The sequence below is a fragment of the Bradyrhizobium sp. HKCCYLRH3097 genome (assembly GCF_051167875.1).
Taxonomy (GTDB): domain Bacteria; phylum Pseudomonadota; class Alphaproteobacteria; order Rhizobiales; family Xanthobacteraceae; genus Bradyrhizobium.
The window spans coordinates 455,052-511,739 of the sequence record NZ_JBNPTX010000004.1; the positions used below are offsets into that span (position 1 = coordinate 455,052).

The window sequence follows — 56,688 nt, forward strand, 5'->3', positions numbered from 1 at the left end:
GGGTGATGTTGGCTTCGGGCGACAGCAAGAGCGGGCGCAGCGCTGCGCTCGACACCCGCCGCTATTTCCGTCGCCTGGTGGAGGAGAGCCTGCCGCCGGACCCACCACCTGCGCCGCCGATCGAGAACGACGCCGCGATCCGCTATCGGCTGATGAGCGAGATGCCGGAGAACTGGATCCCATTCATCCCGGTGCACATCGACAACGACAGCCGCGAGATCCAGCTGCGTCGCGCCGCAATGCTGCGGGTCATCGACCGTGACCCGGATCCGCCGGTGCGCGTCGAACCTCGCACCGATCTGCTGCGCCACGGTCTCGACCTCCCGCAGCAGCAGGGCTACAATCTCCATGAGGAGGAGGTGCCGCGCGCGGGCATTCGTGTCACCCAGAGCTTCCAGCGCACGCGCTGGTACAACGGCCGCACTTTCGTCTGGCTCGGCATCCGCAAGGAGACCGATCGCGGCGAGCGGTCGAGCAAGCTTGCTTTCGACGCGATCCTTCCGAAGCGGAAGGCATGAACGCATGAAACGTCACCGTCGATATGGCGTGGCGCGGCCGCCGGCGGTGGAGGGGTGAACGGGCGCGCGTCATTCCCAAGTCGGCAATTTCTCGCGCGACGGCAGACGCCCGGCACCCCAAGATTACGTAGCGGCCAGCAAGTGTGAATATCCGAAGACCCGTTCTCAACCTCAGCGCTTCCTTCATGACATAGGCGCAACGGAGAGCGAGCACGAGGAACGGCGTTCAAGATTGAGCGCGGAGAAGTTCGCCTTGATTGTGCCGAATCGAGGGTTACTGCGTTATTGTACGTTGCGGCTTCAGCAGCTTCGGCAGAAGCCCTTAGCCATAAGGGCAGAGATCACGCGGGATCGCTCATAGCATGGGCAACCGCAGGCTCTGCTCAAACCTGGTGATGGGTAGTCCCACCGCAGGCCGTCTCAGCCGGGCTCGTGAATTCTGTGCAGCCCAGTCACCAAGGCGGTAATCACGCTTATCACGGCGCTCGTACCATGGTCATTCAAGAACGAATCTCTGCGTCATGGTTGTCATGGCACCCCAGTCTGCCACGTGGAGCGCGACGATGGTGCTGGTTGGTGACACCGTCGCACTTAAGGGGAGAACGGTGATCGACACTCCGAAGTTTGGATCCCTTGAATCCGTCGAATCCGCTAAAGCTCGACAAAGATTCGCAGGCTTGCCTCGCATTCGTCAATTCAGCACGAGAATTCAGTGACCACTGCTCTTCGTACGCCCCGTGGCTCAACGCCGCGCAAGAACACATCAGCAAAGCGCTCCGCGTCACCAAAGGCCGCCCCGCGGAAGAAGACATCTGTTGCGGCAACAACGAAGGCTCCGATCCGGACTGGCATTTCCTCCTCGTCGCCACTGGGCATGTTGGCGCTGTATCTTACCGCGCGATGGCGCGCTTCGGGCCGGGGCGGACTTGTGTTTCTCGCCGAAAATGAGAGCCGAGCCGAGCTGTTGGGTTCGATCATCCCAGTTATCGAGCCGGCCTGTGATGTGCTCGTCTATCCCCGTTTGAACACGCTTCCGTTCGATCAGCTTGAGCCTTCACGTGATATCGCGGGCCGGCGGAGCTCCGTCTTGAGACGCCTTGCCAGGGCAAAGAAGCCGATCCTGCTGATCGCGACGGCGGAGGCCATAATGGAGCTCCTGCCGTTGCCTGCGAACTGGTCTCGTATCGGATTTCTCCTTCGGACCGGGGCCGTCTTTTCCGAGGAAGACCTCGAGGCCCGTCTGAAAGCTCTCGGGTACGACCTGGACGACAGTCCGGATTATCCCGGTGGAGTTTTGTTTCACGGCAACACCTTCGAGATCTTCCCGGCCGGCGCGTTCGGACCTTTTAGGATAGAGCATTCCGGAGGGAGAATCCGGCGTATTGCAGCGATCAATCCGATAGACCAGGAGGTGATTTCCGAAACGAAGGAACTCCTGATTGACCCGATGTCCGAGCGGCTGGCGTTCACGGGCCGGGCTCGAAGAAGGTCCAGCCTATTGGACTATTGTGCGCGCGCCAAATGGATCGCCGACAGCACCGTGCCCAGGCACGCCGACACCTGGTTGAGCACGATCGAGGATGCGGCCGCCCGCAGTGAGCGTGACCGTGCCTATCTCAGCCGACGCGAATGGGAGCTGGCGGCCAGGAAGATCACTGTGTTGCCGCCAACCACTCCGTATCGTGCGACGCCAGAGTTCTACAAGGCAGCCTCTCCGCGGAAGGCGCTCCGTGCATTTATCGAGGAAGCCCAGCGCGGAAGCGCACGTGTGCTTTTCGTCGCTGCGGTCGAAGCTGATTTGCGTGTGATGGCCCGGATGAGCGCTATCAAGGCCGAATGCGTGCCCGATTGGACGCACGCGACCGCAAGGGGCAGGCAGCAGGCCGCATTGTTGGCAGGCTTCGATGCGGGCTTTGTCGTTCCTGGAAAGAAGCCGCTCGTGGTCATCACTGCTGCCGACGTGCTCGGCAGCAGGGCACACCAACCGCAACCGATGAACTGGGCATGGACGCCCGGCTTCGATTCGGGAGATCTCCCCGAACTCGGATCCGTGGTCGTTCATCTGCAACGTGGACTCGCACGCCTTGGCGGCCTGAGATCCATGGGCACGGGAGATCTTTCGGCGCGCGAGATGGTCAGGTTGGTATTTGCCGGAAACGACGCCGTTCTCGTTCCTCTCGCAGAATTGGCGCTGATCTGGCCGTACGCCGCTGAGCTCGGAGACACCTCGCTGGACAAGGCCGACGGCAGCTCGTGGCGGCCGCGGCGAGCCGCTGCCGAGACGGAGATTCACGTGGTCGCAAAGGAGCTGGCCAAGCAGATGAGTCAGCGCCGGCGGCGCCCGGCTCCGAAGCTCGTGCCGCGCCCTGCTGTCTATGAGAAGTTCGTCGCGCGGTTTCCCTATTTCACCACCGCCGATCAGGCGAAGGCCATCCGCGACGTTCTGGATGATCTTGCATCGGGGCACCCGATGGACCGGATCGTCTGTGGAGACGTCGGCTTTGGCAAAACCGAGGTGGCGCTGCGCGCAGCGGCAGCCGCCGTGCTGGCCGGAAAGCAGGTCGCTATCGTCGTGCCGACGACAGTGCTGGCACGACAGCATGTCGAAACCTTCCGCAAGCGCTTTGCGCCTCTTGGCATCGATGTTGGAAACCTGTCGCGGGTTGCCTCGACCGCCGAAGCGCGGGAGGTAAGGGAGCGCCTCAAGAGCGGAGAACTCAGGGTCGTCGTCGGGACCCTCGCGCTCGCATCCAAGGAGGTGAGATTTGCCGAACTTGGCCTGATCATCATTGACGAGGAGCAGCATTTCGGCGCTGCCGAGAAAGCTATGCTGTCGGGCCTCAATAAGAACGGCCACCGGCTCTGGATGAGTGCGACACCGATCCCCCGCACACTTGCGGCCGGCTTGACGGGCTTGAGGGATCTCAGCGTGATCGCAACCCCGCCGGTCCATCGTGTTCCGGTTGCCACCAAGGTGGCACCGCTTTCGGACATAGCTATCGCCGCAGCGCTGGTTCGTGAGCACAGACGTAACGGTCAGAGTTTTGTCGTTTGTCCGCGGATCCAGGATCTCGATCCCATGCTCGCCAGGATCCATGCGCTGGCGCCGGAACTACGTATCATTGCTATTCACGGCAAGATGCCGACGGACGAGATTGACGAGAGATTGATGGGGTTCGTCGAAGGCCGTGCCGATGTACTACTTGCGACCAACATCGTGGAAAGTGGCCTCGATATCCCACGTGCGAACACCATCGTTGTGTGCTGGCCCGAAAAATTCGGCCTGGCACAATTGCATCAGCTGAGGGGGCGAGTAGGACGGGGCGGCATCCGGGCGTTTGCACATTTCCTGACGGAAGGCGGCTCCGAACGCTCGGAAAAGCGGCTTTCCGTTCTCGAGGAATTGAGCCGTCCGGGCGCTGGCTTCGCGATCAGCGCTCGCGACCTCGATCTTCGCGGCGGCGGCGACCTGCGCTCCGATCGACAATCCGGCCACATGCAGGTGTTCGGACCGACGCTCTATGGCCACCTTCTCACGCTTGCCCTGGAGGGAGACCGCGATGGAATGTCCGCGCTGTGGATCCCTGAGTTGAATCTTCCCATCCCTGAGCTGCTTCCCTCGAGCTATGTGCAATCGGAGGCGGTCAGGCTGGAGATCTACGCTCGAGCCGCCCGGTGCCGGAGTGATGACGAGCTGGAGGAGCTCGAGGATGAAACGCACCGCCGATTCGGCAAGCTGCCCTCCGAGGCCAGCAATTTCTTTGCTGTCGCCAAGCTCAGGATAAGTTGCAGGCAACGGGGGATCATGCGTCTCGATGTCGGCCCGGATGCGATTGCTGCAACCATGCTCGCAGGGAGGATCGGTAAATTACGCTCGCGGTCACTGCAGCGCGAGGGCGATCGCGTCGTCTATCCCGGGCGCAGCGATGAACCTGCTTTACGACGGGTCGAACAGTTCTTGGATCTGCTGGACGAATGACGAGGGATGCGCCACTCAACTTGAAGCGGTCTTGTGTGACCTCCTCGGGCCCCGAAATGAAAGCGATGGCGCTTGACCCTTGGCAAGGACGATTGAGAGAACCCGTGTTGCGCTGACGCAGAGACGATCGTTCGAGCTGTTCTGAAGCGGCTCGCCGGATGCCGTGGATCGATCGAATTCAAAGCTGCGCTGGCGGCCGACCCAGCCCGGACCCAACAAACGAATGCGTCAGTGATAGAACCAGCTTCACCTTCTGCGGCTTTGATGGTCACCAACTCATACTGTGCAAAACGAGGCTATTTCGGTTTTGATCCAATCAGCCCCATCTGAGCGGATGTCGCCGGCTCATCTGTTCGAGTCCCTGTTGCTGAACGGGTGCACGCGTCGACTCGCGCCTTAGCGCGTCCGCGGCGAAACCGGAGACGTGCGCCGGGCGGATAGGCTCGCGCCAACTGATTGTGCTCGATCCGGTGTTGCATCATGTCCCGTCGGGTCTGGCGCTCGTCGAGCATCAGGACCAGATCCGAGCAGGGCTTGGTCGAACACAGCAGCAGAAAGCCGGCTTCAGCGTCCTGAGGGTAGACCGTCAGCGCATCGGAGCGGTCCACGTTGCCCGATACCAAGCGCGCGGCGCATGCGAGGCACCAGCCCTGCTCGCAGATGTAGGGCGTCTCGATGCCGGCGTCGATCATGCTGTACAGCAGATATTCGTCGGATATGGCGTCGAATATGAACGTCCCCTCCGGACGTTCCAGCCGTATGCGAAACCGCCTGGTGCCGCCTTCATTGGTCATGGCCGAGAGCTCCCTCATCGCTCACCACCGGCTGTCGGGCAATGCGACGTCGCCGATGCGGCCGCTCGCGTAGCAGTGCGCGGCCGCGATGATCCGCGCCGCAACCGCCAGCTCGCTTTGATCGCGCGGCGCGTAGACCACGAGGCTCTGCGGCGGCACGGCGCCCGCCATGTAGCGTACGAACGGATGCACCGTGCCCCAGCCCTTGGCCGCCACCTTCTGCGCCCATTCCGGCCGCAAGGTCAGGTGCAGCGACCCGTCGGGGCGAACGATGAGCCACACCGGCGCGAACACGAAGGCCTCCGGCTGGCCCATGGCATGGATGTCATCGAGCGCGAAGGCGCGGCCTGCGGCGTTCATCGGCGCCGGTACCTCTTCGACGCCAGCCAGCGCGCAGGCGCAGGACACGAGCTGTGCGGCGTATCCGGCGGGCGAGGTGTCGCCGAGCTGGTGGCAGGGCCATGTTGGTGCGAGCCGCGGCGCGCTGCCGGGACGTGTGGCGAGACGGCGCAGTCCAGGCGCCATCGCCCAGATGGGTGCAGCACCGCGCACGCCTGCTCTAGCCGAAGCTGTCATAATGAACCTGCGTGATCGGAACATCGGCGGCGCGCAGCAGCGACCTGACCGCGTTCACCATGACCGGCGGGCCGGCGACGTAGAACTCGGCCGCCGCGGGATCCAGGACTGCGCCCTGGATGACATCGGTGACGAAGCCGGCCGCATGCGGCCAGCCGGACGGCGCGTGCTCGACCACGGGCAGGTAGCGCGCCCGGGGCGTTTGCGCGATCGCCGCCGCCAGCATGTCATCGGCGGCGAGATCCGCCGGTGTACGGGCGCCGTAGATGACGTCCGCGGGCGATCCGAAATCGAGGCGCGCAGCCGCGGCCTCGCGCAGCATCGCCAGGATCGGCGCGATGCCGGTGCCTCCCGCCACGAACACCTTGCGGCCCGGCTGTCGACGCAGCGTGCAGGCGCCGAACGGCGCCTCGATGGTGATCTGCGCGCCTGGGATCAACGCGGCGAGCGCGTTGCTGCCCGTGCCGCCATCGTAGCGCTTGGCAATGAACTGCAGGACGTTGCTGCCCGGCAGGTTGCACATCGAGTAGCAGCGCCGCAGCCCTTCGCCGAGATGCAGGATCGCATACTGACCCGGCCGGAAGTCGATCGGCTCGGCCGTCTCGAAGCTGAATTGGCGGATCTCCGGCGCGAGATCGTCGATTCCGCGTAGGATCGCCTGTTGCTCGACGCATCGCGGCGTCGGCGCGGACCAGTCGCCGGGACCGCGGGCGATCGTGACGTCCGAGATCGCGCGGGACTGACAGGCCAGGATGCGGTTGCGTCGTGCGTCGCGCGGATTGACCGCCGGCGCGCCGGGAAAGATCAGATCGACCTGCCCATCGATGAGCGTCACCTTGCAGGCGCCGCAACTGCCCCAGCCGCATTCGTAAGGCAGCGCGACGCCCCCGCGTCGCGCTGCCTGAAGGATGGTGTCATGGCCGGCCGCGTCGATCGCGACACCGTCGGGCTCGATGCGGAGTTGCCGGGTCATCCACGCCATCCTTTCGGCTTGGGCGGTCGGCGCAGCACGCCGACCGCGTCTGCCAGACTACAAGCCGCAATCCGCGATCAGCCTCGCCTGGGCCGTCATGGTCCGCTCCAGGATCGCCCGTGCATCGTCGGCGCCGGGCGCGGTCGAAAGTGCCTCGCTGAGGCCGCGCGCGGCGCGTTCGCCGAGCGGCATCCACTTCGCGACCCACTCCCGCAGCAGAACCGCGTGCTCCGGGACCTTGCCGGTGGCGTAGCGCACCAGGGTCTTGGTGGTCTCGACCGCATAGGCTTCGTCGTAGTTGCGGAAGTCGTCGTGCAGCAGCGCCAGCAGGTCGTCGTCGTTCGTGCGCGCCAGATCGGCGATCTCGCGATTGAAGACGTGATCGAAGATCGGCCGCAGCACCAGATTGCGGGACACGAACGCTTCGCCCCAATCGTAGGCGATCAGCTGCTTCTCGATCAGCTCGCGCAGACCCTGCCATTGCGGCGCCTGCGTCCAGACGGTACGCGCAATACCGCTGTCGGCGAGCTCCGGGCGTCCGGTGTCGAGCGCGAGCGCCTTGGCCAGATAGGCCTGGCGCTGCACCCGCCGCATCTCGTTGCCCATCTGGAAGTAGAAGGTGTTGGTCACGAACGCCGACGGCGCCATCTGCGCGACATAGGCCGCGCTCATCTGCATCGCGTGTCCCGGGAAACGCACCGGCAGATAGGCCTGGCCGAGGAAGTCGAGCCACGGCGCAGACAGCTTGCGATAGCTGTCCTGGCGCTCGAACTCGTCGATCAGGTTGTCGCAATAGACCTCGCGATCCTTCTGGTCAGTGACATAGCGGCGATAGGTGTAGGTGAGGGGATCGCGATAGCCCTCCCAATCGTCCAGCGTGAGCCTCGAGCCTTCGCGATTCCTGAGATAGAACTGGTTGATCGACCAGTTCTCGGACAGCTCGAACGGTGCCGGCGCGCGGCGGAAGTGGCTGTGGAACTTGTAGGTGACGGCCTCGTATTCCGACGGCAGCCGGCGCTCGGTCCACAGGCTCCAAGTCTTCTTCTGCTTGCGCGCAGCCGGCTTCGCGGTCATCGCGGTCATGACGTATCCTCTCGGAATTTGTTATGTGTGGATGGTCCAGACCCATTCGTCGTCCATCGACTCGAGCCGTCCGCCGAACGACACCAGGCTCGGCTCGATCTCGGCGAGCCGGAATGGCCGCCCCAGCGCCGCCTGCATGCTCTTCTGCGTCAGGCGGAAATTCCGGTCGGCCTGGACGCGGACATAGCCGCCGCGGTCCTCGATGACGATCTCGACGTCTGGATTGTCCTGCTCGCTCGCCGCGATCACGGCGTCGATGATGTCCTCGTCGACGCCCCTGATGACGGGGCCGACCAGTTTCGGTGCTGCTGTCGTGGTCATGGGCTTGTCCTATGCGTCCTGCTCGGTCTTGTGGCGGAGGCGGCGCAGCCGTCCGTCGTTGGGCACGCCGACCAGAATCGCTTCGCCGTCCTTCTTCACCGCGTAGCGGAAGAGGCGGCAGTCGCGAGGGTTGAGGCCGCGGCCGTCATCCATGCTGAACTCCCATTCATGGGCCGAGCAGGTGATGGTGCCGGCTTCGAAATCGACCTTGCCGTCCGCCAGCAGGATCTCCTGGTGCGGGCACATGCCCTGGAAGCAACGCAGCTCGCCGCCAGGAAGGTGCATCACGATCACTTCCTCGCCGTCGACCTCGACGCCGATGAAATCACCTTCCCAAAGGTCGTCCAAGGTCGCGACCTGCCTCCACGTCACGTCGGCGTCGTCAGACATAGGCCACCTCGATCCAATCCATCGGCTGGATTCCGGACTGCGCCACCGTCATCGCGGACGGCAGCTCGCGACCGTTGTGGTAGACGCATTTCGACGCGTTCTTCTCGGCGACGCGCAGTCCGACCGCGTGCTGGGCGACCTTGTCGGCCACGATGCTCATGCTATCGCCGTCGTCGACGGGGATCAGCAGGACGACGAAGTCGCCGCGGAAGTTGGCTTGGAGCGGGAACAGGGCCACGCTTACCTCCCAGATTTGTTGTTATATCTGTGGTCGTGTCGGGTGGGGGCGTCGCTCGTAAGCGGCGCCTGTCAATTCATGCTGGGCGGATCATTCGGCCGCGAGGCGAGACGCGCCATTCCAGGCGTAGCTCTGCGCGTCATTGCCGGCGACATCGGGCGTGATGCCCATATATTGCAGCGCGCCTTCCAGGGTCGGCGGCTGGATGTGTCCGGCCAGGAAACGGTCCACGATCGAGAGATGGGTGTCGTAGCGCTCGGGCTGGCTCTTCCACACCCATTCGCAGACTTCGCAGCAGAAGTTCAGCTTGCGACCGTTGTGCGTGGTGATCCGCGGCGCCTGGCCGATGCTCGGGCTGCAGATCGGAATGTGGCAGCAGTTGCAGACGACCGGCAGCGTCGCCGGATAGGTCTTTTCGATCTGGCCTGTGCGGACATTGTCGCCGATCACGTCCCACAGCTTGCCGAACCGGTCGTTCCAGCCGGGATATTTCTGCTCGAGCCAGTCGCGCTCGGCCGCGGACACGCCCGCATCGGGATTCCACCACACGGTCGGCCGCCAGAACCAGACGCCCATGTGATAGGCGTGATGGACCCAGTCGAGCTCGGGCAGGAAGTGCTTTTCCCAGTACCATGGCACGTTCATGCCGAGGTCCTTGAACTGGTCCATGAACTGCCGGCAGATCCAGTCCTGCATGAACTCCTTGAACGACATCGTCCGGCTTTCCAGCGGCGTGTAGTAGTCCATGGAGATGCCGGTCAGCAGCGCGAACAGCTTCCACGACCGCCAGAACATCTGGTCGACCATCTTCTGCGCCTCGGCCTTCTTGCCGTTGTTGATCATGATCTTCAAGGTCGGCTCGCCCTGCTGCGAATGCCGCGCCTCGTCGGTCTGGATCGAGGAAATCAGCGCACCGAACTCGATGTCGCCGACATGCAGCGCATCCGAGGCCATGCCGAGGAACTGCAGGTTGGTGAAGCCGGTCTCGAAGGTGAAGGTCAGCTGGATCGCCGTCGACACCGCATCATTGGCGGTGAACATGTCGTCGAACAGGCTGCGCGCCGCGATCACGCCCCACTCGTTGGTGTGCATCGCCTTGTGGGCCCAGTCGAATTGCGGGTCCTTTCCGAGCAGGCAATAGGGGAAGTAGATCTGCGCCTGGCCGTGGCGGCATTCGTCGAGGGTGCCGAAGGTGGCCATGTTGCGCCAGGCAGCAGCGCGGCCGAACCGGGCCATGCGCGCCTCGCCGATCGAGGCGAAATATTCCGGAACCGGAATGGCGCCGTAATGCGCCTTGATCGCCGACTTCCAGCCGGCATCGAGATTGTCATACAAATTGGAGCGCGCAATCGTCGAGCGGATCGAGTAGATGCCGTCGTCCTTGCCGGCCTGGTTATGGACGTACTCGCGATAGGTCAGCTTGTACGGCTCGTCCCAGCCCCACCACTGCTCGCCGTGGATGCCGAAGCTCTTGGACAGCTCCTCGGGAAAGACCTCCTCCTCGCTGACATAGGAGAAGGCCCAGTTCATGTCGCGGGCCGTGTCGTAATAGTCCCGCCGCTGCAGCTTCGGCATGCGTTGCTCCTCCCGAGCTCTGTGATCGCGTTCGTTGCTCTTCGTTGCGGTCCGCTGCCGCCCTTGAACGGGCGAACGTTGTGCGGCGCGTGGCGATGGCGTACGAGTCAGGCGGTTAGACCTGATAGATCGTCGCGCGATGTTGTAGGATCCAGTGTAGGCCGCATTCTTTGGTTTTTCTTTAGGCCGCGGGTGCGCATGAACATCGGGCGTATTCGGGCGCGATTGTGAGCGTAGTCGACCGCATTCCTGCTGCTGCGCAAGCGACGAGATGATGCGATGCGAAGGGAAAGCGGCGGCGAGGATCGGCGCGGCCGTATCGACCAAGCGGGTCGATCTGTTCAAGCGAGCAGCTCGATGCCCGTCATCGTCCCACCGCCGATGATGCGTGCGGCGTGATCAAAGACCGGTGCAACCCTCCGGCCGTTCAGCGGCTGAGGCCGACGACCTGCAGCACCAGACCGTCGAGCGCGTCGGTGATCGAGATCTGGCACGCGAGGCGGCTCTCCGGGCGCACGTCGGCGGCCTCGAATTCGAGCAGGTCGACCTCGATGTCGCCGGCGGGGCCGACGCGCTCCAGCCATGCCTTGTCGACGTGGCAATGGCACGTGGCGCAGATGCAGGACCCGCCGCATTCGCCGATGATGCCATCGACACCATTGCGCTTCGCCGCCTGCATGGCGCTCTCGCCGGGCTCGGCCTCGACAAGGCGCACGGTGCCGTCCGGCTCGATGAAGGTGATTCTGGGCATGGGTCGTTGCGTGTCCCTAGATGAACTGCCGGCCGCCGTCGATGATCAGGGTCTGACCGGTGATGAAGGCCGCGGCCGCCGACGCGAAGAACAGCGCGCCGCCGACCATGTCGTCGACGTCGGCCGCGCGCTTCAGGGCTCCGCGGGACACGCCATATTCGGCGGCGTTCTCCATCAGGCCGAGGCTGGCCTCGGTGAGCGTGAAGCCGGGCGCGATGACGTTGACCGTGATCTTGTCGTCGCCGAGCTCGCGCGCCAGCGCACGCGTCATCGCAATGACGGCGCCTTTCGACGAGACGTAGTGCAGCCACATCGGCGAGCCGCTCATGACGGTGGCCGACGAGACGTTGACGATCGCGCCACCGCCGGCGCGTCGCAGCAGTGGCGCGGCCGCCTTGCTCATCATCCACACGCCCTTGATGTTGACGCGCATCACCCGGTCCCACTCGGCCTCCGGGATTGCCTCGAAGCCGCGGCGTTCGAGCCCGGCATAGATCGCGGCATTGTTGACCAGCACGTCGAGGCCGCTCATGCGCGCCAGCGCGAATTGCGCCAGCGCCGCGGTGGACGTCTCGTTCGCGACGTCGACCTCCGCCGCGTGCGCCTTGCCGCCGCGGTCGCGGATCAGCCGCGCGGTGTCGTCGGCGCCGCCGAGACGGATGTCGGCGGCGACGACCTCGGCACCGGCCGCAGCAAAGGCGAGCGCGAATCCGCGGCCCAGCCCGCCGGCCGCGCCGGTGACGATGACGCGCTTGCCTTGCAGTTGGATCGGACTCATGTGGCAACCTCGATGTGCAGCAGATCCGCCATGAACGCAGACGCCGTGCCCTCGGCGATCAGCGCCCGGGCCATGGTGGTGCCGGCCTCGGTCAGCATCGACGGCAGCACGAAGCTTTCCAGCATCGCGAGCGTCTCCTTCGGCGGCGTATCGAACCAGCCGCCGATCGTCGCGACCCCATGGCCGGTGAAGCGCCATAGCTTGTCGGCGTCCTTCATCAGCGCATCCTCATGCGAGATCGCCGTCTTTCGGGTGTCGTGGCCGTCGATGATCGCCAGGATGGTCTCGACTCTTAGCCCGGGGATCGCCAGCCGTGCGAACGCCTCGGCTGCGATCTTCACGCCTTCGATCTCGTGGGCACGTTGCAGCTCGGGATATCTGGGATTGGGGCCGACGGCGGCGGCGAGCTGCTCGGGCGGGAATTTCTTCCAGCCGACGTCGTGCATGAGGATCGCCGGCAGCACCACGGCGGCGTCCGCTTCGGGATGGATCCGTAGCAGCGCCTGGCCGAGACGATAGGAGATCAGCGTATGCTCGTCGTTGGAGCGGACGTCCAGCCACGGCCGCGCCGCAAGCCAGATCGGCAGATCCTGTTCGCGCAGAAAATGCATCATCGCAGCTCCGTGTCGTAGCTGAGATAAATCGTCTTGTATTCGAGGTAGTCCTCGATGCCGTAGCGGCCCTTCTCGCGGCCGATTCCGCTCTGCTTCATGCCGCCGAACGGCGCGCGCTGGTTCGAGCGCTGGATGTCGTTGACCCACACGGAGCCGGCTTCGAGGCGCTCGGCCAGGGTCAGTCCTGTCGCCAGGTTGCGCGAGAACACGAAGGCGGCCAGTCCATAGACCGTCGCATTCGCGAGCCGCAGCGCCTCGGTGCGATCGTCGAACGGGGCGACACCAAGCACGGGGCCGAACGTTTCCTCGGTCATGACGAGCGCGGAGGGGGGCGCATCGGCGATCACGGTCGGCGGCAGGAACCAGCCTTTGTCGTAGAGTCCGCCCGTCAACCGGACGCCGCCGGTCAGCACGGTTGCGCCGTTGGCACGGGCATCGGCGATCTGCCGCTCGCTGTTGCGGTAGATCTTCTCGTTGACAACGGGTCCCAGCGCGCAATTCGAGGTCAGGCCGTTGCCGACGTCGAGCTGCGCGACCTTGTCGGCGAGCGCAGCGAGAAAGGCCGCGTAGATGGGGCGCTCGACATAGACGCGATTGACGCGGTAGCAGAACTGGCCGGAATTGGCGAAGGCGTGACGGGCGATCGCAGCAGCCGCTGCGCCGATATCGGCGTCGGCGCAGACGATGGCCGGGCACTGGCCGCCGAGCTCGAGGGTGACGCGCTTCATCGTTCCCGCGGCTGCGGCGGCAATCGCCTTTCCGGCCCGGGTGCCGCCGGTGAACGCAATCTTGCGCGGCGTCGGATGCGCGATCATCTGCATGCCGAGGTCAGGGCCGCGACCGGTCACGGCATTGAAGCAGCCGTCCGGAAACCCAGCGGCCCGAAAGAGTTCAGCGAGCCGCAAGGTCGACAGCGGCGTGTCCTCGGCGGGCTTGGCGACGACGGTGCAACCGGCCATCAGCGCGGCGCCGAGCTTGAAGCAGAGCAGCGTCACCGGATAGTTGAAGGGCGTGATCGCGACCACGACGCCGACCGGCTCGCGTGTGATGATGATCTTTTCGCCGGCCACACCCGTCAGCGGCATCTCGGCGTGCAGGCGCAGGCCTTCCTCGGCATAGACGTCGAGCAGTTCGGCCGAGCGCTGAATTTCGCTGACGGCTCCCGCCAGCGGACGGCCGAGCTCCCTGGTCAGCAGGCGACCGAGCTCACCGGCACTCTCGCGCATCAGCCGCGCCGCGTTCCTCTGCAGGCGGGCGCGCTCTGCCACGGGCGTTGTTTTCCACGATTGGAATGCGATGTCGGCCGCGTTGATGGCGGCATCGACATCCGCGCGCCCGGCCTCCGGAACGCTGTCGACCGTCTCACCCGTTGCCGGATCGACGACGTCGAAGGTCGCGCCGCTTTGGGCTGCAACCCAGCGGCCATCGATGAACATGTCCATGTCCGCGGCCTCTCGTTCAGATCAGGTCGAGCATCAGCGCGGCACGGGTCTCGCCCAACGCCTCCTCGGCCATCAGTCGTCCGGCTTCGGTCTCGAGCACCGCGAGTTGCGTCGTCAGGCGCGACGCATATTGGCGCGGCGTCATCTTGAACCAGTCGCAGGCCACCGCGACGCCCGTGGTGGTGTAGCGCCACAGCTTGTCGGCGTCGCGCACGATCCGGTCGTTCAGCGAGCGCGGGTAGGGGCGAGTGTCGTGGCCGTCGATGATCTCGCCGACCGCGACGATGATGTTCTCCGGCCAATCGGCCTGTTCGAGGACGTCGCGTGACATGCGGACGCCTTCGCTTTCGTGGAGAAAGCGCACATCGGACTGCATCATGTTGGGACCAAATCCCTTCTCGATGATGTCCTTCATGTCGATCGTGTACCAGCCGATGTCGTGCAGGATGATTGCGAGCGAAACGATGTCCTCGTCTGCGTCCGGATATTGAGCGAGCAGCTTGCGCGCATACGCATAGGACAGGGGAATGTGGACGTCGTTCTTGCGCGCGCGCATGTACGGCTCGCTGATGCGCCAGACTTCGTCATAGCGGTTGCCGACATCGGACCTATCGAGCATTGCAATGTTCCATATGCGGAGAGAGGCCGGCGCCGCCGGCCTCTCTCGATTGGGTCAGGACAGGATGGTCACTTCGCCGGTCGAGCCGTTGACGCGCAGCATCTGTCCGTTCTTGATCGAGGAGCTGGCGCGTCCCGTGCCGGTGACCGCGGGCAGACCGTATTCGCGGCACACGATCGCGGCGTGGGACATCATGCCGCCGATGTCGGTGACGATCGCGTTGATCTTGCCGAAGATCGGCGCCCAGCTCGGCGCGGTGACCGGCGCGACCAGGATTTCGCCCTGCTGGATCTGGCCGAGATCATCGGCGGAGCGCACCACGCGGGCGCGGCCCTCGACGATGCCGGGGGAAGCGGCCATGCCGGACAGCTTGGTGGTGTTGGCGGCGCCATCGAGCCAGCGGCCGATGCTCTCCGTGGTGATGCCCCACAGCATGATCGTGAACGGCTCGGTGATGACATCGGGCGGATTGTTGAGCGCGGGCTGCGGCGGCGTCGTCGCGAGCGCAGCCAGGATCTTTTTCCGCCGCTCGATCTCGGGCGGCCAATAGGTCGGACCGATCGCCGGTGCGCCAACGGCCCAGCCGTTGCCGTAGTCGAACAGCGCGTCGCGGACTTCCTGACGGTTCAGATAGAACAGGTCGTCGGCGTCCTTCCAGAAGCCGGCATCGCGGAAGATGGCGCCGAGCTCACGCATCTTGCGCCAGAATACGCTCATCGACCAATGCTCGATGTAGAAATTGTGGTTCTCGACATAGGGGAACACGGTCCGGGCGAGCCCGAGCTTGCCCTCGAAGGCTGCGCGGGCGTCGGTATCGAGCATCTCGGCATATTCGGACGTGATGCGGTCGCGCTCTTTGGCAATGGCCTCCGTCGGCCGGTCGATCTCCTCTCCCCGCTGCACGCGGACGACGTAGTCCCTGACATAGCCGAGCGGGATGTCGAGATGCTCGATCCAGTACTTGTCGGTCGAGTAGAAGCCGTTGCCGGAGGTGAAGTTGAACCAGGGATCCTGCGCCTCGTTCCAGGCCGTCAGCCATTCGGCGCCGTTCGGCGCACGGCCGACCGCGGCCAGCGCCTCGTCGACCGATCCGCTCTTCAGGGCATCGGCGACACCGAGCTTCACGGCGAGCTTGGCGAGCTTCTTCAACTCGTCGTCCGGACGGAACAGGTCGACTTCCACGCCCTGCACCATCTTGGCGATCGCCTGATCGGGAATGGTGGGGAATTGCCCCTTCATGAAGCTGAAGAAGTCGAGATAGGCCGCGTAGCCGAGATTCAGGAACTCGAAATGGTACTGCCAGGTCTTGTAGAGCAGCTGGATCGCCCGGTCGTAGGTCTCCATCAGCGCGTAGGTGTTGTCGAGGCCGACACCGGCCGTGATCCACTCCAGCGGCACGGCTTCGGGCAGCGGCTCGAAATTGAGCGCCTCGAGATCGGCGATGTTGGCGCGGACCTTCTTGTCCCAGTTCGCCAGCAGGCGGTCCCAGTTCTGGAAGTAGTAGCCGGCGCGCTCCATGAAATGCGGTACGCGACCAGCGATCAGCTCGGGCGCCACCGCCACCGGGCTCATGTAGCAATAGCCATTGTGGATGCGGTACTCGACGCCGTTCGCCGGCGGGATCAGATAGTGCCGCGTGTTGTACTGGCCGAGACACTTGACCGCGAACTCCACGGTGACGGCGTCGAACGGCTTGAACGGGCTCGGCCAGTGCTGCGAGTCGCAGAACCAGAACTTGCCGTCCTCCTTGTCGCGCAGGCTGTTCTGGAACTGGAGATAATAGGGATAGAGCTTCTCCCAGCCCTCGGCGCCGACCGGCGTCTTCAGGTCATAGGGACTTGGGAATTTCGCATGCGCCGTCATTGTCGTTTCCCCTCGGTTTCTCTGTTGCTTGTTGTCGTGATGCTCACCGCTTGGCCTGGACCGGGGCCAGCAGCGTTCCAAGTACACCCGCAATCCCGGTCTCGTAGATCGCGGTCGACTGCTTCTTCTTCTGGCTCCAGACGGTCTCCGGCCGGCTCTGCAGCGCCACGAGGTTCTCGTCTTCAGGGAGATCGGCGTCGATCGCCCATTCGACGTCCTGCGGACAGCCCATGCTGCGCTCGAGCGACTTGGCGAGCCTGGCGACGGCGAGCACCTGGGCATTGGTCAGGGAGGGCAGGGTGCGGCGCTCCGGCGCGATTACGCGCTCGACGGTCCGGCGCTCGGCGCGATCGGCGACGAGTTCGAAATCCTTCTCGGCGATGCGGTGCTTGATGACCTGCAGAAGCACCTTCTCGACGACGAAATTGTCGGGCGTGATTTCGCCGGAGACCACCGGCTCACCGAGCCCGAAGGCGGAATCGATCACGATCTTGGTGCGGTCGCCGTTGATCGGATCCAGCGTCATCGCCACGCCCGCGGCGGCGGCGTTGACCATCTTCTGGACGCCGACCGACATCAGCACGTCGATCTGGCCGAGCCCGTTCTCGGCACGGTAGGAGATCGCGCGCGCGTTGAAGAGGCTGGCCCAGCACGCCTTGACCTTCTCGACCACGGCGTCCTCGCCGACCACCCAGAGATAGGTATCCTGCTGGCCGGCGAAGCTGGCGTCGGGCAGATCCTCGGCGGTTGCCGACGAGCGCACCGCCACCGGCAACTGATCGTCGGGCGACATCCGGCGATACGCCTCGCGGATCGCCCGCTCGACCGCGCCCGGCATCGGCTGCGCCATGATTGCGTCGCGGATCTCGTGCGACAACTTCTCTTCGTCGTCGACATCGTCGAGCACGATCCGCGACAGGCGCTCGCTGATCGTCGCCTCGAGTCCGTTGCTTCGAAGATGAAGGGCGTAGGCGTCGGTCGCGACCGCAAATCCCGCAGGAACGCGCACGCCCTGTGCGATCATGCGCGCCAGGCTCGCGCATTTGCCGCCGATGCGCGGGAAGTCGTCCTCGCGTGCGGCTTCGAACGGCACGATGAAGGATGCGGCTGCGTTGGCGCCCATGCGTCTGTTCCCCATCTTATGGCCCGGATCGGCTCCGGACTTGTTGTTGCTTGTGAAACGCGGCCCAATGACGATCGTCGTGTCAGGCCACGTCCCATTCGATCCGAAGCGCCGTCGGCACGCGGAACGAGATGTTGTGAACGAAGTCGATGGTCTGGTCGGCAGCGAGCCGGAGGCCAGGAAGCCTGCGGGTCAGCTCGCCGAGCGCGATCGCGAACTCGATGCGGGCCAGCTGCTGGCCGACGCAGGTGTGAATGCCGTAGCCGAAGGCCAGATGGCTTCTCGCGTCGGTGCGCCGGACGTCGAAACGGGTCGGCGCGGAGAACACCGCCTCGTCGCGATTGGCGGAGCCGATGAGCAGCAGGATATTGGAATTCTTCGGCACCGGCACGCCGCCGATCTGGGTGTCCTTCAGGGCGCGCCGGCGCCAGGCCACGATCGACGGGCTGAAGCGCAAGCACTCCTCGACCGCATTCGGAATAAGCTGCGGCTCGGCGATGATGGCTTCCCAGTTGTCGCGCCGCTGCAGCAGCTCGCGCATGCCGTTGGCCATCAAGGTCGTCGTGGTCTCGTGGCCGGCGAACAGTGCGCTGTAGAGCACGCCGGCGATCTCCTCGTCGCTGATCTCGGCGCCGTCCTTCTGCAGTCGGACCAGATCGCCGGGCAGATCGTCGGTCGGATCATCGTGGCGCTGACGCACCAGCGCGCGGCAGTAGGTCCAGTATTCGACCATGTTGCGCGCATGCACGATCTGCTCTTCGTCGCTGAGGTCGCCCCAGGTCAGCAGCGCGCGGCTCACCGCCCAGGACTTCACGCGCGGCACGTCCATATTGGGAATGCCGACCAGCTTGAACAGCACCAGCGCCGGCACATCATAGGCAAACTCGCGGAAGAAGTCGGCATGTCCGCGATCGGCGAAGGCATCGATCGCCTGGTTGACGATCGCCTTGATCTCCGGCTCGATCGCCCTGAACCGACGCGGCCCGAAGCAGCCCTGTACCAGCTTGCGGATGCGGGTGTGATCGGGCGGTACCCGCGCCGACAGGCCGGAATAGGCGGTGAAGCCGCCCTCGCGCATGATGCGCTTGCCTTCCTCGCACATCGGGCGAAGCGGGGCCTGGGCGTTCTCCGAGGAGAATGTGCGCCAGTCGTCGAACACGGCCTTGATGTCGGCGTGGCGCGCGACGACGTAGTATTTCAGCTCGTCGGAGAAGAAGACCGGCGCCTCGGCGCGGGCCCATTCATAGAACGGGAACGGATCGCGCATCTCGAAGGGATCGAAGTCTTTGGCGGGGTCGCTATAGGGGCACCGCGCCAGCTGAGCTGCCGAACCTGGCATGTCGTCCTCCCATTCGCCGCCTTTGCCGGCGACGTTGTCATGGACTCACTCTAAGCGGCGGCCTTTGGGTTTTCTTTAGCCCCTAACTCTATGGCAAATTGAGATAAATCGTCAATTCTGCTGGCGGCGGCACCCCCCATGGCGCATGGCTTGGCCGGCAAAGGTCGTGTGACCGAGCCGGTCGCGAGCGAGCGGCCTCACGCCGTGAGCTTGCGGTGCAGCTCTTGAAGCGCGGCGCTCTTCGGCCGGTTGTCGAAATGCTTGAGCGAGTCGAGGTACAGCTTGAACTGGCGGTCGATCGCCTCGCGTCGGCCTTGCGCCTTGAACACCTGCATTGCCTCGGCATGCGCCATCTCGCACAAGGGGTCGATCGCCAGCGCCTTCTGGCAATGCGCGAGCGCGGCCGAGTGGTCGTTGCGTTCGAGATAGATCCGTGCCGCGTCGCGTTGCACCTTGAAGAACATGTCGCGCAGCCAATAGCGCTTGCTCCAGCACCAGTCGCGCTCGCCATCGTCGGCGTACTCGACCGGAATGTCCTCGAACAGGTCTCCGGTGTACAGACGGTCCGCCGCCTGCAGACAGATCAGCGCCTCGTCGCTGGCGCCGGCCTTGATGTGACCCTGGGACTGGCGGCAGAGCTGTTCGAAGGTTGAGATGTCGAGCCAGCTGCGCTCCGGGGGCACCAGCACGTAGCGCGATCCCTCGCGCCGGACATAGTTGCGCGTCTCGTCGCGTCCGTTGGGCTGGCCGAGCGCCAGCCGCAGATAGCGCACGGTGTGATAGAGGCGGTTGCGCGCAGCCTCAATGTCCTCGGCGTTGGGCCAGAGCAGATCCGCAAGCTCGTCGGTGGCTGCGCCATGGCCGCCCTTCTGCAGCAGATAGGCGAACAGGGTCTTAGTCTTGCGGGTCGCTCCGCCGGGCGGGTCCCAGTTCACCTGGCTGCCGTCGTTGCGATAGATCCGCAAGCGTCCGAAGCAGCGGATCTTCCAGCGGTCGCGGCTGTCGAGATGAACTGTACTGGGCTCTTCCGCCGATCGCCGCAACAGCCACATGGGGTCGGCGCCTTCGGCTGCGTGCAGCGCGGCCGCCGATGTCCCGATCCGCAACTCCGGCGCGATCGTGCCGAGCCAGAAATCGACCTGCTCGCGCAATGCGCCGCGCGTCTGCAGCCGCGACGGCAGCCAATGCGGATTGTCCACCAGTCCGGCGCTGGTGAGGATCTGCGGATGGCCGCGCAGTGCGACGAGCAACTGCTCGTCGATCAGCACCCGGCGGTTATAGAGAGAGGCGATCGAGACCTCGGACTGCTGGGTGAGCGTTTCCGCAAGTGCGGGCCAACCCTCGAAATTGGCCGTCGCCGAGTTGGTCTCGAGGCCCCAGCTCATGTCGACGACGAGCAGGGCAGGCCCTTGTTTGCGGGTTGGTGCCACCCACCTCTCGATTCGGCCTGCGACATCTCGAAACGAGATCGGCACCCGCAGCAGCGCCATCTCGACAAAGCTCTTGCCCTCGACGAATCCGGTCTTGTTGATGCGCTTTGCGAGCTTCTCGACCCGCGCGACCGCGTTGACGTCCGCCGCGATCACGAAGATCCGGCAGGGCTGTGCGACAGTCTGGTAAAGCTTGAAGAAGTCCGCAAAAAGAAGCTTTTGCTGCGTCGCGAATAGCGCGAGGTTGACACAACTATTCTTGGTCATGGGTACTCACCCGCGGCAACCCCATTGCAGTCAGCCAGACTGGAGGTAGTCTAAGAGCGGCCGCCGGAAGGTTTCAAGGCCCTGTTTCGCGAGCATTCCTGCAAGCTGGCGAGAGCCAAAAGCCGTGAAATGCGGCAGCGAAATGAATCGCTTTCAGCGACGATGCATGTTCGGGTTTGCGGGAACGGGACGCGGATTGAGCACGCCAGCGGAGCTGATTGCCTCAACGCGAGGCTCCTCTAGACCGTCAGGCGCTCGTGGATTGCCGCTCCCTGACCTCTCGGATGAAGTGTGACGCCGCTAGAACTGTCGGGCTGGCAACGAGTTGATGATTGATGTTCGATGCAGGCCAGCCGCGGGGTAGGCTTTATCCCTCAGCTTGTCGTATGAGAAGTCCGGCTCCGTTGTCTGCAGCTTGCGAACCATCTCGAAAGAAAGCTCCCGGTGCCCATTATGGGCATAGAGAGCGGACAAATATCGCAAGGGTGGAGCAAAGGTCGGAGCAAGAGCATGGCTGGCTTCTGCAAGATGGACGGCCTTGTCGAGTTCTCCCGCCATGGTCCCCGCAATGCAGCTCAGGGCATCGAGCTGAAAACGGAAAGGCGCCGCACCAGCGATCGTACGGGCAAGCAATGTGTGCTGGAAGCCGTCCTCTGGTTTGCCGAGATAGCTCTTTGCGATTCCCAGGCAGGCCCAGGCGATCGGGTTGGCGTGGTTCAGTTGGATGGCTCGCTCGGCCAGCTCATAGGCGGCAACGTACGAGCGTCGCATCATGGAATGGACATGCGCGCTCAGGCCAGCAACATAGGAGTTGTAGGGTTCGAGCTCCAGCGCCCGGTACATCAGATCGAAAGCCTCCGCCTCAAGCGTCTGGCGGCAGTTGAATTGGCGCTCGGCGAGCATGAAGGTGCGCAAATAGGCGCGCCACGCGAGATAGATGCCGCGTGGCTCGGCCGCGAAAGCAGCCGCGAACAGCTTGTCGGCGGACTCGAAGTTGGCTCTGCCAAGTCGAAACAGGCGCAGGATACCAGCATAGCATAGATGGGAGGCAGACCTCGGAGCGCCATCCTTGATATGAGCGAGTTGATCGACGGCGAAGTTGACCACCAGGTTGATGGTTCTCATCACATTGGTGTCGTTCAGGTCGAGCGTACCCTCGCCGTTGATCTGCAATGTCGACGACCATGCCAGCGTGTTGGCAGGGCGCTGCAACAGCGCGAGCCGAACGATCTTGCTCGTGTCAGATCCGAACACATCAGAACGCAGGGAGAGCGTGCCGGCCGAGGAGCCATCGTCACCAATCGGGCCATCGCCAGGCAAAGTGTCCGCCGGCCAGGCCGCCGACGCGCTCATGTCGCGCCGGTCTTGGATCGTGGCTACGCCCAGTTCCTTGATCGTCTTGGCGATGGAATCGACGAGGCTGTCCGTCACGACCGCAGTATCCGACGGGCCTGTCCGGCAGCCGGGGATCAGGACGATTCGGTTTCGCGAGGGCCGCTCATCGGCGGGCTGCAGGTGCGCTGCAAGATCGGTCGCGAGATTGGCAGCGTGGCGGAGGTCAGGCGACGGCGCGACGTGCATCTGGAATCGCGCACGCTCCTCGCGCAGCCAATCCTCGAACTCCTCCTCTGCAATGTCAAAGCCTTCAAGAAGCTCACCTTGGGGAGGCGCCATCTCCTGCTGCGGCGACGCGGTAGCGTAACGGGCGATGTCGGTCTCAAATAGCTTTGGATCGAGCGAAATGACGAAGCTGTCGGTGCACAGCAGGGAGCGGCAGTCGGCCAGCGCCTTGCGGATTTCGGTCAGGCTTTGGCGAAGGCTGGCCGCGCCTTGCTCCTTGCCGCGGCTCCCCCAGAGCCTGTCCTGGATCCAGACCCGCGACCGCTTGTGCTCACGCGCCAGCGCCAACATCGCAATGAGGGCGCAAGCCTTGCGTCCTCTAGGCGTGCAATCCTCGCCAGAAGCCTTGACCACGCGGAACGGACCAAGAAGCTTGATCAGCAATTTTGGATCTGAGCTCACATTCGTCGCCCACAACCATGATGTAATCAGTCGTGAAAATACGGAAACCAATGATTGAGTAGTGAAGTCTCCAACACCCTTGCTGTCAACGTGAAAAATCCGTGAAACGCCGTCATTTCGAAGGCCGGCGGCTTGACCGCGCGTGCCGTCAAAACGACCATTCAGTGGTAACGGGCGGAGCAAGTCCGCCGGGCCAGGCAGGGAGGCGGCAGATGGCATGGCTAAGCGGTGAGAGCGGAGAAAGCGGCGAAAGTGGTGAGAGCGGCGAAAGCGGCGAAAGCGGTGAGAGCGGCGAAGGCCGCCGTGTCCGCGCCTCATCGCGTGCACGCGCGCTGATTACCAGCCGGGAGGGCGTCGTCGGCTACTGGAACCAGCCGTCACACACGCCTGATCACTATACTGCCGGGCCAGAGGCGCTCGATCGCTGGTCGCGCGACGTGCGACTGCGCATCTTCGCTGGCGAGCTGTTGTCGGGCCTTGTCTATGACGAAGGCGAGACCTCGATCTCGCTTCAGTACCGTGGCCGCAGCGATGAGACGTTCACGCCGATCGTGCACATGATCCGTCCCAATGCCTCGGACTTCGCCGAACAAGCGGCTTGGGTGTTCAACTATGCCGCGCTCCGGATGGAACGCAGTAGCGAGATCCTGGCCGAGCTGCACGATTTCACCAGCTTCTTGGGCCTGGTCGGATACTGGAATCCGAGCCGCAGCCCGCACACCGCCGAGCTGCTGGCGCTGATCCTGCAGGTGACGACCACGATCGAAATGCGGGTCAAGCATGCGCTCACCTGCCGGCGCCCAATCGAATATTCACCGCAGATACAGCCGATGATCCAGACGCCGGGGCATGGGTCGCTGCCGAGCGGCCATGCCACGGAATCCTTTGCTGCGGCCTTCGTGATCAACGCCCTCATGCGCAAGGCGAGGACCGGGCGAGACGATGTCGATGCGACCGATCCAGTGTTCGTGCAGCTGATGCGCCACGCCGAGCGCATTGCCATCAACCGGACGGTCGCCGGCGTGCATTTTCCGGTCGACAGCGTGGCCGGTATGGTGCTGGGCTGGACCTTGGCGGAGCTGTTCATTGCGCGCTGCTCTGGCTGCGGCCAGGTCACGATGCGCAAGTTCGACGGGCGGGGGTTCAACGACGATTTCCGCTACGACGATGTGCTGGCGATGTCCTACAGGCGATCGGCTGCTGCGAACGTCGCCAGCGAGCAGGGTGGCGGCGGCGCGATCATCGAGGCCGGCACGCCATCGACCGTTCCAGCCTCGCCGATCTTGCAGCATCTCTGGACGCAGGCGCTTGCCGAGTGCCGCCTGATCGTCGGCTGACACGAAAGGACAGGCGCATGAGAGACTGGCGAGGAGATCGGGCCGAACGAGCCAATCCCTATCTGGACTGGGAGTTGCGCAACAGGCCGCTCGGCAAGAGGCTGGACTGGTGCAGCGTGCAGATCCAACTGCTGCCGGAGGCCAACGGCAGCTATGTGGTCCATCTCGGCCAGTTGGCCGCCATCGTGGCCGCCGGCCGCGAGCCGGACGAGCCTGCTGACGCGCTGACCATCCGCATGTCGGCCGACGAATTCGATCTGCTGACGAAGCTGATCGACGACATCCGCATCGGTCGCGTCCCCCCGCCGGACGATCCGCGCGATGTGCAGTTCTTCATCTACCGGCCCGAAGACATCGCCAATCGCACTGCCGCCAACGGTCTCTTCACCGCGATCCATGTCGGCCCGCCGATTCCAGGCCTGCGCTTCGACTCTGGCATCGCCGCGCCGACCGATCTCGGCAAGCCGTTGACGGATTTGACGCGGCAGGTCGCTATCGGCGTCATCGATGACGGCATCGCCTTTGCCAACCGCCGTTTTCGCAGCAGGAGCGGCAGATCGCGCATCCGAGCGATCTGGCTGCAGGATGTCGAGCGCCGGACCAAGGATTTCGGCGTCGCCGCCGGGCAGCGGCTCACCGGCGAGGAGCTCGACGTGCTGTTTGCGGCGAATGCGAGCGAGGCCGACATCTATCGCGCGTTCGGCATGACCGATTTCGGCAATGATCAGCACAAGCCGCTGGCGCAACGCGTCTCGCACGGCACACACATCCTCGATCTCTCCGGCGGCTACGATCCGACCGCGGAGGATATCGGCAGCAAGCGGCCTCTGTTGGCGGTGCAACTGCCGTCGCCGGTGTCCAGCGATACGACCGGCGTTACCATGGCGAGCTACGTGCTGCAGGGGGCGCGCCAGATCATGCTGTGGGCCGACCGGATCAACCCGAAGCTGCCGCTCGTCATCAATTTCAGCTATGGCATCGCGGCCGGCCCCAAGAACGGCAGCCACGAGATCGAGCAGGCTCTGTCGCGGATGATCGAGCGTCGCAACCAACGCGGCGGCCCGACCTATCTGGTGCTGCCGGCCGGCAACAGCTATCGCGAGCGGACGACGGGGCGGATGGTTGTGCAGCCCGGCGCCTCCGATCAGATCGATTGGATCATGCTGCCGGATGACGGTACGTCCAATCATCTCGAGATCTGGCTCGACGGCGAAGCGATCGCGCAGCAATGGCCGCGCGTCGGCGTCAGCCTGACGCCGCCCGGCGATGTGCCGCGCAAGATCGATGGATTCGGTGATGGCGATGTGCAGGTGCTGGAGGATGACGGCAAGCCGATCGCCGCCATCAATGGCCACCTCGCCAAGGTGGCCGGCCAGCCCGACCGCGTCCGCTTTCATCTGTCGGTCAATCCGACCACCGCGCGCTGGAGCGTGAGGCAACCGGCGCCGGCCGGACGCTGGCGGCTTTCCATCACCAACGGATCGGAGGCGCCGCTGACCGCACATCTCTACATCCAGCGCGACGATACCCCGCTGGGCTACGTGCAGCATGGACGTCAGTCCTATTTCGATCATGCAGGGGGCTATCAGCGTGCGGCGCTGGATGGCAGCTACAGCGATCCGGACAGCAGCGGCTGCCCCATGACTCGCGAGGACACACTGTCGGCGCTCGCGACCGGTGCGGGCGCGCTCGTGGTCGGCGCCGTCGATGCCGCGGGCCAGCCGACGGATTATACGGCGAGCGGTCCGACGCCGGGGCGCGCCGAGCCCGATTGTGCTGCCATCGCCGACCAGGGGCCCGCGCATTGGGGCGTGCTCGCGGCCGGTACCCGGAGCGGTTCGGTGGTGGCGATGCGCGGCACCAGCGTGGCAGCGCCGCAACTCGTACGTCGGCTCGCAGACTATCTCGCATCGCTGCAACCGGGCCCGGTGCTTGCGTCGCTTGCGGTGACCGACGGTCCCGTGGCCAGCTCCGACATCCCGCCGCCGGGCGCCGCCGTGCTCGAGCCGATCAAGCAGGACGCGGTCGCCACTTCGCCGTGTGACCATGCCCGTATCGGCAGTTTCATCCTGCGTGCGAGCGGCCACCCCGGCCTGCCGCCGCGGACCTATCCGCGCAGCCCAAACTTGCGGTGAGCCCGACTCCCTGGTTCGCCGCCGCGCAATCGCAGCATGCTGGCAGACAGTGAGCCAGCACAGCCGCGCGCCTCGACTCCCAGCCTGAATCCGATGCCTCTTGCGCTGCGCCCTTGCCGACGCGCGCGATAGCGCAAGTGCGTGAGTGCAGATGGCGTCGTTCCGATGCATTTTTGACGATGCTCTTGCGATGTCCTGACGATCGTCTCACACCGCCTCGGCATAGTTCCTCCCGTGCAAACGAGACACAGGAGGATTCAATGCGCAGATCCAATATCCGTATCGTGATGGGCTTGATCATCTCGCCCTTGCTGATGTCCCAGGCCTCCGGTCAGAACCTCAAGGACCTGGTGCCGACCTATCAGCCGCATCAACAGACCGACAGCGAGCGGTTGCAGAACTTCCGCGCTCCAGCCCCGCCTCCGACCAACTATCCGAACATCAGCCGTGATCCTTCCACCAACGAGCCGCGGCTCAACGTCAACCGCGATGTCTCGCTCGGCGGCAACGTGACCCGGAACAGCGCCGAGGGAAACGTCCGCTTCCCGATTCCGGGATCTCGCTAGGCGCTGTTCGGCGACATGGATGACTGCTCGCCGTCCAGGCGCGGCGTCTCGAAAGCGGGACGCTGCTTCAAACAATCATGATGACGTGAGGAGATTGCAGATGAAGAGTCTTCGACTGATGGCCTGCTCCGCCATGCTGTTGCCCAGCGTCGCTCTGGCGCAACAGCAGATTCCGACAGGCTCACTTCCGCCCGACATCGCGGCCGCGATCAAGGCGGCTCCGCTGACGCAGACGCTGATTCCGATCAGCGGCGAGGAGAAATTCGCGCAGCAGATCATCAAGGCAGACGAGATTTCCTTCGCGGCGGGGGCAAAGCTGACGCTGACCGGATTGAACTATCCCTACATCGTGGTGGCCGCGCAACGCATCAAGTTCGCCAACCCGGACACCTACAGCATCATCCAGCGCGATCCGCAGGCCGTGGCCGCCGTCGGCAGTGACGGCCCCGCAGGTCCCAATGGCGCCGACAATCCCGGCGAGACCAACCGGACTGGCAATCCCGGTTACCCCGGCGGCCCTGGCGGGCCTGCCGTGGCCGGACAGACCCGGCAACTGCCCGACGTCTATCTGGTCGCCGGAGAGCTCTCCGATCCGAAAGGGCCGATCCCGGCTGGTCTTCTCAACCTCGTCCTTCTCTTCCGCGGCATTGACGGCGGCGATGGTGGGACCGGGGGGAAAGGCGGCAACGGCGGCCGGGCTGGAAACGGCAAGGAAGGGGCCACGAGCCTGTTCGACTGCAAGGAGGGGGGCGGCCCCGGCGGGACGGGAGGCGCTGCCGGTCCCGGAGGACGCGGCGGTGACGCTGGCGCTGGGGGACAAGGCGCCGACCTCGTCTTCGTCACGACCAGACCTGCCTACGAAGTCCTGAGCTATTCGCGGATCAACAATGTCGGCGGGAGGGCCGGACTCCCAGGTCGGGGCGGCGGCCCGGGCAATCCGGGCCCCGGAGGCCAGGGCGCGCCGGCCAATGGCTGGTGCAAGGGCACAGGCGGAGGATCGCCAGGCAATTTCCCGTCGCCTGCAAACCTCGGCTTCGGCAATACGTCTGCGGACGGCGCGAAGGGAACGGTCACGGCGGTCATCCTTCCGTCCGTCGGTCCTCTGTTCGGCAAGTGACGCGGCGAGCGGCAGATGAAACCTGCGGGCCGCGTCCTGCAGGTTTCGTCCGCCGGCGCGCGGTCCCAATTCCTCAATCCCGGAGCAATCCATGACGACGACGCGCGACAGAGTGGAGCAATACGTCCTCGACTATTTCCATCGCCAGTGGCCCTCGGCGACCGAGGCCACCTCGCTCGCCGGCGATCTCGGCCTGGATGCCTATGACATCTACGACATCGGCCGGCATCTGCGGGGGTGGCGCCGCGCCAGCTACACGCCGAGTGAGTTCGCCGGCTGCGAACTGGTGAAGGATATCGTGACGCTGATCTACCAGAAGGTCCGCGCCGCCGGAAACTGAGGCGGGCACCGGCGGGATCCGGTCTACCACATGAAGGAAGGTACCGATGAAGCGCATGAGCCTCGCCAGTCTTACCGTCGCCGTCGCGGGCGGCATCCTTGCGGCGCAGGCCGCAGCCGAGACGGCAGCTGCTGACGACATCTTCGCGTGCTACAAGACCGCCCCCGCGGCCGAGCCGGACTGGACGGCGATCGCGCGCGACTATGCGCACAAGCGCCTGAAACAAGGCTGCTGGCAGCAGTGGCCCGTCGCCGCCACGCCGCACCCGCAGCGGGCGTCGGCCGCAGCCGCAGCGCTGGCGGTGAAGACGGCGCCCGGGCCCCAGCCGGTCAGCGACTTCATCTGGTTCGTGCGCAAGGACTTCGCCGATGTGGACATGTTCGGCAAACCGCAGTCCAATGAGAAGGCGACGGGTGCGGAATTGTCCTGGGCGCGCAACAACACGGCCGCCGACACGATCTGGCAGGTCAATGGACTGGTCGGTCTCGCCTACAGCTATCTCAACGAAGACTACTCGCGCTTCATCGGTGCCAGCCTGGCGTCCTATGTGAAGGTCGATAAGGAAGCGCATTCCGCCGCGGCAAGCGACGACAGCCGGGATGCGATCACCGTCGGCGGCAGCGCCGAGGTCGGATTCATCAACCCGATCGGTGGCGCCGACTATATCCGCGGCAGCTGGCTCGAGACCCGCGACGGGATCCTGAACCGGACCACTGGGCAGGCCAAGCTCGAATGGATGCCGATGTATCTGCGCGTGAACCGGCAGATTCCGGGCACCTTCGTGACCACCAATTTCCGCCCCGACCTCAAGGTGCAATATGACGAGCGCCAGGGCGGTGTCGCACCGATCGGCTTCTCCGGTCTCGGCCGCTCGCTGCGCATCGGCCCCGAAGCGACGTTTCTGTTCCGCGTTGCGGATTTCGGCACAACGCTGCCGGCCTGGGCCGAGCCGCTCGCTGGTCTGAGCGGCGCCGTCACCTATCACTGGTGGCGCGAGGTCTATTCCGGGCAGAGCGGCAGCTGGCTCGACAGCACGATCAAGTATGACATCAACCCGAACGTCGCGCTCGCCTTCTCCTATCAGAAGGGGCGCAACGAGGAGACGGCCAAGCGAACGGACCTGTACAAGCTCTCGCTCAATTTCAAGACCTGCGCCGCCTTCGCTGGCTTCTCGGGCGGACGCTGCACCGCCGACAAGGACTGAGCTGGCAGTCATGACCGGGTTCTGGAAGCTCTACGGCTTCACGACGGAGGGAGATGATATGGACAAGGCCATCGATGGTTTCGTTCAGGTGCTGAGCTTCGTGCTCGCCTCATCCTCGACCGCAGCGCTGCTGGCGGTCGGACTGATCCTGCTGCTCATCACCACGGTGTTCGCCTGCATCGCGCTCAGGTCAAGACCGGAAGAGGTCACCTCGTTCTTCAAGGCGGCGTTCTTCCTTTGCCTGGTTGGTGGCATCCTGTTCTCCGCGGCCGGTCCGTCGCTCGCGCTGTTCTACGTGTCGCAGGATCCGATTCGCAGCAAGTCGGTCAATGAAGCGATCGACGATCTCGCCAGCAACAGACGTGTGCGCTATGTCATCCGCATGATCTCGCGCAGCCCCTCGGATGCCGCCCTCGGCATCGACGCGCTGACCCAGCTCGGTCCGCCCCGGCAGAAGTATTCCTTCGTCGCCGACTACGAGGAGTTGAAGGGTCATACGGTCAAGGAAGCGCTCGACCTGTTCGGCATCGGCTACGTCGCCGGATACCGTGTATCAGTCGTGATCTTTCCCCTGCAGATCGATCTCTATCCGGCCAATGCGCGGGGTCTGTTGCAGGTCGTCAGCAATGTCGAGGCCGGCGTTGCGCCGGAGGATCGCTTTCTCAAGCCCGGCAAGCTTCACGACGCGGAGCTCAAGGAGTTCGGCGACACCGGCATTCAGACCTACCGTATCGACAACTTCAAGCCGTTCTACCCGCATTATTGCGAGCTGGCGCAGACCTTCTTCTGCGGGCACTACGCCGCCAAGGAGCTCGTCGGCGGCCTCTACCGCGATTGGCATCCCCTCGGCTTCTCGCAGAAGAATCCACCGACCCAACCCTGCACGATTCCCAAGGAGAAGTTCTGCGCCTTCTCGGACTGGGACAAGGTGCGGCAGGACTTCAAGGGCCACTTCGGTGTTCGCGCGTTCCTCATCGAAAATCTCGAGATTGGCAAGATCCCTGGCCGCATGCTGTTCGACTTCCAGGATCCGCAGCGCGACAGGATTCCCGAGTTGGGGCTTCCACCAGCGTCTGACTGACCCACGCTTGCCAGCGAAGGAAGCCTATGGAGGTTAGTTTCCGAGCGGTTTCTGCTTGTCGTCGTAGCAATAGGCGAAGCGCCAAAGTTACGATCCGGTCGCGGTGACGAGCATGAAGAGCCCGCCTTCATTTGAGCGCTTGTAGTCTTTCCTTGCCGGCTTCAGGTGCCGGAAATAGGGGGGCGGATTTGGCCGGCATAGGTTCGATTCCACCCAAAGCTCGCGATACCATGACCCCGCGCACTCTCATCAAGGATACCAGCAAGACGGGGCGAACGCCGGCCAAGGGCAAACGGCGGCTTGTCTTTGATTATGAGGGGAAAACGAACGTCGGCGGATGCGGGCAAACGTCCAAATGGTGCCCCTGGCCGGAATCGAACCAGCACTCCTTGCGGAACTCGATTTTGAGTCGAGCGCGTCTACCAGTTCCGCCACAGGGGCATTCGCCGGGCCTGTGCAGGAACCATAGCGAAGCGGGCGGACTATAGCGGGCGGCCGGGCCGGGTCAACCCGCACGGACGTGATGGGCGCGCATCTCGACAGCTTTCGCGGGCCGGAGTAGGAGCCGGAACGGCCCGGCATGGGACCGGATGCAGCCCCGTTCGGGAGGACCGATGACCAATACTTCTGTGATGGCGCGCCCCGCGGCGGGAGCCATGAGCCCGGCGGTGGCGGCGGCGCTGCTCGCGGCCGGCATCGCGGCGGCGGCCTTGGCCGGCGCCTGGTACATGCAGCTGGTCTGGGGCCTGCAGCCCTGCGAGCTCTGCCTGAAGCAGCGCTGGGCCTATTATGCGATCGTGCCGCTCGGGCTGCTCATCGCGCTCGCCGCCAAAGGCGGCGCGCCGCGCGCGCTGGTGCTCGCGGGGCTCGGCGTCGTCGCGCTGGTGGCGCTCGGCAATGCCGGGCTCGGCGTCTATCACTCCGGCGTCGAATGGGGCTTCTGGCCGGGGCCGACCGAATGCACCGGGCCGATCGGCAATCTCGGCAGCGCGGGCAACCTCTTGGAGCGGCTCGATAGCGTCAAGGTTGTACGCTGCGACGAGGTGCAATTCCGCTTCCTCGGCCTGTCGCTCGCCGGCTACAGCGTGCTGATCTCGCTTCTGATCGCCGCCATCGCGGGCTGGGGCATCGCCCGGAAGCGCGCCTAGTCGTCGACGTCCTCCTGCGGCCGTCCGAACAGATGGACGATGCCGGGGGTGGCGATGGTGACGAACACGAAGCGCGACAGGTGATGCGCGCCGACGAAGATCGGGTCGATGTGCAGCGTCAACGCCAGCGCCATCATCGCGTCCATCGCGCCGGGCGCGAACGCGACGATGGTGTCGGAGAAGCGCACATGCGTCACCAGCACGATCACGGTGACGAACAGCGCCGAGATCGCCACCGCGATCGCGAACGAGCCCAGCGCCGCCCTGATATGGCCGACCAGGGTCTTCACCCGCATCCGGGCGAAGCGGCTGCCGATCAGGGCGCCGATGCCGACCAGCGCCACGCCGCGCATCCATTCCGGCAGGCCGCCCTCGACGAGGCCGGTGCCGTGCAGGACGCCGCTGGCGACCATCGCGCCGAACAGCCAGCTCGCCGGAAACCTGATCAGCTGCATCAGCATCGCCGCGACCAGCGAGGCCACCAGCAGTGCGAGCAGGCCGAGCGGCGAGGCGACGCTCTGGCCGAGCGAGATCGGCGCCGCCGGTGCGACGCCGGCCACTGCCAGCACCAGCGGCAGCGCCGCCGTCAGGATGATCACCCGCAGCGTCTGCACCACGGCGATCGCCGGCAGGTCGGCGCCGCGCTCCACCGCGAGCATCGTGATCTGCGACAGCGCGCCGGGACTGCCGGCGAGCAGCGCCGAGGTGCGGTCCCAGCCATGGATGCGCTGCAGATAGAGGCTGGAGCCGAAGGTCGAGCAGAACGTCGCGAGCGCCAGGAGGCCGATGGTCACCGGATAGGCGCTGACATGGTTGATCAGCTCGCGCGAGACCACGGCGCCGATCGAGATGCCGAGCAGCAGCAGCACGGTCTGGGTCAGGATCGGCGGCATCGCCAGCGGGCGGCCGGCGATTGCGGCGATCGCGGTCGCGATCATCGCGCCGGAGATCAGCCCGCCGGGCAGATGGGCGACGAGGAAGATCAGGCCGCCGGCGGTGCCGAGCACGAGGGTCTCGATCGCGCTCAGGGTCTTGGCGCGGCTCGGCAGGTCAAAGGGGAGGGAGGAGATGATCTGGCGCACGGCGCCTTATGCCAAAACCTGCCTGCGCGAACAATTCCCGCCGCTGCGCAGGCGCCATGCGCGCATGCGCCCGCAGGGGCCGGTCATTTCGGTTTGTCGGGCGTCGGCAAGGGAGCGGGCACGGGTGTGGTCGCGGCGGCGGCCGCGGCCTTGTCGCGCTTGCAGGCCGAGCGGAATTTGCCGCGTGCCTTGCCCTTCAGCCCCTGCTCGTCGGCCTCCTTGGAGCAGGCGATGGAAATCGTCCGCCGCGCCGCCTTGTCGAGGGTGGCGAACTTGTCGGTGGCGGCATCGGGCCGCGACGGCAGCGTCAATCCGGGTTGCGAGCGGGCGGGGCCCGCGGCCGACAGGGTGGCCATTGCGATGGCCGCAATCGCCGCCCGGGCAGTGAATCTCATGCTGAAGTCCTCGAACGAAAGGCACGCTGCGATGTCCGGCGATGCTGAACCCGCAGTGAATGGAATGAGCCGGATCGCCGCGCGACGCAAATTATATTTTCGCGCGGCCATGCTCCCGCCTGCTTTGTCGGTCGCGGGCGTCTCGCTAGAATTACCGTCCCATTCCACCATGCTCCACAGGGAGATCGAGGATGAGTTTTCACGCAAAATCATTGGTTGCTTCGTCACTCGCTACGCTGGCCGTGATCGGGCTCGCGACGTTCGCCGCCGCGCCGGCGAAAGCGCTGACCGCGCAGGAATGCAGCGCCAAGTACAAGCAGGCGAAGGAGGCCGGCACGCTGGGCGGCCAGAAGTGGAACGACTTCCGCAAGGCCCAGTGCGGCAGCGATGCCACCGCTGCCGCGGCACCGGCGGCTCCGGCCGCACCTGCGGCCGAGGCCAAGCCGGCCAAGGCGGCGAAATCCGACGCCAAGGAGGCCGCTCCCGCGCCGACCGGTCCCGCCGTGTTCCCCAACGCGGTGGACCCGAAATACGCCAAGGAGAAGCCCGGCAAGGCGCGTCTGCAGACCTGCGTCGATCAGTACAATGCCAACAAGGCGACCAACGCCAATGGCGGCCTGAAGTGGATCCAGAAGGGCGGCGGCTACTACAGCGAATGCACCAAGAAGCTGAAGGGCGCTGCCTGATCCGGGTTGACGAGACGTTGCCGGCGGCCGGAGGCATCATGCGTTCGGCCGCCGCTCTCGACGCCGCGCATCGCCGCGAGACCGCCGGCCGGACTCGGCTCGGTGCCGGTCACGCGCCGGTCGCGCGGCGGTGGCGGCGGCATTGCTGCTCCGGTGATTTTGGGGCTTGCCTTCCTGTGCGGGAAATGACCCTGCTCTCGCCATGATCTCTGCTGTCCAAGGTGTGCTCAGCCTGTTTTGCGGCGCGATGGTCGGGTTCTCGCTCGGCCTCGTCGGCGGCGGCGGCTCGGTGCTGGCGGTGCCGCTGATGGTCTATGTCGTCGGCGTGCCCGAGCCGCACATCGCGATCGGCTCGAGCGCCATCGCGGTCGCCACCAACGCGGCCGTCAATCTCGCCAATCATGCGCGCGGCGGCACCGTGATCTGGCCGATCGCGGCGCTGTTCGCAACGGCGGGCATCGTCGGCGCCTTCACCGGCTCGCTGCTCGGCAAGATGGTCGACGGCCAGAAGCTGCTGGCGCTGTTCGCGCTGGTGATGATGGTCATCGCCATGCTGATGCTGAAGACGCGCGCCCGCATCGGCACCCCCGATGTGAAGATGAGCATGGCCAACGTCCCGGCGATCGTCGGCTTCGGTCTCGGCACCGGCACGCTGTCCGGTTTCTTCGGCATCGGCGGCGGCTTCCTGATCGTGCCGGCGCTGATGGCTGCGACGGGCATGCCGATCATGAATGCGGTCAGCTCGTCGCTGGTCGCGGTGACGACCTTCGGGCTCACCACCGCGGCGAGCTATGCCTGGTCCGGGCTCGTCGCCTGGGATCTCGCCGGACTGTTCATCGCCGGCGGGATCGCGGGTGGCCTTGCCGGCACGCGCCTGGCGCGCCATCTCTCTGGACGGCGCGGCGCATTGAACGTGGTGTTTTCCGTCGTGATCGCGGTGGTGGCGCTGTATATGCTGACGCGCAGCCTGCTGCATATCTGGAGCTGACCTCAATGAAGCGCGTCCCCTCGACTGCGATCACCTCCGCCAGCAGCCGGCGTGACGTGTTGACGCTTTTTGGCGCAGGCGCGGCGCTTTCCTTGTGGCCCCGCGACGGTCGCGCCGAGGATGCCAACGAGCCCGACGAGGGCGCGGTGCTGCGCGACCCCGATGCGCCTGTGCTCGGCAATCCTTCGGGCGACATCGCGATCGTCGAATGGTTCGACTACAATTGTCCGTATTGCCGCAAGCTCGATCCCGAGCTGCAGCAGGTCATCCATGATGATGGCAAGGTGCGCTGGGTTCTCAAGGAGTGGCCGATTCTCGGGCCGACTTCCGTGGTTGCCGCGCGGATGGCGCTGGCCTGCAAATATCAGGACAAATACGCCAAGGCGCATGAGGCGCTGATCGGCGTCAGCTCGAAGCTCACCGAACCGCGCATCGACGAGTTGCTCGCGGGAGCAGGCGTCGACGTCGACCGCGCCAAGCGCGACCTCGCCGCCAACGCCAAGGCCATCGATGACATGCTGGCGCGCAACGACAAGCAGGCGCGGGGATTGCGTTTCCGCGGTACGCCGTCCTTCATCGTCGGCAAGTTCAGGGTACCCGGCGTGCTGACCATGGCGCAGTTCGAGCAGGTCATCGCCGACGCGCGCAAGGCCAGGGCGGCCAACTGATTGGCAAAGCAAAGGCGCCCCGACCAACGGCCGAGGCGCCCTGAAAACAGCAGCGTCGTGCGCGTTACTTCGACGAGATGCGAACCCAGTCGTCATGCGCGCGGGTCTTGAGTGAATTCCAGCTGTCCGCCGCGACGTCCCAGTTCACGATCGTCCGGCGCGTCTGCGCGGTCGGCCCGTTGGCGACCTCGGAGGTCTGCATCGAATCATGGATGTAGACGCCGAACCCCAGAATGAGAGCCCCCAGGATCATTCCCACGAATGTCCGCATGTCATGTTCTCCAGTGTGACGGCCAATAACGCCGCGGTCGAAACTTGGTTCCGCGCCCGCCGCGGTCCCGGTCCACCGCGATCAGAACATCCTAACTGCGCGATTTTTCAGGCCGCGATTCCGGCAGCGAGGTGACGAGATTGAGTGTTTTCATCTCGTCGGGCTTGAACGTGAACAGCTGGTCATGCGGCGTCTCCATCGCATGCACCCAGACCTTCAGATCGATGCCCATCTCGGCGAGATGGCGCTGGCATCGCGCCGAGATGTTCTGCGCAAGGCTCATGTCGTCGCCGGACCTCACGGCGGTCCCGGACGTGGGGACTGCGGCGATCTGATGCACGCCGATGATCGCCCGCTCGCCGGCCCGGCGCTCGAGACCGCCGGCGAACACCAGCGGGCACGACGACGCGCAATATTTTCCCGCCTCCACTTCGGTTGCGAATTTCCGCGCGCGGATCAGTCGCCCCATCGCCAACGCGTCGGCGACGGAGCCGCCGGGCGAGTTCAGCACGATCGTCCTGATATATTCGCCATGACGTTCGACTGCGTCCGCAAAGCTGCGCGCGCTGCCGGGCGTGATCGTGCCGGTCGCGAGCAGCCGGCCGCCGCCGCGCAGCTCGAACTGAATCGGCTGCTGCAAGGCACGATCGCCCTGCGGCAGCGGCATCAGCCGCTTCATCAGGGGCGCCAGCACGGATGGTGATTCCTCCGGCAGGTCCGGCGCGTCGCGCCGAATGTCGAGCTGAGGCGGGGCCGCATCCGATGGCACCTGCGGAGCATTCAACTCGAGCAGGTCCGCCGCGAGAACTGCGACGGTGACGACGAGAATGCTGCGAAAGACCCAACGCAGAATGCTCTCATCGGGATTGTCCGCGAGCCAGGCATGGACGCGTCGGTTCAGCGCCGAAGCCACGGGACTACTTTCCGATTCGAGCCGATGACAGCGACGTCACGTTCTCATCCACCGCGGCCGGCGCCGGCTCAATGGCCGGTGCAGAAGGCTCCTCCGTGGGCGTTTCGGCTGGCCGTCGCTCGGCCGCCCGCCTGGCGTCCTCGACCTCGCGCGCAATCTGCAATGCGGTGACGAGATCGGCGGCGGTCAGGCTGGAGGCGCTCACGGCGGGCAGGCCCTCGCGGCGGATGGCGGCATGGACGACGCAGAGGATCAGCACCAGCACCGCCGGCATCAGGTCGATCGAGATTGCGCCGGCCCAGCTCGGGATGAAGTCGCCGGCGTAGCGCAGCACGGCTTCAGCGGGCGACAGCGTCTGGAACCGGGTCGGCTCGATGCGCGGCAGCGCCAGGATCTTGTCGGCGGCGTCGGCGAGCGAGGCGGCCTGCGTGGCGATCGCGCTCTCCACCTTGCCGACGACGGCGGTCTGGCGCTCGGCCAGGTCGCCGCTGCGTCCGCCTGCGGCAGGCGCGATGAATCCGGCCGAAAGCGACGTCGCGGCGCGCCTCACCGCAGGTGCCACCGAGGTCTGCTGCAGATTGGCGATCACGCCCATCAGGTTCAACGACTCCGTGGCGAAGGCATCGCTACGCGTTGCGATCGGCCCGCGGTCGGAGATCAGCTCGCGCATCTTGGCGAGGCTCTTGCCGCCCTGCTCGTAGAGAGCAGAGACGCGCTTGCCGGACTCCTGGACCTGTTGTCCCAGTCCGTCGAGCTGCGTCGACATCTGCGCGAGGAGCTGGACCACGGTGCCCGATCCGGAGGTGCCGGTGAGCGAGCCCGCGCGTTCGGCGTCCGCCAGCTTGGCGAAGCGGGAGGAGGCGAGCTGGATGTCCGGCAGCAGGCTTTGCGCAGCGATGGCCTGGCTGTTGGCCCTGTCGAGGTCGCGCGTGTAGTTCTGCACGGTGATGGCGAGATGCTGCTGGATCGCTGCGGCGCCGGCCAGGGCCGACGCATTCAGCCAGGACGACATCGCGACGATCATCAGCGAGCCCAGCAGCATGCAGCCGGCCATCATCAAGCGCCCGATCGCGCTGGTGACGTGCGGCATGAACTGCATCATGAACACCCAGAAGGCGTAGATGCCGACCGAGACCGCGACTGAGTAGATGACCGCCGCAAAGAATACCGTGGTCGGACTGCCGTTGAGCAGCTCGCGGACGCCAAGATAGGTGTAGACGCCGGCGGCCAGCGCCAGGATCGCGGTCGTGAGCTTCAGCGTCACCTCGAGACGGTTGACGCCATTGGCGAGCACGACGGAGGTGGAGGAGCGGGCGGACGAGACTTGCGCGACGGACGCGGCAGGCGAGGGCATCAGCGGCGAGGGCATGAGCAGACCTTCGGCGGCGTCATGGCCGCCCGTGTGCAGCGCCCCCGCTGTATGACCGAGCAGAACCAATGCGGACAAAATCCGCCGACATTGTGTCGGCGGCATTGCCGATCAGCCATGTCGTAGCAAGGGAATCAAGCTCAGCGCATCAGCCAGCGCAGCAGCTCGACATTCGCCTCGCGCGGATAGCAGTGGCTGAGATCGTCGATCTCGCGATAGGCGACGTTGGCGCCGGCCTTGGCCAGGGCGTCCGCCGTATGCCGCGCGATCTCGACCGGAAACATCCAGTCGAGCCGGCCGTGCACGATCTGGATCGGCAGGCCGCGCAGACGGTCCCGGTCGGCGATCTCGGCCATCAGCGGATGGAACGTCGCGGCCACCGGCGCAAGATGCGTGAACGGCGAGCCTGCGGCCAGTCCGCTGACGTAGCAGAACGTGCCGCCGTCGCTCATCCCGGTCAGGAGCATGCGGGCGGGATCGATCGCGACGCGACTGCGGACGAGGTCGAGAATGCGCAGGAGGTTCGGCGTATCGGCGTCGTCGCCCATCAGCGCCCAGGTCGGTCCTGCCGCGGTGGGGGCAACCAGGATCGCGCCGAGGCTGCGCGCGGCGCGCAGCCAGCTCCAGAGAAAGTCGCGGCCGTTGCCGCTGCCGCCATGCAGCGCCATGACCAGCGGCCAGTCTCGGTCCGCCGTGTAGTATTCCGGCACATACAGCGAAAAGCCGCCGCGATTGCCGATCTCGTTATGGTCGTGAAACACGGTGTCCTTGCCTGCAGAGGACGCGGCCAGCAGCTGGCGCAGCCCGTCGTCACCGTCGACGGCGGGATCGAGGAAGAACTCGCTCAGCGGCGGCAGCGTCGCGGCCAGTGGAAACAGCGCCTCGAGTGCGCGGGGCAATTGACGGAGGGCCCTGAACACGTCGACCAGGTCGCCCTCGCCGCGCTGAACGGCGCGCAGGCCGGCAAACGACATCAGCGCTGCGTCCGCTGCGGTGTCGAAGGCGATACGGATATGGGCGAAGTCCGCCGGCCACGACGTGAGATGAATCCGCGCCGTGTGCAGCACCTGCTCGGGATCGCCGACGTCAGCCATCACGCGATCGAAATCCGGCGGGTTCAGGTAGCGTGCAACGTGGGACAGGGCTTCGAGCGTCTGCAGCAGTGGCGGCAACACGATGAGAATGTCATCCACCACGGCATCCGTCATGCAGGTCTCCTCGATACGCGATACGCGGGGCTGGCCGTCTCGTCTGCTTGCCGGTCATGCAACGCAAAATCGGGCGTCCGGGCAATGACCATTTTCCGAACGCGTGTTCGCTCCGCGAAGCCGCAATCTCGCGATGCGGCTCCTGCAAGTCAACACGGTCCGGACGCTGCCGTCGCGCGCGGCAGGTGAGTCGCGCGCGAATACACGCGCAGACGATAGTTGATTGACAAAATTCGGGCGCGATGTCGCACTTGGTGAGAGCCGGCGGCGCGGCGGAGGGTTCCTCGTGGATCACCGCCCTGGGTCAAAACTGCCGATCGGTTGCCGAGGGGGGATTCGCATCATGACCAAATCGCCGTCGGCCGCGTTGATCAACGCGGTGCTCGCCATGGACGTCTACAACAGGGGCGTCAACCCGACGCTCGTGGTCAATTTCAACCGTATCGGGAGCTATGAGCTGGTGGCGGCGAGCGTGACCTCGACCGCCGACAATTTCGAGGCCGCGACCTATCAGCTCGCGGGCGATCCATCGACACGGATCATTTCGTTTCGCGGCACCGACAGTCTCGCCGACGTGCCATCGTGGCTTGGCGGTGCCGGTCTGGCCGGCTGGCCGACGCAGTTCCCGGATGCGGAGTCCTACTACAAGACATGGGCGACATCGAACGTCTCGCTGACCGGACATTCGCTCGGCGGCGGACTTGCCGGCTACATCGCGGCGCTCAACGACAAGGTGGCCTATGCGTATGACGCGATGCCGTTCGAATTCGCGGCTGAGGTCCGCTACGACCAGTTGCACGGCTTCTGGGGCGCGCTGATGTCGCACCCGGTCGACCGCTATTCCGACATTCACATGGTCTCCCTGTCCGGCGAGATCCTGCAATATGTGCGGGCTGCGGCGCCGGTGCTGGAAGCGCCGCTGGCGCTGCTGCAGCTCGGACCGGTCGCCGGCGCGCTCGCCATCGCCCATGCTGCGATCGGCATCTCGTCCGAGCAGAAGACCGTGCTCGGCGCGGGCACGGATCTCGGTCTGGATCCGGTCAGCCTGCACTCGATCGCGCTGCTGACGATGATGCAGTGGGCGAGCGACAACGGTGCCCAGGATTGGAAGAAGGCGGCGGCTGTGCTGCTGGCGCCGCTGGAGGATGACGCGATTGCTTCGGCCGTCGGCATTCCCGCGGCCGGTGTGAGCGGCGAAGGCGCGCCGTCCGACAAGATGAAGGACATGATCGCCTATTCGACGGTGACCGACGCCAGCGGCTACGGCAACAGCGCCGTGCAGGCCCTGTTCAACGGCGGTGGCGTGCTCGGCAACAGCGTCAGCGCCGACACTGCGGCGACCTACCTGAAGAACGGCGGGGTCGAGAAGGCGCTGGCCGAGATCGTGGTGGAATATTCGGCACTGCTGGCGCAGAACCACGACGAGGTCGCGGCGACGCCGGGCGTGATCGGCCATGAGCACGGCATCCTTTATCAGGACACGGCCAACAACCTGCTGGTCGCGGATCTGTCGTCCGACCTGTGGTCGCGCGCCGACACCGGATCGGCTGTCGACGTCCTGGGCAAGCTCGCGCTGATCGATGCCGTCGCGAGTTTCGACAGTGAGGACGCTGGCCTGGTCGACCTGGCGATCGGCGTGCTCTGGGGCGGCAAGACCGACAATCTCGACTGGCTCAGCGCAGCCTTGAGCGACGCGGCGACCACGGTCGCGGTCGATCCGGTGCCGGGCGCGATCATTGCTGCGTCCGACGGTGCGCTGCTGATCGCGGGCGGCGGCAACGACACGCTGTTCGGCACCGCCAATGACGACCTGCTGATCGGCGGCGGCGGCAGCGACGTGCTCAAGGGCGGGGCCGGCGACAACATCCTGGTCGGCGGCGTCGGCGCCACCTACGTCTATGCGCAAGGCGACGGCAACGACGTCATCATCAACGGCGTAGCGTCGCTGTCGAAGCCGACCGGCACGCTCGATTTCGGAACGACCTACACGGCCGACAATTTCTGGTTCGTCAAATCGGGCAACGATCTGGAGATCGACATTCTCGGCACCCATCAGCAGGTCACCGTCGCCGACTGGTTCCTTGGCGGCTCCTATCAGCTGCAGGAGATCAAGGCCGGCGGTCTCGAGATCGATACCCAGGTTTCGCAACTCGTGCAGGCCATGGCGACCTACGCCCAGGCGCATCCGGGTTTCGATCCCACGGTGGCATCACAGTTGCCGACGGATGCGCAACTGCACGACCAGATCGCTGCGGCCTGGCACGTCAACGCGTGAACGCAGGCCCGCGGCCGCCTCAGTGCAGCCGCGGCGCCTTGAGCAGCTTGGCGCGGTCGGTCGAGGCGATGGTGACGTCGAAGGTGACGCCCTCATGGTGCACCGTCAGCGGCACGTCGACGCCGGCTGCGCCGAGCGCCCAGAGCTTGCGATAGAACTCGCTCTGGCTCGTCACCTTGTCGCCGTTGATGCCGAGGATCACGTCGCCCGCCTTGAGCTCGGCGCGGGCCGCCGGGCCGTTGTCGGAGACGCCGATCACGACGACGCGATCGTCGACCTCCGTCGCGTACATGCCGAGCCAGGGGCGTGCCGGCTTGTTGACACGGCCGAAGCGCCTGAGATCATCGATGATCGGCTTCAACAGGTCGATCGGCACGATCATGTTGACGTGCTCGTCCTTCCTGTCGCGCTCGCGCTCCAACTGCAGCGACCCGATGCCGATCAGTTCGCCCTTGGCCGAGAGCAGGCCGGTGCCGCCCCAATTCGGATGGGCGGGGTGGGTGAAGATCGCCTCGTCCAGCAGATATTCCCAATAGCCGGCGAATTCCTGCTTGGCGATGATCTGGCTCGCGACCGATCGCGTGCGTCCGCCGGCGCCGCCGAGCACGACGTGATCGCCGACCTTGGTTGCCGCCGACGAGCCGAGCGGCAGCGCCGGCAGGTCGAGCGATCCGAGCGTCTGCACCAGGCCGAAGCCGGTCGTGAAGTCGAACCCGAGCACATGGCCCTCGACCACGCGTCCGTCATTGGGGTGCAGCCAGACGGATTCGGCCTCGGTGATCAGGTAGCCGATGGTCAGCACCAGCCCGTCGTCGATGACGACGGCATTGCCGGCACGTTCGGTCCCCAGCGTTTCCGCGCTGAAGGCGTCGGACGGAATGATGGCATGCAGGCCCACGATCGAGGACAGGGCTTGATCGAGATCATATTGATAGTCTTCGGCGCGAGGCTGGAAGGCGGACGGCACTTTCCATTCGGTCAAAGAAGGCATTTCGTTCTCCTGCTCTGTCGATACCCCCGGGTGCATCGACCAAGCTTCTGCTTCGTGTCGCGTGACGGCCACAGCGTGAACGCGAGCTTAACATCTTTGAGCGGCTGCGCCAGTTCCGCCGGCTCCGCATCGGCGTCGGGAGGAACTGGCTTCCCAACTACCCGCGGCCGCAGCCCCTGCCGATCACGGGCCAGACCAGCCACGCTCCGGCAGCATACAGGCTGCCGACAGTCGTGGCTCCGGTTTTGGCCGCGATGTGGAAACGTCCGGCATCGAGCAAGGCTCCATCGGAGGCGACGATCGCCGAGATCATACGGTCGGACGGGCCGAACACGACCACCGCATCCGGCTTGATCACCAGGGCCATGGCAGCCATGCCCGCAAACCAGACGAGGGCAACGGCCAGCACGCCCTTCAAGGGAAGGGCGCGGGACAGGGGATGCCGGTCAATAGTCGTAGGCATGCTCGAACGTATATCCCGCGGCTTCGAAACGGCCGATGTCCTGAACCAAAGACCGGACCGGTACGTCGACGCCGATGCGACGGGCACCGGGGCGCGACTGGATCGGGACACTGAATATAGGCAGCCCATCGAAAGCTGCCAGCCGTCCGTCGCCCGGAGGGACCACGATCGTGACCAGGATACGATGATTGCCTGCGATTTCGCCGAACGCGGCGCCGTCATGACGGCCGAGCTCCTTGGCGAAGGAATCGAACTTGGCGTAGCGCTCGGTCTCCACCAGCACGCCCTTCATGCCTTTGGAGTCCGTGACCTCGCGGATCACCTTCACGCCCGGAATGGCTGCAAGCTCGGCGGCAGGCAGGCCGGTGACGACGCTCTGGATGGTCAGCACGGCCGGATCGTAGCCCGCCACATAGCCGATGACGGCCGCATAGGCGGCGCGCCCGGCATATTGCAGGCTGAGCGAGACGCGCCGCTCCACGGCGCGGAACGACGGCACGAAGGGCGTCTCGCGCCAGAACTGATCGAGCTTGGCGACAAAGGGATACCGATACCAGGGCGTCTGATACAGGAACGCCGCGTAGTCCTTCAGCAGGGCAAGGTTGAAGGCGTCCTCCGCTGTCTTGACGCCGTCCGTGGTCTCCCAGCTGATCGCCCCGATGCTCTTCTCGTAAGCGCCCTGGAGCGCCATCTCGGCGGTGAAGCTGAAGCCGATGATGTAGTTCGTCAGCTTCTGCTCCGAGGTGGCGGGACCGGAGCCTGCGGCCTGGCGCGTGGCCCGGCACAGGCTGCGCCAGAAGCCGGAGACGCTCGATAGATAGTGGAAGTCGGACTCCGAGGCCTGCCCGGTCACCGCAGCGAGGTCGGCATAGGCGTGGACGATGTACCATTCAGGAAAGGTCAGGAAGCTGTCACCCTGTGATCGCGCATATGCGGGATCGGTGATGCCGAAGTCGGAGGTCACCATCGGGGTCGGGACGTCTGCCACGCAGACCGTCTCGACGCTGATCACGGTGGTGGCAACGCCGATCGCCGCGGCTGCCAAAACGACGCCGAGAAGATACAGCGCTTTGCGACGCAGGCTCATGCGAGGGCAGCCTGTCTACGCCACGGCGACCAGCCGACCGCGATGCCGATCGCGCCGAGTGCGAGATGCGGCAGGCTGGAGAGGACCTTCACCAGCCACGAGGTGTCGCGGATGCCGTCGATGACGATCGAGAGGTCGAGATAGCCCGAGCCGGTGAACACGCCCATCACGCCGTCGAGGAAATACAGCGAGCCGAACACGCGCAGGAAGAACACCGCGCTGCGGCGGGTCAGCATCGCCGCCAGCGCCCACAGGCCGGAGGCGACATGCAGCGCATCCTTGTAGATGTCGAGCTGGAACAGGCCGAACACGCGGCCCTGCGCATCGATAAAGGTCGGGATGTAGTCGGTCGCGGCGGCGAACAGGAGCGCCATGGCGAGCGCCAGCGCGGCGATGCGATAGCGGTCCAATGCGAAGCCATCTGCTGCTGATGTATTCATGCGAAATAGGCGTCCCACATCGCGTTGCGGAACAGGAGGTTCGGATCATACTGCCGCTTGGCGGCGACGAAACGCGCGGCCGCCGGATAGGCCTTCTCGACCTGGTCGCGGCGCGCGTGCAGACGATAGGGCAGATAGAACGCGCCGCCAATCGCCGTGATGCGGTCGATCAGCGCTTCCGTCGTCCGCAGCATGTCGATCTCGCCTTCGGGCGAGGTCGCCTGCGAGAACGACATGACGGCCGCGATCCGGCGCACCGGTGCGATCGTGAGCGCGGGTGTCTTGTCCTCGGCGACGTAGCGCAGGGTGACGTTGAGGAATTCGGCGCGCGCCTTGGGAATGATCTCGCGGCAGGCGGTGAGGAACTCGCCGAACCGCTCCGGCGCGACGAAATATTCGTGCAGGATGTCGGTGCGGTGCATGTCCTTCTGCGCCAGATTGGCGACCGGCTCGGCCATCAGCGAGTTGCGGGTGTAGCGGCTGTCGGAGATGGCGGGGCCGAGCCGGGTCTCCATGAACCAGCGCAGGCCCTTGGCGACCTCCCATCCGGTCTGGGCGCGATAGATCGTGTTGGCGACGCCGGTGAGCTTGCCGGAGCTGACTGCCGCGGGCAGGGTCGCCGGAGCATCGGGGGCGGGGCGGAAGGTGACGAGCAGGGCGTCGTCGAAGAACGCCTTGCGGGACACCGACATCCGGCCATAGGCCATCTTCACATTGGCGTCGCCGTCGATGTTGCGTGTGAACTGCTCGGCGAATTTCTCCGGCGCCATGCGCTCGAAGCGCGGCTCGAGCAGCAGGTTCGGCACCATCTCGACCTCGAGATCGACGACGATGCCGAACAGGCCGTAGCCACCCATCGCGAGCCCGAACAGCTCGGCATTCTCGTTGCGCGAGCACTGCACCAAGGTGCCGTCGGCGAGCAGCATGCGGATCGATTTCACCGTGGAGCCGAACGGGCCATACGGCACCGGCCAGCCATGGGCATTGACGCAGAACGTGCTGCCGACGCCGAAATCGCTGTTGGACTGCATCACGGCCGGCGAGAAGCCTTTGGGATCGAGCGCGGCGATCACGTCCCACCAGCGGTTGCCCGCCGCGGTGCGATAGGTCTTCGCCGCCGTGTCGAGCTCGATCGCGCCGCCGTCGAGCGTGATCGCCGTGCCGTCGCGCGGCAGGCTCTGGCCGCCCATCGAATGCCGGGCCACGGCCGCGGTCACCGGGCGTTTCGCCGCGGCCGCCTCCTTGAGCTCGGCGCGCAGCCGCGCGATCAGGTCGTCGGTCGTGGGCTTGCTGATCACCACATGCCTGGCGACCGGCGTCGGGTTGAGCCGGCTGGCGTCGTTGAGGATGGTGCGCAGCTCGGCCCGCGCCCGCGGCATCCGCGCCAAGGGCAGCGCCGCGGCCGTACCCGCGGCGCGCAGAAACCGTCGTCTCGACATCATGGCGCGGACTCTCCTTCCCTTCACGGAGTCTACGCCAGCATCGTAAACGTTCGAAAAATTTCCGTGCCGTCAGTCTGCCGCCGGGCGCGCCCGCGTGGGCACGAGACGGAAGTCGCGGCCATCCTTCACCCACTCCGCGCGCTCGTCGCGCAGCAAGGTGCGGCGCACCTTGCCGGAATCGTCGCGCAGCATGACGTCGACCAGCTCGTAGCTTTCGGGGTGCTTGTAGCGGCTGAGCCGGTCGGCAAGGAACGCGCTCATGCCGTCGACGATTCCCTGCGCATTCCTGGAGCGGTCGATCTCCACGATCGCATGCACGCGCTGGCCGAGCTCGGGATCGGGCAGGCCGACGACAACGCAGGAGCGGATGTCGGGATGCGCCATCAGCGCCGCCTCGACCTCGGCCGGATAGATGTTGGCGCCGCCGCGCAGGATCATGTCGGCGAGGCGATCGCCGAGATAGAGATAGCCGTCGGCATCGAGCTGGCCGATGTCACCGAGCGACTCCCAGCCGTCGGCGCGGCGCTTCGGCTCGGCGCCGAGATAGTGATAGGTGCTGCCGGGACCATCCGCAGGCAGGAAGTAGATCTCGCCACTCTCGCCCTGCGGCACGTCGTTACCTTGGGGATCGAGGATGCGCAGTTTGCAGGACTCGTCGATCTTGCCGACCGAGCCCTTGTGCTGCAGCCATTCGGTGCCGGAGATGATGGTGCGGCCCTGGCGCTCGGTGCCGCCATAGAGTTCGTAGACGCGCTCGGGCCCGAGCCACTCGATCCATCTTTCCTTGAGCCATGGCGGCATCGGCGCGGCCATGTGGAACACCATCTTCAGGCTCGACAGATCGTAGCTGTTGCGGACCGCCTCCGGCAGCGCCCAGATCCGGTGCATCATCGTCGGCACGAAGTTGACCCACTGAATGTGCTGCGTCTGGATCAGCCGCAGCGTCTCTTCGGCGTCGAACTTCACCATCCCGGTCAGGCTGCCGCCGGCGAACAGCGCGTAATGCGACACGATGAAGGGCGCGTTGTGATAGAGTGGGCCGGGATTGAGCAGCGATGCGCCCTTCGGAATGCCGAGCGGCGGCTCGGCGGCGGTGTCGGTTACCGCAGGCTGGTGATCGAGGATCACCTTCGGCCGTCCGGTCGAGCCGCCCGAGGTCATTGCTTTCCAATAGCGCGACACCGGCGCGGCGAGCGGCGCGTCGGAAAAGCCCTCGGGCGTGAAATCGGCCGGCAGCGCGTTCGGCGCATTCCAGTCGGCCTCGCCGCCGACCACCAGTGACGGCTTGAGGATCTCGAGCACCGCGGCGGCCTCGCCGCGCGGCAGCCGCCACGACAGCGACGTCGGCGTCGCGCCGCATTTCCACACCGCGAAGCTGGTCTCGAACAGCGCATTGCCGTTGGGCAGGCCGATCGCGACGAAGTCGCCGGGCTTGACGCCCTTGGCCGCGAAGGCGCGCGCACGCGCATTGGCGCGGCGCTCGAGCTGCTCCCAGGTCAGGACATCGGTGCCGTGCCGGAGCGCGACGCTGTCCCCGGGTTTGCGCTCCGCATACCAGCGCGGCACGTCGGCCATCGGAATCAGCATCCATTCCTCCGTATCGTCGGCTGCCTCGCACGGGCGCCCATTCTTGGTCCGCGGCTTTGGCCGCCGACGTCAGTGATGAGAGGTGTTGTGCCTCAACCGAACCGGGTCGTCCATACGCGCGCGCCGCCAGGTTTCGGATGGCAGTTCTGCGAAATGGCGCTGATGAGCCTGAGGCAGGACTGAAAGGCTGGAAGCCGTGACGCCAGGCGGACTGATAATTCCGTCACGCGGATCGTAAGACGATCGGGGTCGCGCCACGGGAACAGGTCAGGCGCCGAACGGCGCGGCGATAAGAACCTTTGCAGCCGATCTTCATTGTCGCTCGCGGGGGCCAACGGACAGGAGCTCCCATGCACGCTCAACAGATGATCGAAACCCACCCGCACGTCCGCGGTCGAGTTGACGACGCACTCGTCCGCTGCATCGAGGAGTGCTACTCCTGCGCTCAGATCTGCACCTCCTGCGCCGATGCGTGTCTCGGAGAGAATAGCGTCGCCAGGCTGACGCAGTGCATCCGGCTCAATCTCGATTGCGCCGACGTCTGCAACGTCACCGGCCGTCTTGCCACGCGGCGCACGGGCTCCGACCAGGAGATGATCAGCCGCATGCTCGAGGCCTGCGCGGCAGCGTGCCGGCTATGTGCCGAGGAGTGCGATAAGCACGCCGAGATGCATGCCCATTGCCGGATCTGCGCCGAGTCCTGCCGGCGCTGCATGAACGCGTGCGAGGAGGCTGGACGCAGCACGACCCATTGATAGGTCGGTTGCGGCGCCGCTCCATCGAAGAATGGAGCTCATCAAGAGACAAAGGCCGGGCGCGAGGCCCGGCCAGTCCGACCATGGCGACCGGATTGCTCCGGTCCTGAGAACGCCATCGCAGACAATCGATCGATCAGCCGCCGTTCAGCTTCGTGGTCAGGGTCGTGAAGATGCCTTCCAGGGTGAGTCCGAGCTTGTTGAGTATGGTGATGATCGCAAGCGCGATGCCGGCCGCAATCAGGCCGTACTCGATCGCGGTTGCGCCCGATTCATCCTCGTAAAATTTGAGAAGCAATTTCTTCATCAATTCCCTCCGCCGCCCGGCGACATGACCGCCGAACGATGCCCGCGAAACTACGGAATGGAACCTAAGGTAGTATGAACGAGGTCTAGCCAAGTTTCGCAACTTTGCCGTTTATGTCGAAAATCTCAGTTGCAACACGGTCCACTGCACGCGAACGGGATCATGGCGGCACACCGGCTGCGCGCAGTGCCTCCGCGTAGGTTGTGGCGAGCGTCCCGGCCGGAAACGGGATCCGTTCGAGGAACTCGGACACGGTGAGATGCGGCTCGAGGCTCAGAAGCTGGCGCGCGACCTCGCCGGCGCGCGACATCTCTCCGGTCCTGACCAGGGCCACGATCAGGACGCGGAGCGCGACGGCGAAACGCCGGTTCTGCGCCAGCGCGATCTCCGCCCATTGAACGGCGCCAGCGAGATCGTCGTCGGCCACCGCACAGATCGCCAGCGCTCCGGCTGCGAACCAGCCCCGCGGATCGCGCGGGTTCAGCCGCCGCGCCCGTTCGATCATCGCGCGTCCCGCAGCCGTGTGTCCGGCCATGATCTCGATCCAGCCGCTCAAGGTCAGCGCGATCGCCGAGTTCGGGTTGATGGCAAGCGAGCGGCGGAATAGCTCCCGTGCTGGGGCGATGTCCTCGGCCATGTTCCAGATCGCGAAGGCCGCCATCCACAGCACCTGCGCGTCACCGGGCGCATGCTCGCACGCCTGCCACGCCCGCGCCACGGCGGCCGTGCGATAGGTCTCGTCCGGCGCGCTCCAGCCCTGGAAGTGGCGCAGCGCCTGGCAATAGGCCCAAGCCGCCATCGCGGGCGCGCAGGCGGGATCGATCGCCAGCGCCTGGTCCAGACACGCGGTCGCCGCCGCGAGGCTGTCGGACGTGAAGGCGTCGCGCAGGCTGGCGGCGCGCAGCAGCAGATCGTAGGCGTCCGGATGCAGCGGCGGCGTGGCGCGGCGCCGCTCGCCTTCCGCCAGCTCGAGCGTCGGCTCGATCGCCGCCACGATGCTCCCGGTGATGCGGTCCTGCAGCGCGAACACATCGTCCAGCTGGCCGTCGAAGCGCTCCGCCCACAGATGCGCGCCGGACGCCGCATCGATCAGCTGCCCGTTGATGCGCAGGCGGGACCCAGCGCGGCGCACGCTGCCTTCGAGAACGTAGCCGACGCCGAGCTCGCGTCCGACCGTACGGATATCGACGGCCTTGCCCTTGTAGATGAAGGAGGAGTTGCGGGCGATCACAGCGAGGCCGCTGCAACGGGATAGCGCGGTGATGATGTCCTCGGCCATCCCATCGGCGAAATAGTCCTGCTCGGGATCGCCGCTCATGTTGGTGAAGGGCAGCACGGCGATGGCGGGGCCGTCGAAGGCGGGTGCGGCTGATACGGCCGGCGTCTGCACCGCGTCGGCCTGCTCACGGACCGCCCCGACGAAGCGGACGCCCTTGCGCGGAATGGTGCGGATCAGGCGCTGCGCCTCGCCGCTGTCGCCGATCGCGCTCCGCGCCGCGCTGATGCGGCTCGCCAGCGTCGCCTCGGAGACGATGCGGCCGCCCCACACCTCGGCGAGGATGTCGTCGCGGCTGACGACGCGGTCGCGCGTCCTGATCAGGAACGCGAGCAGGTCGAACACCTGCGGCTCCATCGCGACCAGGTCGTCGCCGCGGCGCAGCTCGCGGCGGCCGGGATCGAGCACGAAATCGTCGAAGCAATATACCACAGGCACCGTCCTGGCCGCCGGTTTCACCTTCGCGTCACGCGATCCGCAAAATCAAGCCGGCCTCAAGGAAAAATCAATGCCTCCTCCAAGCGCCGCGCGGGCGCAAGGCGCACAACGACCGCACCTCGGAACCAGGAGCCTCCGCCATGCCGACCATCCTTCACGCCAGCCGCCGCCGTTTCCTCACCCTTGCCGGAACCGCCGTTGCGGCCCTTCAACTCGGCTCCAGCGCCGGGCAGGCGCAGAGCTTCAAGTCGGCGTCGAAGCTGCCGGCGATCCGGCCGGGGGCGGGGACGTCGCTCGGACCGATCAAGCAGGTCAAGGCCGGCGAGATCAGCATCGGCTATGCCGAGACAGGTCCGGCCGACGGCCCCGTCGTCATCCTGCTGCACGGCTGGCCGTACGACATCCACAGCTTCGCCGACGTCGCGCCGGCGCTGGCCGCGTCCGGCCATCGCGTCATCATTCCGCATCTGCGCGGCTACGGCACGACGCGGCTGCTGTCGCCGACCGCGTTGCGCAGCGGCCAGCCGGTCGCCGTCGCCGCCGACATCGTCGCGCTGATGGACGCGCTCGCGATCAGGACCGCGACCCTCGCCGGCTATGACTGGGGCGCGCGCACCGCCAACATCATCGCGGCGCTGTGGCCGGAGCGGTGCAAGGCGATGGTCTCGGTCAGCGGCTATCTGATCGGCAGCCAGCAGGCCGGCCGCATGCCGCTGCCGCCGGCCGCCGAGCTGCAATGGTGGTACCAGTTCTACTTCGCGACCGAGCGCGGTCGCGAGGGCTACGACAAGAACCGGCGCGACTTCGCCAGGCTGATCTGGCAGACGGCCTCGCCGAAATGGGCGTTCGACGACGCCACGTTCGCGCGCAGCGCCGCCGCCTTCGACAATCCCGATCACGTCGACATCGTCGTGCACAACTATCGCTGGCGGCTCGGCCTCGCGCAGGGCGAGGCGAAATACGATGCGCTGGAGGCGAGGCTCGCGACCTTTCCCGACATCACCGTGCCCACCATCACGATGGAGGGCGATGCCAACGGCGCGCCGCATCCGGCGCCCGAGGCCTACGCCAGGAAGTTCACCGGCCGCTACGAGCACCGGCTGATCACTGGCGGCATCGGCCACAACCTGCCGCAGGAGGCGCCGCAGGCGTTTGCGCAGGCGGTGCTCGACGTGACGGCGAGCGCGTAGCGCCGACGATCTCAGGCGGGAGCGCGTTGCTTTTCTCGGCGTTGCAGCCACGTCTCCCGCCGCACGATCCATTGCTCGGAGCGGGTCTCGCCATTGTGGTGCGCGACCTCGATGAAGCCGACGAACTCGGCGCCCGTCTTCTGCTTGACCCGCCGTGATGCGATGTTGCTCGCGACGTTGCAGACGGTGAACTGATCGAGCCCGAGCGGACCGAAGGCGAAGTCGTTCACGGCGGCGATCGCCTCGCTCATCAGCCCTCGATTCCAATAGGGCTCAGCGAGCCAGAAGCCGCGATGGCCCTTCATCGACTCCATGCGCGGCCGGAAGTGAATATTGCCGATGGCCTCGCCGTCACCGTCGCGCAGCGCCAGCACCCATTGATACAGCTCCTCGCCGGCCGCGATCCTGTCGAGCTGCAGCCTGACGAAGGTCTCGGCGCCGTCGGGAGGATAGGGCCACGGCACGACGGCCGCGAGGTTGCGGATCACGTTCCAGTTGTCGAACTGACGCTGGATCGCTGGCGCATCGGCGAGGGCCAGCGGCCGCAGGATCAGACGGGCGGTATGCAACGTGGGCGTGAGCATGACGCCATGCTGTCGTTTACCAAGCTCGTTTGCAAGCCGGGGTTGCTGCGCCGTCTAACTCGCATGTCATTGATAATTCGCATCGCGCTCCGCCATTAAGGTTGCCAGGAACTTTCACGCCCGGACTGGAGCCCGATACTTCCACAACGTTGCATTGCAGTGCATGAATCGAGCACACGCAGCCTGCACGAATGCAGCGCGCGTACAACCGTCGCAGGAAACTGCGCCGGCTCGGGCTCAGGGTTGCGCCCGAACGTCAACCATTCGTCTGCCGCGAGATCATCACGCAGATCTTGGGTGGGCGCGATTCGGGGTGTCGTGGATATGAAGCGCAAAACGGCGGATCGTCAGTTACGTCGTCTGCAGGCAGAGCAGAGCTTCGATCCGCGCACATGGCGCGATCGGCAGCTCGGCCGGGCCGCGCCGTTCTACGGCTCGGAGCTGTTCCAGCTCGGCTGCCCGCCGCTGGCGTCGTTCATCGCCGCGTTCCTCGGCTGTCTGATGACCCTGCATCTGAGTGCAACCGGGCTGTCGCCGCTGATTGCCTCGGCCGCGGCGGCTTTGCTGCTGTGCGCCTCGCTGATCCTGACACGGACCGCGGATCTGGTGCCGAGCACGTTCTTCTCGTCGGCCTATGGCGGCAGCTTCGTCGGCATGACTCCCGTGGCGCTGTTGAACGCAAGCGTCATTCGCGCCGGTCTGCCGCTCGACGCCGCCTTCGTTCTGCTCTCGCTGTTCTGTGGACTGGTGTTCTGTCTGGGCTGTGCGCTCGACATGTGGCTGCGCGGGGGGCTCGCGCGTGGCTATGGCGGACGACTGGGCGCGCTGGCGGCGGTCGCTTCGTTCCTGTTCGTCGGTCTCGCGCCGCTGCTTGGCGCCGAGGGCGAGCTGTTTCCGATCGCGCGCCGCGGCGCGCTGGAGCAGGGGCTCGGTGGCACTGCGCTCACCTTCGCGTTGTGCACGGTCGGCATGCTGGCGACGATGGCCGCCTTGCGCTGGGCGCCCGTGGCCGGGTCGCGCCGCGCGGTACGCATCTTCGTTGCGGCGACGGTGGCCTTTGCCGGCCTCGTGGTGCTGCAGCTTCTGCCCAGCAAGGCCCCTGATCTCGACGCCTATTCCGCCGGTTGCTTCGTCGGCATGTCGTCGTTGCGGCGGCTCCGCAGCCTGCCGCAGGCGATGGCCGCGGTGGTGCTGCTGACGTGCCTGCTGATCCTCACCGGTCCCATCCTGCCGAGCGTCGGCGGCAGCCTCGGATACATCGCCTTCGTCTCGGTCATCTTCGTGGATGCTGCGGTTCGTCTGTTCGTCGAGGCAGGGGAATCGCCGTGGCAGACCGTCCTCGCCTGGACGCGGGGACTCGTCGCCACACTCGCTATCTTCGCGGTGCTGCTCACCAGCGAGCTGATGTTTCAGCCGCCGGTGGCGGAGCCCAACGGTCCGTTGGTGAACGCGGACAAAGCCGCTGCGCCGGCGCGGACCGCGATGCCCTCACACGACGAGGATCGGCGCGACGGCACGGCGCCCGGCGAGCCGGCCTTCGCCGCTGACACAGCGCCCGATCTGCCGCTTCAGATCCTGAATCCGGAGGGCGCCAATCCGCTCTCCCCGCGGCCCTCGAGTGAGCCGGTCCAGCAGTCCGCGTCGCCCGCGTCCGCAGAGCCGTCCCGGCGGATCGGTCGCGATGGTCGGCCAGCGGGCGTGCTGGCTGCCCGGCTGAAGCGCCAACAGGCACGGGTGGTGCCGCACGCGACGGCGCGACCGCGCATCGTGGCCCGCCATGAGGTGCAGCCCGCGCCGGAGTGGCGGCCGGACCCATCGACGTTGGCGGGGCCGTGACAGCGGACCGCGATGGCGCGCTCGACCGGCCGTCCGAGCCCGGCTCTCGCCGCTGGCCGCGCCGGTCGCTGAATGTCGTGCCGCTGGCCTCGTTCGCCGGCGCTTTTCTCGGTTGTCTGGCGACGCTGCACCTGTGCACGTCGGGCCTGTCCCCGGCGCTCGCGTCGGTCACCGCCACCCTGCTGCTCTGCGCTGGCCTGATCACGGCAAGAACCAGAGATCTGCTGCCGACGACCTTCTCCTCCTCGGTCTATGGCGGCAGCTTCAGCGGGATGACGCCGATCGTTGCGTTGAGCGAGAGCGTGGCGCGGTCGGGGCTTCCAGTCGATAGGTCCTTCCTGCTGCTGTCGCTGTTTTGCGGCCTCGTGTTCTGCAGCGTCTGCGCGATCGAAATGCGGCTGCGCGTCGTGCTGTTGCGCGGCTATGGCGGCCGCTTCGGCGCGCTCGCGGCGATCGGCTCGTTTCTGTTCCTCAGCCTCGCGCCGCTGCTCGGCGCCGACGGCGCACCGGTGCGCGTCGCCAGCCTTCAGGGCTTCGACAGGGGTCTCAATCATTCGGTGCTCATGTTGGCGCTGTGCGGCGTCGGAATGGTCGCAACGATGGTGGCGCTGAGGCTGCCGCGGGTTGCGGCCGCAGGGCGGCCGGCGCGCATCTTCGTCTCGGCAGCACTGGCCTGTGCCGGTCTCGTCATCCTGCAGCAGCTCGCGCCGGACGATGCCCGCCTGTCCGACGCGTATTTTGCCGGTTGTTTCGTCGGCATGTCGTCGCCGCAGCGTTTGCGGGGTGTCGTCCAGACGCTGGTCGCCGCGGTAGCGCTGACCGCGTTGCTGGTCCAGGCGGCGGCGGTTCTGCCAAGCGTCGGCGGCAGCCTCGGCTTCGCAGCCTTCGTCGCGGTGGTCGGCGTCGATGCCGGCCGCCGGATGATCAGCCGCGCCGCGCTGCCGCCCGAGCGTCCTGCGCGGATCTCGCTCGGCAGAAGCCTCGCCGCCGCACTCGCGATTGCGGGCGTGCTGCTGCCGAATGACATGTTCCAGTCGGGGCCGGTCGAGGAGACCACGGGATCGATCGTGCAGGTCGAGAGGCCGCCTCAACCTGAGCCCGCCGTTCCAGCGGAGCCTGTTGCGGCCGAGCCGGCCGTGGCGGCAGTCCCGATCGAAATGCCCGCCGATGCGCCGCCGGCCGCCGAGACGACATCCGACGTAGTCCGTCCGGTCGCGCGGCCGGTGCCAAGCGAGCCGCCGCGGCGGCGCCGCGCCAGCCGGCCCGCGGTCGTTGCTCCGCAATCGCGTCCGATCGATCCCGAACCCTGGCGCATCATCCGTGACGGACAGCAGGCGGGTGCAGGAACGGCGGCGACCGGCTCGCCGCCGGCTCGGGCCAAGCGCAGCCAAGCTCGCGTTCCCGGATCAGCACCGGCCGCGCCGCGCGCCGCGCCACGGCCGCGGACGCCCCGGGTGCAGGATCCGCAGCCTTCGGCGTCGGAACCGCGCTGAGCAGGCTCAGCCGAACTTGCGCCGCGCGTCGAGCGCGAGCCCGATGCCGACGCTGCCGAGCAGGTCGGTCTCGGCGATGCGCGCCGCCGGAAACAGCGCCAGGATTGCCTGACGCAGGGCCGGCACCATGCTCGAGCCGCCGGTGAGGAAGATGGTGTTGATGGCAGCGGCCCCGACGCCGGCATCGTCGAGCAGCTTCGTCACCGTGCCGACGACGCGCTCGACGGAATCGGCGATGGCGCGGTCGAAATCCTTGCGCGTGAAGCGGATGCGCGCCCAGTCGTCCTTCTCCGACAGCACCGAGGTCAGCGACTTGGCCGCGGTCAGCGCGATCTTCGCCTGCTCGACGCCGATCGCGAGCGTATGGCCGCGATGCTCCTCCACCACCTTGATGAAGCGGTCGACCAGATCGCGCCGCTCGGCCTCGTAGCGGATCTGGCGCAGCTCGCCGATCACGCCCCTCTTGTACAGCTGGTTGATGCGGTGCCAGGTGGCGAGCTCGTGATAGTACAGCGTCGGCAGGTTGCGCTTGCCGTCGGCGGTCAGGCTGCCATAGCCGAGATGCGGCATGACGCTTTTCAGGCTGAGAAGCCGGTCGAAATCGGTGCCGCCGATGTGGATGCCGCCATTGGCGAGAATGTCGTCCTCGCGCTGCGCCTTGCCGCGCCGCTCGGGGGAGACGCGCACGATCGAGAAGTCCGAGGTGCCGCCGCCAATGTCGACGATCAGCACCAGCTCCTCGCGGGCGACCTGCTGCTCGTAGTCGAGTGCGGCGGCGATCGGCTCGTATTGGAACGCGATGTGCTTGAAACCCTGGTCCCGCGCGATGCCCTCCAGCGCGCTCTGCGCCTCCGCGTCGGCCGCATCATCCTTGTCGACGAAGCGGACGGGACGGCCGAGCACGACCTGATTGATCTCCTTGCCGAGCCGCGTCTCGATCCGCGTCTTCAGATGTGCGAAGAAGAAGCCGAGGATGCCGGCAAACGGCACCGCCTTCTGCCGGATATAGGTCTTCTCGTGAATCAGCGCGGTGCCAAGGATGCTCTTCAGCGCGCGCATGAAGCGGCCGTCGTGGCCGGTCAGATAGCGCTCGATCGCGCTGCGCCCGAACTGGGTGCCGTGATCCTCGAAATCGAAGAACATCGCACTCGGCAAGGTCCGCTGCTCGCCCTCCAGGGGGATGAGCTCTGCGGAGGCGGAATTGCTGAGGCCGACCGTGGTGTTCGAAGTGCCGAAGTCGATGCCACAATGGGCCGCTGCCGCCATGCTCGTCTCGTTTCCGTCCGGGGGGGCGGTCCGCTTAGCCGTTCGGCGGTGCGAT

Annotated in this window: 52 protein-coding genes and 1 tRNA gene (1 of these 53 cut by a window edge); 18 read left to right on the top strand and 35 right to left on the bottom strand. The window is 65.8% G+C overall.

From position 1 onward, the window contains the following. Both ACQR0U_RS13605 and ACQR0U_RS13610 read left to right on the top strand, forming a co-directional pair. Window positions 1–518: the final stretch of a hypothetical protein gene (locus tag ACQR0U_RS13605; protein ID WP_434843256.1), read on the top strand. Its footprint begins 1,366 nt before the window's first position; only the last 518 of its 1,884 coding nucleotides appear in the window; the start codon falls outside the window, past its left edge; its stop codon occupies window positions 516–518. Window positions 519–1,392: 874 nt separating this feature from the next. After that, window positions 1,393–4,497, top strand: coding sequence for a DEAD/DEAH box helicase (locus ACQR0U_RS13610; protein ID WP_434872169.1), 3,105 nt, complete (start codon window positions 1,393–1,395; stop codon window positions 4,495–4,497). A 296-nt stretch (window positions 4,498–4,793) separates the two neighbouring features. On the opposite strand, the gene ACQR0U_RS13615 is transcribed toward ACQR0U_RS13610, so the two are convergent. From ACQR0U_RS13615 to ACQR0U_RS13700, 18 genes are all read right to left on the bottom strand, one after another. Continuing rightward, window positions 4,794–5,291, bottom strand: coding sequence for a 2Fe-2S iron-sulfur cluster-binding protein (locus ACQR0U_RS13615; RefSeq protein ID WP_434843255.1), 498 nt, complete (start codon window positions 5,289–5,291; stop codon window positions 4,794–4,796). 21 nt (window positions 5,292–5,312) lie between these two features. Next, on the bottom strand, window positions 5,313–5,843 hold the full coding sequence (locus tag ACQR0U_RS13620; RefSeq protein ID WP_434843254.1) for a hypothetical protein: 531 nt from the start codon (window positions 5,841–5,843) through the stop codon (window positions 5,313–5,315). Window positions 5,844–5,850: 7 nt separating this feature from the next. Continuing rightward, window positions 5,851–6,840, bottom strand: coding sequence for a 2Fe-2S iron-sulfur cluster-binding protein (locus ACQR0U_RS13625; RefSeq protein WP_434843253.1), 990 nt, complete (start codon window positions 6,838–6,840; stop codon window positions 5,851–5,853). A 57-nt stretch (window positions 6,841–6,897) separates the two neighbouring features. Further along, a complete protein-coding gene (locus tag ACQR0U_RS13630; protein ID WP_434872170.1) occupies window positions 6,898–7,923 on the bottom strand; it encodes a toluene hydroxylase in 1,026 nt (341 codons plus the stop codon). Between the two features lie 21 nt (window positions 7,924–7,944). Further along, window positions 7,945–8,244, bottom strand: a complete 300-nt coding sequence (locus ACQR0U_RS13635; RefSeq protein ID WP_315716254.1) for an MmoB/DmpM family protein — start codon at window positions 8,242–8,244, stop codon at window positions 7,945–7,947. Window positions 8,245–8,253: 9 nt separating this feature from the next. Then, window positions 8,254–8,634 (bottom strand): Rieske 2Fe-2S domain-containing protein, encoded by a 381-nt coding sequence (locus ACQR0U_RS13640; RefSeq protein WP_315826578.1) that lies wholly within the window; start codon window positions 8,632–8,634, stop codon window positions 8,254–8,256. After that, the gene (locus ACQR0U_RS13645; protein ID WP_315826579.1) at window positions 8,627–8,872 is read right to left on the bottom strand and encodes a toluene-4-monooxygenase system B family protein; all 246 of its coding nucleotides are present in this window, start codon (window positions 8,870–8,872) and stop codon (window positions 8,627–8,629) included. Before ACQR0U_RS13645 ends, ACQR0U_RS13640 begins: the two co-directional genes overlap by 8 nt. A 90-nt stretch (window positions 8,873–8,962) precedes the next feature. Next, complete coding sequence (locus tag ACQR0U_RS13650) at window positions 8,963–10,447, bottom strand: aromatic/alkene/methane monooxygenase hydroxylase/oxygenase subunit alpha (protein WP_434843252.1); 1,485 nt, start codon at window positions 10,445–10,447, stop codon at window positions 8,963–8,965. Between the two features lie 427 nt (window positions 10,448–10,874). Next, window positions 10,875–11,198 (bottom strand): 2Fe-2S iron-sulfur cluster-binding protein, encoded by a 324-nt coding sequence (locus ACQR0U_RS13655; protein WP_434843251.1) that lies wholly within the window; start codon window positions 11,196–11,198, stop codon window positions 10,875–10,877. Window positions 11,199–11,214: 16 nt separating this feature from the next. Next, window positions 11,215–11,976: an SDR family NAD(P)-dependent oxidoreductase gene (locus ACQR0U_RS13660; protein WP_315826582.1), complete on the bottom strand. Its 762-nt coding sequence runs from the start codon at window positions 11,974–11,976 to the stop codon at window positions 11,215–11,217. Next, on the bottom strand, window positions 11,973–12,590 hold the full coding sequence (locus ACQR0U_RS13665) for an HD domain-containing protein (protein WP_315751478.1): 618 nt from the start codon (window positions 12,588–12,590) through the stop codon (window positions 11,973–11,975). The genes ACQR0U_RS13660 and ACQR0U_RS13665 overlap by 4 nt, the downstream gene beginning before the upstream one ends. Continuing rightward, window positions 12,587–14,032, bottom strand: coding sequence for an aldehyde dehydrogenase family protein (locus tag ACQR0U_RS13670; RefSeq protein ID WP_434843250.1), 1,446 nt, complete (start codon window positions 14,030–14,032; stop codon window positions 12,587–12,589). The genes ACQR0U_RS13665 and ACQR0U_RS13670 overlap by 4 nt, the downstream gene beginning before the upstream one ends. A 16-nt stretch (window positions 14,033–14,048) precedes the next feature. After that, complete coding sequence (locus ACQR0U_RS13675) at window positions 14,049–14,651, bottom strand: HD domain-containing protein (protein WP_315751483.1); 603 nt, start codon at window positions 14,649–14,651, stop codon at window positions 14,049–14,051. 54 nt (window positions 14,652–14,705) lie between these two features. Further along, window positions 14,706–16,514: a PEP-utilizing enzyme gene (locus tag ACQR0U_RS13680; protein ID WP_434843249.1), complete on the bottom strand. Its 1,809-nt coding sequence runs from the start codon at window positions 16,512–16,514 to the stop codon at window positions 14,706–14,708. Between the two features lie 43 nt (window positions 16,515–16,557). Next, complete coding sequence (locus tag ACQR0U_RS13685; RefSeq protein ID WP_316185418.1) at window positions 16,558–17,637, bottom strand: PEP/pyruvate-binding domain-containing protein; 1,080 nt, start codon at window positions 17,635–17,637, stop codon at window positions 16,558–16,560. Window positions 17,638–17,719: 82 nt separating this feature from the next. Further along, complete coding sequence (locus ACQR0U_RS13690) at window positions 17,720–18,976, bottom strand: cytochrome P450 (RefSeq protein ID WP_434843248.1); 1,257 nt, start codon at window positions 18,974–18,976, stop codon at window positions 17,720–17,722. A 197-nt stretch (window positions 18,977–19,173) separates the two neighbouring features. After that, window positions 19,174–20,673: an AfsR/SARP family transcriptional regulator gene (locus ACQR0U_RS13695; protein ID WP_434843247.1), complete on the bottom strand. Its 1,500-nt coding sequence runs from the start codon at window positions 20,671–20,673 to the stop codon at window positions 19,174–19,176. Between the two features lie 300 nt (window positions 20,674–20,973). Beyond that, window positions 20,974–22,677, bottom strand: a complete 1,704-nt coding sequence (locus tag ACQR0U_RS13700) for a hypothetical protein (protein WP_434845112.1) — start codon at window positions 22,675–22,677, stop codon at window positions 20,974–20,976. Between the two features lie 119 nt (window positions 22,678–22,796). On the opposite strand from ACQR0U_RS13700, the gene ACQR0U_RS13705 reads away from it, so the two are divergent. The 7 genes from ACQR0U_RS13705 (at window position 22,797) to ACQR0U_RS13735 (ending at window position 30,475) form a co-directional block, all read left to right on the top strand. Then, window positions 22,797–24,032 (top strand): phosphatase PAP2 family protein, encoded by a 1,236-nt coding sequence (locus ACQR0U_RS13705; protein ID WP_316205791.1) that lies wholly within the window; start codon window positions 22,797–22,799, stop codon window positions 24,030–24,032. Between the two features lie 17 nt (window positions 24,033–24,049). Beyond that, window positions 24,050–26,167 (top strand): S8 family serine peptidase, encoded by a 2,118-nt coding sequence (locus tag ACQR0U_RS13710; protein WP_316175734.1) that lies wholly within the window; start codon window positions 24,050–24,052, stop codon window positions 26,165–26,167. Window positions 26,168–26,427: 260 nt separating this feature from the next. Continuing rightward, the gene (locus tag ACQR0U_RS13715; RefSeq protein ID WP_315716237.1) at window positions 26,428–26,733 is read left to right on the top strand and encodes a hypothetical protein; all 306 of its coding nucleotides are present in this window, start codon (window positions 26,428–26,430) and stop codon (window positions 26,731–26,733) included. Between the two features lie 100 nt (window positions 26,734–26,833). After that, entirely contained in the window at window positions 26,834–27,850 is a 1,017-nt protein-coding gene (locus tag ACQR0U_RS13720; protein ID WP_434843245.1) for a hypothetical protein, read from the top strand. A gap of 91 nt (window positions 27,851–27,941) precedes the next feature. Next, entirely contained in the window at window positions 27,942–28,190 is a 249-nt protein-coding gene (locus ACQR0U_RS13725; RefSeq protein ID WP_315716235.1) for a hypothetical protein, read from the top strand. Between the two features lie 46 nt (window positions 28,191–28,236). Beyond that, window positions 28,237–29,394, top strand: a complete 1,158-nt coding sequence (locus tag ACQR0U_RS13730) for a hypothetical protein (RefSeq protein WP_434843244.1) — start codon at window positions 28,237–28,239, stop codon at window positions 29,392–29,394. 10 nt (window positions 29,395–29,404) lie between these two features. Then, on the top strand, window positions 29,405–30,475 hold the full coding sequence (locus ACQR0U_RS13735; protein WP_434843243.1) for a hypothetical protein: 1,071 nt from the start codon (window positions 29,405–29,407) through the stop codon (window positions 30,473–30,475). A 356-nt stretch (window positions 30,476–30,831) separates the two neighbouring features. Here the strand turns inward: ACQR0U_RS13735 and ACQR0U_RS13740 are convergent. After that, window positions 30,832–30,916: transfer RNA gene (locus tag ACQR0U_RS13740), tRNA-Leu, on the bottom strand. Window positions 30,917–31,089: 173 nt separating this feature from the next. Here ACQR0U_RS13740 and ACQR0U_RS13745 point away from each other — a divergent pair. Continuing rightward, a complete protein-coding gene (locus ACQR0U_RS13745) occupies window positions 31,090–31,623 on the top strand; it encodes a disulfide bond formation protein B (protein WP_316202558.1) in 534 nt (177 codons plus the stop codon). Here the strand turns inward: ACQR0U_RS13745 and ACQR0U_RS13750 are convergent. Both ACQR0U_RS13750 and ACQR0U_RS13755 read right to left on the bottom strand, forming a co-directional pair. Beyond that, entirely contained in the window at window positions 31,620–32,705 is a 1,086-nt protein-coding gene (locus tag ACQR0U_RS13750) for an AbrB family transcriptional regulator (protein WP_434844084.1), read from the bottom strand. The genes ACQR0U_RS13745 and ACQR0U_RS13750 overlap by 4 nt on opposite strands. Before the next feature lie 83 nt (window positions 32,706–32,788). Continuing rightward, window positions 32,789–33,100: a PsiF family protein gene (locus tag ACQR0U_RS13755; RefSeq protein WP_316171830.1), complete on the bottom strand. Its 312-nt coding sequence runs from the start codon at window positions 33,098–33,100 to the stop codon at window positions 32,789–32,791. Between the two features lie 191 nt (window positions 33,101–33,291). Between ACQR0U_RS13755 and ACQR0U_RS13760 the strand changes: the two genes are divergently transcribed. From ACQR0U_RS13760 to ACQR0U_RS13770, 3 genes are all read left to right on the top strand, one after another. Beyond that, complete coding sequence (locus tag ACQR0U_RS13760) at window positions 33,292–33,786, top strand: hypothetical protein (protein ID WP_315716224.1); 495 nt, start codon at window positions 33,292–33,294, stop codon at window positions 33,784–33,786. Between the two features lie 202 nt (window positions 33,787–33,988). After that, entirely contained in the window at window positions 33,989–34,774 is a 786-nt protein-coding gene (locus ACQR0U_RS13765) for a sulfite exporter TauE/SafE family protein (protein WP_434842360.1), read from the top strand. Between the two features lie 5 nt (window positions 34,775–34,779). Further along, a complete protein-coding gene (locus ACQR0U_RS13770; protein WP_434842359.1) occupies window positions 34,780–35,442 on the top strand; it encodes a DsbA family protein in 663 nt (220 codons plus the stop codon). Between the two features lie 64 nt (window positions 35,443–35,506). Here ACQR0U_RS13770 and ACQR0U_RS13775 read toward each other — a convergent pair whose 3' ends face one another. From ACQR0U_RS13775 to ACQR0U_RS13790, 4 genes are all read right to left on the bottom strand, one after another. Further along, complete coding sequence (locus tag ACQR0U_RS13775; protein WP_172111383.1) at window positions 35,507–35,713, bottom strand: hypothetical protein; 207 nt, start codon at window positions 35,711–35,713, stop codon at window positions 35,507–35,509. 91 nt (window positions 35,714–35,804) lie between these two features. Then, the gene (locus tag ACQR0U_RS13780) at window positions 35,805–36,626 is read right to left on the bottom strand and encodes a hypothetical protein (RefSeq protein ID WP_434842358.1); all 822 of its coding nucleotides are present in this window, start codon (window positions 36,624–36,626) and stop codon (window positions 35,805–35,807) included. A gap of 4 nt (window positions 36,627–36,630) precedes the next feature. Continuing rightward, window positions 36,631–37,995 carry a hypothetical protein gene (locus ACQR0U_RS13785; RefSeq protein ID WP_410052236.1) on the bottom strand — a complete coding sequence of 455 codons (1,365 nt, stop codon included), beginning with the start codon at window positions 37,993–37,995 and terminating at the stop codon, window positions 36,631–36,633. 140 nt (window positions 37,996–38,135) lie between these two features. Next, the gene (locus ACQR0U_RS13790; protein ID WP_315716219.1) at window positions 38,136–39,203 is read right to left on the bottom strand and encodes a phospholipase; all 1,068 of its coding nucleotides are present in this window, start codon (window positions 39,201–39,203) and stop codon (window positions 38,136–38,138) included. Between the two features lie 343 nt (window positions 39,204–39,546). Between ACQR0U_RS13790 and ACQR0U_RS13795 the strand changes: the two genes are divergently transcribed. Beyond that, window positions 39,547–41,478, top strand: coding sequence for a calcium-binding protein (locus ACQR0U_RS13795; RefSeq protein WP_316176295.1), 1,932 nt, complete (start codon window positions 39,547–39,549; stop codon window positions 41,476–41,478). Between the two features lie 19 nt (window positions 41,479–41,497). On the opposite strand, the gene ACQR0U_RS13800 is transcribed toward ACQR0U_RS13795, so the two are convergent. From ACQR0U_RS13800 to ACQR0U_RS13825, 6 genes are all read right to left on the bottom strand, one after another. After that, window positions 41,498–42,469 carry a S1C family serine protease gene (locus tag ACQR0U_RS13800; RefSeq protein WP_434844083.1) on the bottom strand — a complete coding sequence of 324 codons (972 nt, stop codon included), beginning with the start codon at window positions 42,467–42,469 and terminating at the stop codon, window positions 41,498–41,500. A gap of 157 nt (window positions 42,470–42,626) precedes the next feature. Beyond that, window positions 42,627–42,932, bottom strand: a complete 306-nt coding sequence (locus tag ACQR0U_RS13805) for a hypothetical protein (protein WP_434844082.1) — start codon at window positions 42,930–42,932, stop codon at window positions 42,627–42,629. Then, entirely contained in the window at window positions 42,916–44,019 is a 1,104-nt protein-coding gene (locus ACQR0U_RS13810; protein WP_316202562.1) for a hypothetical protein, read from the bottom strand. The genes ACQR0U_RS13805 and ACQR0U_RS13810 overlap by 17 nt, the downstream gene beginning before the upstream one ends. Further along, window positions 44,016–44,459, bottom strand: a complete 444-nt coding sequence (locus ACQR0U_RS13815) for a DUF4383 domain-containing protein (RefSeq protein ID WP_315716214.1) — start codon at window positions 44,457–44,459, stop codon at window positions 44,016–44,018. Before ACQR0U_RS13815 ends, ACQR0U_RS13810 begins: the two co-directional genes overlap by 4 nt. Beyond that, the gene (locus tag ACQR0U_RS13820) at window positions 44,456–45,901 is read right to left on the bottom strand and encodes an FAD-binding oxidoreductase (protein WP_315754340.1); all 1,446 of its coding nucleotides are present in this window, start codon (window positions 45,899–45,901) and stop codon (window positions 44,456–44,458) included. The genes ACQR0U_RS13815 and ACQR0U_RS13820 overlap by 4 nt, the downstream gene beginning before the upstream one ends. A 69-nt stretch (window positions 45,902–45,970) precedes the next feature. Then, window positions 45,971–47,488 carry an AMP-binding protein gene (locus tag ACQR0U_RS13825; protein ID WP_434844081.1) on the bottom strand — a complete coding sequence of 506 codons (1,518 nt, stop codon included), beginning with the start codon at window positions 47,486–47,488 and terminating at the stop codon, window positions 45,971–45,973. Between the two features lie 350 nt (window positions 47,489–47,838). Here ACQR0U_RS13825 and ACQR0U_RS13830 point away from each other — a divergent pair, with 350 nt between their 5' ends. Then, a complete protein-coding gene (locus tag ACQR0U_RS13830) occupies window positions 47,839–48,243 on the top strand; it encodes a four-helix bundle copper-binding protein (RefSeq protein WP_316176293.1) in 405 nt (134 codons plus the stop codon). Window positions 48,244–48,379: 136 nt separating this feature from the next. Here the strand turns inward: ACQR0U_RS13830 and ACQR0U_RS13835 are convergent, their stop codons facing one another. Beyond that, complete coding sequence (locus tag ACQR0U_RS13835; RefSeq protein ID WP_284418181.1) at window positions 48,380–48,550, bottom strand: Flp family type IVb pilin; 171 nt, start codon at window positions 48,548–48,550, stop codon at window positions 48,380–48,382. A 160-nt stretch (window positions 48,551–48,710) separates the two neighbouring features. After that, the gene (locus ACQR0U_RS13840) at window positions 48,711–50,258 is read right to left on the bottom strand and encodes a winged helix-turn-helix domain-containing protein (protein WP_316195579.1); all 1,548 of its coding nucleotides are present in this window, start codon (window positions 50,256–50,258) and stop codon (window positions 48,711–48,713) included. Between the two features lie 146 nt (window positions 50,259–50,404). Here ACQR0U_RS13840 and ACQR0U_RS13845 point away from each other — a divergent pair, with 146 nt between their 5' ends. Then, window positions 50,405–51,454, top strand: a complete 1,050-nt coding sequence (locus tag ACQR0U_RS13845) for an alpha/beta fold hydrolase (RefSeq protein ID WP_316171823.1) — start codon at window positions 50,405–50,407, stop codon at window positions 51,452–51,454. Between the two features lie 11 nt (window positions 51,455–51,465). Here the strand turns inward: ACQR0U_RS13845 and ACQR0U_RS13850 are convergent, their stop codons facing one another. After that, on the bottom strand, window positions 51,466–52,038 hold the full coding sequence (locus tag ACQR0U_RS13850; RefSeq protein ID WP_315754349.1) for a GNAT family N-acetyltransferase: 573 nt from the start codon (window positions 52,036–52,038) through the stop codon (window positions 51,466–51,468). Between the two features lie 324 nt (window positions 52,039–52,362). Between ACQR0U_RS13850 and ACQR0U_RS13855 the strand changes: the two genes are divergently transcribed. Together ACQR0U_RS13855 and ACQR0U_RS13860 are read left to right on the top strand one after the other, a co-directional pair. Next, complete coding sequence (locus tag ACQR0U_RS13855) at window positions 52,363–53,874, top strand: hypothetical protein (protein WP_316186185.1); 1,512 nt, start codon at window positions 52,363–52,365, stop codon at window positions 53,872–53,874. Continuing rightward, complete coding sequence (locus tag ACQR0U_RS13860; RefSeq protein ID WP_434844080.1) at window positions 53,871–55,367, top strand: hypothetical protein; 1,497 nt, start codon at window positions 53,871–53,873, stop codon at window positions 55,365–55,367. The genes ACQR0U_RS13855 and ACQR0U_RS13860 overlap by 4 nt, the downstream gene beginning before the upstream one ends. 6 nt (window positions 55,368–55,373) lie before the next feature. On the opposite strand, the gene ACQR0U_RS13865 is transcribed toward ACQR0U_RS13860, so the two are convergent. Next, the gene (locus ACQR0U_RS13865) at window positions 55,374–56,633 is read right to left on the bottom strand and encodes an Hsp70 family protein (protein WP_434844079.1); all 1,260 of its coding nucleotides are present in this window, start codon (window positions 56,631–56,633) and stop codon (window positions 55,374–55,376) included. Window positions 56,634–56,688: the final 55 nt, after the last annotated feature.

Excerpts from the sequence above, each read along its gene's own strand:
- ACQR0U_RS13675 (WP_315751483.1), bottom strand. The coding sequence starts at position 14,651 with ATGCTCGATAGGTCCGATGTCGGCAACCGCTATGACGAAGTCTGGCGC.
- ACQR0U_RS13635 (WP_315716254.1), bottom strand. The coding sequence starts at position 8,244 with ATGACCACGACAGCAGCACCGAAACTGGTCGGCCCCGTCATCAGGGGC.
- ACQR0U_RS13665 (WP_315751478.1), bottom strand. The coding sequence starts at position 12,590 with ATGATGCATTTTCTGCGCGAACAGGATCTGCCGATCTGGCTTGCGGCG.
- ACQR0U_RS13865 (WP_434844079.1), bottom strand. The coding sequence starts at position 56,633 with ATGGCGGCAGCGGCCCATTGTGGCATCGACTTCGGCACTTCGAACACC.
- ACQR0U_RS13650 (WP_434843252.1), bottom strand. The coding sequence starts at position 10,447 with ATGCCGAAGCTGCAGCGGCGGGACTATTACGACACGGCCCGCGACATG.
- ACQR0U_RS13835 (WP_284418181.1), bottom strand. The coding sequence starts at position 48,550 with ATGAAGAAATTGCTTCTCAAATTTTACGAGGATGAATCGGGCGCAACC.
- ACQR0U_RS13725 (WP_315716235.1), top strand. The coding sequence starts at position 27,942 with ATGACGACGACGCGCGACAGAGTGGAGCAATACGTCCTCGACTATTTC.
- ACQR0U_RS13625 (WP_434843253.1), bottom strand. The coding sequence starts at position 6,840 with ATGACCCGGCAACTCCGCATCGAGCCCGACGGTGTCGCGATCGACGCG.
- ACQR0U_RS13810 (WP_316202562.1), bottom strand. The coding sequence starts at position 44,019 with ATGAGCCTGCGTCGCAAAGCGCTGTATCTTCTCGGCGTCGTTTTGGCA.
- ACQR0U_RS13690 (WP_434843248.1), bottom strand. The coding sequence starts at position 18,976 with ATGCCAGGTTCGGCAGCTCAGCTGGCGCGGTGCCCCTATAGCGACCCC.
- ACQR0U_RS13820 (WP_315754340.1), bottom strand. The coding sequence starts at position 45,901 with ATGATGTCGAGACGACGGTTTCTGCGCGCCGCGGGTACGGCCGCGGCG.
- ACQR0U_RS13715 (WP_315716237.1), top strand. The coding sequence starts at position 26,428 with ATGCGCAGATCCAATATCCGTATCGTGATGGGCTTGATCATCTCGCCC.
- ACQR0U_RS13845 (WP_316171823.1), top strand. The coding sequence starts at position 50,405 with ATGCCGACCATCCTTCACGCCAGCCGCCGCCGTTTCCTCACCCTTGCC.
- ACQR0U_RS13765 (WP_434842360.1), top strand. The coding sequence starts at position 33,989 with ATGATCTCTGCTGTCCAAGGTGTGCTCAGCCTGTTTTGCGGCGCGATG.
- ACQR0U_RS13815 (WP_315716214.1), bottom strand. The coding sequence starts at position 44,459 with ATGAATACATCAGCAGCAGATGGCTTCGCATTGGACCGCTATCGCATC.
- ACQR0U_RS13735 (WP_434843243.1), top strand. The coding sequence starts at position 29,405 with ATGACCGGGTTCTGGAAGCTCTACGGCTTCACGACGGAGGGAGATGAT.
- ACQR0U_RS13830 (WP_316176293.1), top strand. The coding sequence starts at position 47,839 with ATGCACGCTCAACAGATGATCGAAACCCACCCGCACGTCCGCGGTCGA.
- ACQR0U_RS13655 (WP_434843251.1), bottom strand. The coding sequence starts at position 11,198 with ATGCCCAGAATCACCTTCATCGAGCCGGACGGCACCGTGCGCCTTGTC.
- ACQR0U_RS13800 (WP_434844083.1), bottom strand. The coding sequence starts at position 42,469 with ATGCCTTCTTTGACCGAATGGAAAGTGCCGTCCGCCTTCCAGCCTCGC.
- ACQR0U_RS13795 (WP_316176295.1), top strand. The coding sequence starts at position 39,547 with ATGACCAAATCGCCGTCGGCCGCGTTGATCAACGCGGTGCTCGCCATG.
- ACQR0U_RS13755 (WP_316171830.1), bottom strand. The coding sequence starts at position 33,100 with ATGAGATTCACTGCCCGGGCGGCGATTGCGGCCATCGCAATGGCCACC.
- ACQR0U_RS13710 (WP_316175734.1), top strand. The coding sequence starts at position 24,050 with ATGAGAGACTGGCGAGGAGATCGGGCCGAACGAGCCAATCCCTATCTG.
- ACQR0U_RS13615 (WP_434843255.1), bottom strand. The coding sequence starts at position 5,291 with ATGACCAATGAAGGCGGCACCAGGCGGTTTCGCATACGGCTGGAACGT.
- ACQR0U_RS13610 (WP_434872169.1), top strand. The coding sequence starts at position 1,393 with ATGTTGGCGCTGTATCTTACCGCGCGATGGCGCGCTTCGGGCCGGGGC.
- ACQR0U_RS13745 (WP_316202558.1), top strand. The coding sequence starts at position 31,090 with ATGACCAATACTTCTGTGATGGCGCGCCCCGCGGCGGGAGCCATGAGC.
- ACQR0U_RS13695 (WP_434843247.1), bottom strand. The coding sequence starts at position 20,673 with ATGACCAAGAATAGTTGTGTCAACCTCGCGCTATTCGCGACGCAGCAA.
- ACQR0U_RS13685 (WP_316185418.1), bottom strand. The coding sequence starts at position 17,637 with ATGGGCGCCAACGCAGCCGCATCCTTCATCGTGCCGTTCGAAGCCGCA.
- ACQR0U_RS13630 (WP_434872170.1), bottom strand. The coding sequence starts at position 7,923 with ATGACCGCGATGACCGCGAAGCCGGCTGCGCGCAAGCAGAAGAAGACT.
- ACQR0U_RS13850 (WP_315754349.1), bottom strand. The coding sequence starts at position 52,038 with ATGCTCACGCCCACGTTGCATACCGCCCGTCTGATCCTGCGGCCGCTG.
- ACQR0U_RS13640 (WP_315826578.1), bottom strand. The coding sequence starts at position 8,634 with ATGTCTGACGACGCCGACGTGACGTGGAGGCAGGTCGCGACCTTGGAC.
- ACQR0U_RS13730 (WP_434843244.1), top strand. The coding sequence starts at position 28,237 with ATGAAGCGCATGAGCCTCGCCAGTCTTACCGTCGCCGTCGCGGGCGGC.
- ACQR0U_RS13785 (WP_410052236.1), bottom strand. The coding sequence starts at position 37,995 with ATGCCCTCGCCGCTGATGCCCTCGCCTGCCGCGTCCGTCGCGCAAGTC.
- ACQR0U_RS13775 (WP_172111383.1), bottom strand. The coding sequence starts at position 35,713 with ATGCGGACATTCGTGGGAATGATCCTGGGGGCTCTCATTCTGGGGTTC.
- ACQR0U_RS13790 (WP_315716219.1), bottom strand. The coding sequence starts at position 39,203 with ATGACGGATGCCGTGGTGGATGACATTCTCATCGTGTTGCCGCCACTG.
- ACQR0U_RS13680 (WP_434843249.1), bottom strand. The coding sequence starts at position 16,514 with ATGACGGCGCATGCGAAATTCCCAAGTCCCTATGACCTGAAGACGCCG.
- ACQR0U_RS13855 (WP_316186185.1), top strand. The coding sequence starts at position 52,363 with ATGAAGCGCAAAACGGCGGATCGTCAGTTACGTCGTCTGCAGGCAGAG.
- ACQR0U_RS13805 (WP_434844082.1), bottom strand. The coding sequence starts at position 42,932 with ATGCCTACGACTATTGACCGGCATCCCCTGTCCCGCGCCCTTCCCTTG.
- ACQR0U_RS13760 (WP_315716224.1), top strand. The coding sequence starts at position 33,292 with ATGAGTTTTCACGCAAAATCATTGGTTGCTTCGTCACTCGCTACGCTG.
- ACQR0U_RS13770 (WP_434842359.1), top strand. The coding sequence starts at position 34,780 with ATGAAGCGCGTCCCCTCGACTGCGATCACCTCCGCCAGCAGCCGGCGT.
- ACQR0U_RS13660 (WP_315826582.1), bottom strand. The coding sequence starts at position 11,976 with ATGAGTCCGATCCAACTGCAAGGCAAGCGCGTCATCGTCACCGGCGCG.
- ACQR0U_RS13670 (WP_434843250.1), bottom strand. The coding sequence starts at position 14,032 with ATGGACATGTTCATCGATGGCCGCTGGGTTGCAGCCCAAAGCGGCGCG.
- ACQR0U_RS13825 (WP_434844081.1), bottom strand. The coding sequence starts at position 47,488 with ATGCTGATTCCGATGGCCGACGTGCCGCGCTGGTATGCGGAGCGCAAA.
- ACQR0U_RS13720 (WP_434843245.1), top strand. The coding sequence starts at position 26,834 with ATGAAGAGTCTTCGACTGATGGCCTGCTCCGCCATGCTGTTGCCCAGC.